Annotated in this window: 44 protein-coding genes and 1 tRNA gene (1 of these 45 running past the window's edge); 22 read left to right on the top strand and 23 right to left on the bottom strand. The window is 50.6% G+C overall.

Annotated elements, in window-relative coordinates; translation table 11 throughout:
• Both HMPREF6485_RS09875 and HMPREF6485_RS09870 read right to left on the bottom strand, forming a co-directional pair.
• Positions 1-936 carry the 5' portion of a hypothetical protein gene (locus HMPREF6485_RS09875; RefSeq protein WP_004346269.1) on the bottom strand. It extends 666 nt beyond the left edge of the window, so the window shows 936 of its 1,602 coding nt (coding positions 1-936); it begins with the start codon at positions 934-936; its stop codon lies beyond the left edge, outside the window.
• A gap of 28 nt (positions 937-964) precedes the next feature.
• The gene (locus HMPREF6485_RS09870; RefSeq protein ID WP_004346268.1) at positions 965-1,183 is read right to left on the bottom strand and encodes a hypothetical protein; all 219 of its coding nucleotides are present in this window, start codon (positions 1,181-1,183) and stop codon (positions 965-967) included.
• A gap of 627 nt (positions 1,184-1,810) precedes the next feature.
• Here HMPREF6485_RS09870 and HMPREF6485_RS09865 point away from each other — a divergent pair.
• The 3 genes from HMPREF6485_RS09865 (at position 1,811) to queF (ending at position 3,753) form a co-directional block, all read left to right on the top strand.
• Positions 1,811-2,164: a hypothetical protein gene (locus tag HMPREF6485_RS09865; RefSeq protein WP_155814405.1), complete on the top strand. Its 354-nt coding sequence runs from the start codon at positions 1,811-1,813 to the stop codon at positions 2,162-2,164.
• Positions 2,165-2,398: 234 nt separating this feature from the next.
• Positions 2,399-3,118, top strand: coding sequence for a queuosine precursor transporter (locus HMPREF6485_RS09860; protein ID WP_004343195.1), 720 nt, complete (start codon positions 2,399-2,401; stop codon positions 3,116-3,118).
• Positions 3,119-3,294: 176 nt separating this feature from the next.
• Positions 3,295-3,753, top strand: a complete 459-nt coding sequence (gene queF, locus HMPREF6485_RS09855; RefSeq protein ID WP_004346266.1) for a preQ(1) synthase — start codon at positions 3,295-3,297, stop codon at positions 3,751-3,753.
• A gap of 392 nt (positions 3,754-4,145) precedes the next feature.
• Here queF and HMPREF6485_RS09850 read toward each other — a convergent pair whose 3' ends face one another.
• Positions 4,146-4,988, bottom strand: a complete 843-nt coding sequence (locus HMPREF6485_RS09850; RefSeq protein WP_004346264.1) for a lipocalin-like domain-containing protein — start codon at positions 4,986-4,988, stop codon at positions 4,146-4,148.
• A 179-nt stretch (positions 4,989-5,167) separates the two neighbouring features.
• Between HMPREF6485_RS09850 and HMPREF6485_RS09845 the strand changes: the two genes are divergently transcribed.
• From HMPREF6485_RS09845 to HMPREF6485_RS09835, 3 genes are all read left to right on the top strand, one after another.
• Entirely contained in the window at positions 5,168-6,943 is a 1,776-nt protein-coding gene (locus HMPREF6485_RS09845) for an oxaloacetate decarboxylase (protein ID WP_004346263.1), read from the top strand.
• A 56-nt stretch (positions 6,944-6,999) separates the two neighbouring features.
• Positions 7,000-7,536, top strand: coding sequence for an HDIG domain-containing metalloprotein (locus HMPREF6485_RS09840; protein WP_004346262.1), 537 nt, complete (start codon positions 7,000-7,002; stop codon positions 7,534-7,536).
• Positions 7,537-7,655: 119 nt separating this feature from the next.
• Positions 7,656-10,487, top strand: a complete 2,832-nt coding sequence (locus tag HMPREF6485_RS09835; RefSeq protein WP_004346261.1) for a putative LPS assembly protein LptD — start codon at positions 7,656-7,658, stop codon at positions 10,485-10,487.
• Between the two features lie 211 nt (positions 10,488-10,698).
• On the opposite strand, the gene HMPREF6485_RS09830 is transcribed toward HMPREF6485_RS09835, so the two are convergent.
• From HMPREF6485_RS09830 to HMPREF6485_RS09820, 3 genes are all read right to left on the bottom strand, one after another.
• Positions 10,699-12,957: a cation:proton antiporter gene (locus tag HMPREF6485_RS09830; protein ID WP_036927591.1), complete on the bottom strand. Its 2,259-nt coding sequence runs from the start codon at positions 12,955-12,957 to the stop codon at positions 10,699-10,701.
• Between the two features lies 1 nt (position 12,958).
• Positions 12,959-14,182 (bottom strand): peptidase T, encoded by a 1,224-nt coding sequence (gene pepT / locus HMPREF6485_RS09825; protein WP_004346259.1) that lies wholly within the window; start codon positions 14,180-14,182, stop codon positions 12,959-12,961.
• A gap of 257 nt (positions 14,183-14,439) precedes the next feature.
• Positions 14,440-14,516 (bottom strand) — tRNA-Arg (locus tag HMPREF6485_RS09820).
• A 203-nt stretch (positions 14,517-14,719) separates the two neighbouring features.
• Here HMPREF6485_RS09820 and asnA point away from each other — a divergent pair.
• The 3 genes from asnA to HMPREF6485_RS09805 all read left to right on the top strand — a co-directional run bounded on the left by asnA (position 14,720) and on the right by HMPREF6485_RS09805 (position 18,527).
• A complete protein-coding gene (asnA, locus tag HMPREF6485_RS09815; protein WP_044126036.1) occupies positions 14,720-15,757 on the top strand; it encodes an aspartate--ammonia ligase in 1,038 nt (345 codons plus the stop codon).
• Between the two features lie 240 nt (positions 15,758-15,997).
• On the top strand, positions 15,998-17,134 hold the full coding sequence (locus HMPREF6485_RS09810) for a UDP-N-acetyl glucosamine 2-epimerase (protein ID WP_004346257.1): 1,137 nt from the start codon (positions 15,998-16,000) through the stop codon (positions 17,132-17,134).
• A 28-nt stretch (positions 17,135-17,162) separates the two neighbouring features.
• Positions 17,163-18,527 carry an MATE family efflux transporter gene (locus tag HMPREF6485_RS09805; protein WP_004343183.1) on the top strand — a complete coding sequence of 455 codons (1,365 nt, stop codon included), beginning with the start codon at positions 17,163-17,165 and terminating at the stop codon, positions 18,525-18,527.
• Positions 18,528-18,725: 198 nt separating this feature from the next.
• Here HMPREF6485_RS09805 and HMPREF6485_RS09800 read toward each other — a convergent pair whose 3' ends face one another.
• From HMPREF6485_RS09800 to HMPREF6485_RS09770, 7 genes are all read right to left on the bottom strand, one after another.
• Positions 18,726-19,373, bottom strand: coding sequence for an HAD family hydrolase (locus tag HMPREF6485_RS09800; protein ID WP_004346256.1), 648 nt, complete (start codon positions 19,371-19,373; stop codon positions 18,726-18,728).
• Positions 19,373-20,158: a prephenate dehydrogenase gene (locus HMPREF6485_RS09795; protein ID WP_004346255.1), complete on the bottom strand. Its 786-nt coding sequence runs from the start codon at positions 20,156-20,158 to the stop codon at positions 19,373-19,375. Before HMPREF6485_RS09795 ends, HMPREF6485_RS09800 begins: the two co-directional genes overlap by 1 nt.
• Before the next feature lie 69 nt (positions 20,159-20,227).
• Positions 20,228-21,295 (bottom strand): bifunctional 3-deoxy-7-phosphoheptulonate synthase/chorismate mutase type II, encoded by a 1,068-nt coding sequence (locus tag HMPREF6485_RS09790; protein ID WP_004346254.1) that lies wholly within the window; start codon positions 21,293-21,295, stop codon positions 20,228-20,230.
• A gap of 36 nt (positions 21,296-21,331) precedes the next feature.
• On the bottom strand, positions 21,332-22,516 hold the full coding sequence (locus tag HMPREF6485_RS09785) for a pyridoxal phosphate-dependent aminotransferase (protein WP_004346253.1): 1,185 nt from the start codon (positions 22,514-22,516) through the stop codon (positions 21,332-21,334).
• Entirely contained in the window at positions 22,500-23,333 is an 834-nt protein-coding gene (locus HMPREF6485_RS09780) for a prephenate dehydratase (RefSeq protein ID WP_004346252.1), read from the bottom strand. Before HMPREF6485_RS09780 ends, HMPREF6485_RS09785 begins: the two co-directional genes overlap by 17 nt.
• Positions 23,334-23,619: 286 nt before the next feature.
• Positions 23,620-24,570 carry a tetratricopeptide repeat protein gene (locus tag HMPREF6485_RS09775; protein WP_004346251.1) on the bottom strand — a complete coding sequence of 317 codons (951 nt, stop codon included), beginning with the start codon at positions 24,568-24,570 and terminating at the stop codon, positions 23,620-23,622.
• 57 nt (positions 24,571-24,627) lie between these two features.
• On the bottom strand, positions 24,628-25,200 hold the full coding sequence (locus tag HMPREF6485_RS09770) for a hypothetical protein (protein ID WP_004342296.1): 573 nt from the start codon (positions 25,198-25,200) through the stop codon (positions 24,628-24,630).
• 54 nt (positions 25,201-25,254) lie between these two features.
• Here HMPREF6485_RS09770 and HMPREF6485_RS09765 point away from each other — a divergent pair, with 54 nt between their 5' ends.
• A complete protein-coding gene (locus HMPREF6485_RS09765; RefSeq protein ID WP_004346250.1) occupies positions 25,255-26,193 on the top strand; it encodes a hypothetical protein in 939 nt (312 codons plus the stop codon).
• Here the strand turns inward: HMPREF6485_RS09765 and HMPREF6485_RS09760 are convergent.
• Positions 26,190-28,109, bottom strand: a complete 1,920-nt coding sequence (locus HMPREF6485_RS09760; RefSeq protein ID WP_004346249.1) for a heavy metal translocating P-type ATPase — start codon at positions 28,107-28,109, stop codon at positions 26,190-26,192. The genes HMPREF6485_RS09765 and HMPREF6485_RS09760 overlap by 4 nt on opposite strands.
• Before the next feature lie 652 nt (positions 28,110-28,761).
• Entirely contained in the window at positions 28,762-30,099 is a 1,338-nt protein-coding gene (locus HMPREF6485_RS09755) for an FAD-dependent oxidoreductase (protein ID WP_004346247.1), read from the bottom strand.
• Positions 30,100-30,378: 279 nt separating this feature from the next.
• Here HMPREF6485_RS09755 and HMPREF6485_RS09750 point away from each other — a divergent pair, with 279 nt between their 5' ends.
• A complete protein-coding gene (locus tag HMPREF6485_RS09750) occupies positions 30,379-30,975 on the top strand; it encodes a DKNYY domain-containing protein (protein ID WP_004346246.1) in 597 nt (198 codons plus the stop codon).
• A gap of 7 nt (positions 30,976-30,982) precedes the next feature.
• On the opposite strand, the gene HMPREF6485_RS09745 is transcribed toward HMPREF6485_RS09750, so the two are convergent.
• Positions 30,983-32,110 carry an AAA family ATPase gene (locus tag HMPREF6485_RS09745; protein WP_004346245.1) on the bottom strand — a complete coding sequence of 376 codons (1,128 nt, stop codon included), beginning with the start codon at positions 32,108-32,110 and terminating at the stop codon, positions 30,983-30,985.
• 406 nt (positions 32,111-32,516) lie between these two features.
• On the opposite strand from HMPREF6485_RS09745, the gene HMPREF6485_RS09740 reads away from it, so the two are divergent.
• The 3 genes from HMPREF6485_RS09740 to HMPREF6485_RS09730 all read left to right on the top strand — a co-directional run bounded on the left by HMPREF6485_RS09740 (position 32,517) and on the right by HMPREF6485_RS09730 (position 38,262).
• Positions 32,517-36,080, top strand: coding sequence for a leucine-rich repeat domain-containing protein (locus tag HMPREF6485_RS09740; RefSeq protein WP_004346244.1), 3,564 nt, complete (start codon positions 32,517-32,519; stop codon positions 36,078-36,080).
• Between the two features lie 10 nt (positions 36,081-36,090).
• The gene (locus HMPREF6485_RS09735) at positions 36,091-36,285 is read left to right on the top strand and encodes a hypothetical protein (RefSeq protein ID WP_004346243.1); all 195 of its coding nucleotides are present in this window, start codon (positions 36,091-36,093) and stop codon (positions 36,283-36,285) included.
• 381 nt (positions 36,286-36,666) lie between these two features.
• A complete protein-coding gene (locus HMPREF6485_RS09730; RefSeq protein ID WP_004346242.1) occupies positions 36,667-38,262 on the top strand; it encodes a tetratricopeptide repeat protein in 1,596 nt (531 codons plus the stop codon).
• Between the two features lie 147 nt (positions 38,263-38,409).
• Here HMPREF6485_RS09730 and HMPREF6485_RS09725 read toward each other — a convergent pair whose 3' ends face one another.
• On the bottom strand, positions 38,410-39,474 hold the full coding sequence (locus HMPREF6485_RS09725) for a diacylglycerol/lipid kinase family protein (protein ID WP_004346241.1): 1,065 nt from the start codon (positions 39,472-39,474) through the stop codon (positions 38,410-38,412).
• A 140-nt stretch (positions 39,475-39,614) separates the two neighbouring features.
• Here HMPREF6485_RS09725 and spt point away from each other — a divergent pair, with 140 nt between their 5' ends.
• On the top strand, positions 39,615-40,802 hold the full coding sequence (gene spt, locus HMPREF6485_RS09720; protein WP_004342286.1) for a serine palmitoyltransferase: 1,188 nt from the start codon (positions 39,615-39,617) through the stop codon (positions 40,800-40,802).
• Between the two features lie 169 nt (positions 40,803-40,971).
• On the opposite strand, the gene HMPREF6485_RS09715 is transcribed toward spt, so the two are convergent.
• From HMPREF6485_RS09715 to HMPREF6485_RS09705, 3 genes are all read right to left on the bottom strand, one after another.
• Positions 40,972-41,844 carry a sigma-70 family RNA polymerase sigma factor gene (locus HMPREF6485_RS09715; RefSeq protein ID WP_004342285.1) on the bottom strand — a complete coding sequence of 291 codons (873 nt, stop codon included), beginning with the start codon at positions 41,842-41,844 and terminating at the stop codon, positions 40,972-40,974.
• Positions 41,845-42,034: 190 nt separating this feature from the next.
• Positions 42,035-43,717 (bottom strand): glycoside hydrolase family 25 protein, encoded by a 1,683-nt coding sequence (locus tag HMPREF6485_RS09710; protein WP_004346239.1) that lies wholly within the window; start codon positions 43,715-43,717, stop codon positions 42,035-42,037.
• Positions 43,718-43,724: 7 nt separating this feature from the next.
• Positions 43,725-45,008, bottom strand: a complete 1,284-nt coding sequence (locus tag HMPREF6485_RS09705; protein WP_004346238.1) for an O-acetylhomoserine aminocarboxypropyltransferase/cysteine synthase family protein — start codon at positions 45,006-45,008, stop codon at positions 43,725-43,727.
• 180 nt (positions 45,009-45,188) lie between these two features.
• Between HMPREF6485_RS09705 and HMPREF6485_RS09700 the strand changes: the two genes are divergently transcribed.
• Complete coding sequence (locus HMPREF6485_RS09700; protein ID WP_004346237.1) at positions 45,189-47,228, top strand: carboxypeptidase-like regulatory domain-containing protein; 2,040 nt, start codon at positions 45,189-45,191, stop codon at positions 47,226-47,228.
• Between the two features lie 359 nt (positions 47,229-47,587).
• On the opposite strand, the gene HMPREF6485_RS09690 is transcribed toward HMPREF6485_RS09700, so the two are convergent.
• From HMPREF6485_RS09690 to HMPREF6485_RS09680, 3 genes are all read right to left on the bottom strand, one after another.
• The gene (locus HMPREF6485_RS09690) at positions 47,588-48,211 is read right to left on the bottom strand and encodes a deoxynucleoside kinase (RefSeq protein WP_004342280.1); all 624 of its coding nucleotides are present in this window, start codon (positions 48,209-48,211) and stop codon (positions 47,588-47,590) included.
• 30 nt (positions 48,212-48,241) lie between these two features.
• Positions 48,242-48,856 (bottom strand): deoxynucleoside kinase, encoded by a 615-nt coding sequence (locus HMPREF6485_RS09685; RefSeq protein ID WP_004346235.1) that lies wholly within the window; start codon positions 48,854-48,856, stop codon positions 48,242-48,244.
• A 267-nt stretch (positions 48,857-49,123) separates the two neighbouring features.
• The gene (locus HMPREF6485_RS09680; protein ID WP_004346234.1) at positions 49,124-50,080 is read right to left on the bottom strand and encodes a LuxR C-terminal-related transcriptional regulator; all 957 of its coding nucleotides are present in this window, start codon (positions 50,078-50,080) and stop codon (positions 49,124-49,126) included.
• A 718-nt stretch (positions 50,081-50,798) separates the two neighbouring features.
• Between HMPREF6485_RS09680 and HMPREF6485_RS09675 the strand changes: the two genes are divergently transcribed.
• The 6 genes from HMPREF6485_RS09675 to HMPREF6485_RS09650 form a co-directional block, all read left to right on the top strand.
• On the top strand, positions 50,799-52,748 hold the full coding sequence (locus tag HMPREF6485_RS09675; protein ID WP_004346232.1) for a leucine-rich repeat domain-containing protein: 1,950 nt from the start codon (positions 50,799-50,801) through the stop codon (positions 52,746-52,748).
• Between the two features lie 17 nt (positions 52,749-52,765).
• Positions 52,766-52,978: a hypothetical protein gene (locus HMPREF6485_RS09670; RefSeq protein WP_004346231.1), complete on the top strand. Its 213-nt coding sequence runs from the start codon at positions 52,766-52,768 to the stop codon at positions 52,976-52,978.
• Positions 52,979-53,309: 331 nt separating this feature from the next.
• On the top strand, positions 53,310-54,692 hold the full coding sequence (locus HMPREF6485_RS09665) for a threonine/serine exporter family protein (protein WP_004342269.1): 1,383 nt from the start codon (positions 53,310-53,312) through the stop codon (positions 54,690-54,692).
• A gap of 168 nt (positions 54,693-54,860) precedes the next feature.
• Positions 54,861-55,133 carry a co-chaperone GroES gene (locus HMPREF6485_RS09660; RefSeq protein ID WP_004346229.1) on the top strand — a complete coding sequence of 91 codons (273 nt, stop codon included), beginning with the start codon at positions 54,861-54,863 and terminating at the stop codon, positions 55,131-55,133.
• 43 nt (positions 55,134-55,176) lie between these two features.
• A complete protein-coding gene (gene groL, locus HMPREF6485_RS09655) occupies positions 55,177-56,805 on the top strand; it encodes a chaperonin GroEL (RefSeq protein WP_004346228.1) in 1,629 nt (542 codons plus the stop codon).
• A gap of 399 nt (positions 56,806-57,204) precedes the next feature.
• On the top strand, positions 57,205-57,671 hold a 467-nt coding region (locus HMPREF6485_RS09650), incomplete at its 3' end, for an IS1/IS1595 family N-terminal zinc-binding domain-containing protein (protein WP_456154111.1).

Genomic DNA, 57,671 nt, shown 5'->3' with positions numbered 1-57,671 from the left:
ATTCAGATTGGCCGTGATGTCATATATTATACCGGGCTTGCAATCGATGTTAATAGTCTTGGTTACAGTACCTTCAATGGGATGAGTGTCTGAGAGATTTCCAAACGGAACATCCTTTTTGTTGCGGAGCCAATAGCGTATGGTCAAGGCGTGCTGGCCCGGAGCGATGACGATATAAGAACCGTTTACAGAAAGGTCGGCTTTTTCGTTGGTGATGGGGAAACCGTCACTGCCACCCGTAGTAAGTGTGATGGTTTTTGAAGCACTGGACTTGGGGGAAGGGGAAAGTTTCCCGTTAGAGAAATCGTAGGTGCCGGCAATGTCATCTTCGGAAGTGACTTCAATCTTGATCAGCTTGCTGTGTTTGACATAATTGTTTAATGTCCGTGGTTGGAAGCAAAGATAGGAAGCTTGGTGTTTGAGACGGAATTTTAACTGGTTGCCGCTGCCTGAAGCTGTGCCGGTTCCGCAGTCGCCTGATACGCCGGCGTGACTGAAGTCGTTAGGGGTTGACTGCGTTTGATTGGCGGCAATGGTCACTTCAGTGCCTGATGTGCTGTTGGCACCGGTGTAATGTATTTCGCAGCCACTATTGAAGGAACCGGCAATGGAGAACGTGCCGCGCGTGTTGTCTTCATTGAATACGCCTTCTTGGCTCTCTGTCCAACGCCCGTAGTTATCTTTTGCCCAAATCTTGTCACCTGTAGACCAATAGGGGGTTGCCCCATTTCCAATAGAATGGGTAAGGGATGTGCGGGTAGCAGGAGAGTTGGCACGTGTTGGCTGCACACTCTCACCTATGAAAGTCACGTTGTTGGCAGTGGCTTTTCCACTGCCTTGTTTTTCTCCCTGCACAGCGTCGTCACCGGCGCAACCAGCCAGTGCGACAGCTGTGAGCAGAATAGTCGTCTTGAAGAATAACTTACTTGTTTTCATGCCGTTTTATTTTTTTATTTGTATATATTCAATCTTCCCAGGCATTTGTGTGCCGAGGTTTAGTTTTTTCTTCTTCTTCGTCAAAGAAAAAGCCCTGTTTGGCATCGCCGTATGTGCCGCCCTGTCCGATGGGTACGTGATCTCCGCTGGCATCTGTCAACAGACTCTCAACTTCTACATAGATGTTTTCTACCGTGGGGCAGATATATGCCCGCTTCTCTAATTTGGCTTGATTCATTTCTAACATGTTTTAATGAGTAAATTGAATAATTTTTTATATACCTTTGAGTATTCTTATCGAAAAAGACATAAAATGAGGAACAAAGGATACTCTTGTGAGCCTTTTGTTCATAGGAATAGCGATGCGTTGTGCGCGCACGAAAAGATCTTTGGAAAAAGGTAGAGGTGTTAATGGTATGTGTTAGCAAATTATTTGAACTAACCCAATACAAAGCATTGAAAGAAGCGAAGATATTAAAGTTTCTTCGTCTCCCACACGCACCTTCACTTGTCCTGTAAAGATGATGCCAAATATCGCTGTTGTTTGTTAATGTCACGTCGTCTTGTTATAATGCGTCTGCAAAAGTACGTGATTTTTTTGAATTTAGCAAGCAAAAAATGAAAAAGTTGCAGTTTTAAAGATTTAAGCACTCGAAAAGGCGGGTTGTTTTTAAGTGGTGGGATGCTTCCTTGACAAGTCGGACAATTCTTAGGAGAGATGCTTGTGTATCTCAAGAAAAATTGCGAATATTGCAAATCAGTAGCGTAAAGGAGAATTTAGTAAATGGGACTTAGAATACAGAAAAGTTTGATTTATAAGTATGTCTCGTACAGATTTAAAAGGGAGTGTTTAAATGAGCCGACTCTCGACTGTATGAGTCCAAGCGAAAAAGAAGGGCTTTGTGTGGCTGTCGCAAAGAAAACTTCATGGATATTTCTTGTCTTTGGGGCTGTATATTGCTGTGCTGTCTTTTGGTTCACCCATTATCTATGGATGTTTCAAGAACAAAGCACCTTTGCCAAGTGGCTTGTAGATACCTTACAGTCGGCCAATGATATCATTCAAGGTGATTGGGGATATGGAATGATGGGAAAAAGAGACATTGTCTTTCGGGTCTTTTTTACGCTTTTTCCGGTAATTCTCATGATGGTGATCCCTTTGGTTGCATTTATGATGGTAACAGCAAATTTGCTCATACGCCAGATGGTAGATAGAGAAAAAGAATAGTCGATCGCTATATTTACAATTAAGGTGTGTGCCCGAAAAACAATCAATAATCGCTCCGGATAGCGTTAATCTTCCGGTTTATTGCATTTATTACAGCGATTTTTTGTAATTTTGCAGCCCCGATTATGAAGCGTGGGTGATTTTCCCGGTCCTGTTTTTGCAGGCTGCGGAGGTTTCCGTGAAGGCTTTGCGGGTCATTTGAGTGCTTGGTAAACCTCGTTAAAAACAAGAAACATGACAAAAGAAACTAAACAGGTGAGCGTGCTGTTCATGCTTTTCAGCATTCTCTTTTGCGTTTGCCTCATTGCAGCTAACGTGCTCGAAACAAAGCAAATTCAGGTAGGACCTTTCTCCTTTGGTCGTCTGGTGTTCCCCGCCATCTCGCTGACGGGCGGACTCATAGTCTTTCCCGTGAGCTACATTATCAACGACTGTGTGTGCGAAGTGTGGGGCTATGGCAAGGCGCGCCTGTTGATATGGCTCGGTTTTGCGATGAACTTCTTCTTCGTGGCCGTGGGAGCCTTGTGCGACTGGATTCCCGGGGCTGCCTATTGGGACAACGATGCCGGTTTCCATGCCGTCTTCGGATTGGCTCCGCGCATCGCCGCCGCTTCTTTCGTGGCCTTCCTTTGCGGGTCGTTCATGAATGCCTATGTGATGAGCCGCATGAAGATTGCTTCCCAAGGGCGCAATTTCTCTGCCCGCGCCATTCTCAGCACGGTGGCCGGAGAGGGCATCGATTCGGTGATATTCTTCCCGTTGGCACTCGGCGGGGTGGTGCCGGCTGACGAACTGCCTAAGCTCATGCTGTGGCAAGTGGTGCTCAAGACGGTATATGAAATCATCGTATTGCCCGTCACCATCCGGGTGGTGCATGCCGTCAAGGCCCATGAGGGCGAAGATGTCTACGACAACGGTGTCAATTATAATGTGATGAGGATATTCAGTATATGATGAGAAGAGGAGTTAAAGGGAGTTAAGGAGTTAAAGGGAGTTAAGACAAGTGCTTTATTGCTATTTCAAAGATGATTTATAAGCGATGAAACATTTGTCTTAACTCCCTTTAACTCCTTAACTCCCTTTAACTCCTAAAAGAACAGTCCCTAAAAATTACTCCTAAAATAAATAATATGTCCAGAAACGAAGAGGGCTTGCAGGCCTTGGGAAAGAAAACAGAATACCGGAGCGACTATGCTCCTGAAGTGTTGGAAACATTCGTCAACAAACATCCTGGCAATGACTATTGGGTGAGGTTCAACTGTCCGGAGTTCACCTCCTTGTGTCCCATCACGGGCCAACCCGACTTTGCCGAGATACGCATCAGTTACATCCCCGATGTGAAGATGGTGGAGAGCAAGAGTCTCAAACTCTATCTCTTCTCCTTCCGCAACCACGGTGACTTCCACGAAGACTGCGTGAACAAGATCATGAAAGACCTCATCGCCCTTATGGATCCGAAATATATTGAGGTGACAGGCCTGTTCACGCCCCGTGGCGGCATCAGCATCTATCCCTTTGCCAACTACGGCCGTCCGGGCACGCGGTATGAGCAGATGGCCCATGAGCGGTTTTTGCGCCACGACATGTAGGCCGACGATTTTGTCAAACTATATGTCGCTTTTCGGCCTCTGTGCTTGCGATATTCTCGATGGACGTGCAGTTGGTCGTAAATAAGCGAATTTTGGCAATGCCATTAAAGTGCTGGTGGTCAGCAAGTTAAATTTTATTAACACCTTTTTGTGCTCTGAAAAGAACGCAAAAGCGGCCGAACGGGCCTGCAAACGTAACTGTTTTGCAGGCCCGTTCGGCCGCTTTTGGCTTCTCAGTGTGGCTCTTTGACAAGTTCTTCGGGTCCTGATGATGATTTTGCAGGGCTATTTGGAGCTTGCATGAGCGTATTTCCGATTTATTTGGAGCGTTTTCGAGAGGGGTATTTTGTAAATTTTATTCGTTCACTTGGGAGCCTTCCGCAGCTTCCCGATTAGTCCTTCGAGTCTTCCAATGCCTTTTCGGAGAGCTGTTGGGCTATGCGCCGTGCCTTGACATTCACGTCATCAATGCTCTTCTTGCGATAGTAGCTGCGCGAACCGTCACTATCGGAGAGCACAAGCGAGTCTTCCCCCAGATAGTCGATGCTGCACGTGTCGTCCACAAAGTTGGCGATTTGGAAACTGTTGTCACGGGCTTTCACGGGAGTGCCGCCGGTCACGATGACACGCCCGTTGAATATTCTCCACGACACGAAGAAACCCAGTGGCGGATAGACAACCGGACTCTCATTTTCGAGCGAACTCTGTGCGGGGATGTAGCCCACGCTCTGTGCGACACCGCCCCGCTTGAGCCAAAAGCCATATTCGCGCGGAATCATATAGGTGCGCTTGATGGAGTCGGGGAGGGCATTGGATAATTGGGCCTGCATCCGCTTGCTCATGGTCTCGAAAGCCCGCATCCGGGGCATCACCATGTAGCACCAGATGCCTTTCAGTTGGTCGAGGTCTACAGCCATGTCGGCCACTCGTCGGTTGAGCCCGTTGGCGATGATGCCGGCCCAGTCGCCCACTTTCATGTCGCCCACAATTCGTTTGTTGCGCCGTGCCTCCACCACATTGTAGCTCACGGGGTCGCCCCCCGTGAAAGGCAGCAGCACGATGGCCGTGTCGCACGTGCCGTCGCACACCAGCCCGTAGATGGTGCTGTCGCCCTTGGCCGGCTTGGAAAGTGTGATGGGGGCGTGCTCGTCGGTCTTGCCCGTTTGGTTGTCGGACAGGCAGCCGGCGAGGGGCAGCGCAGCCGATAGCAGCCATAGAAATGTCTTTAACTTCATAATCTCGAGAAAGTTTTTTGCACAACTTGCTTGAATTGTGCACAAAGATACGGCAATATTCTTAAAAAAACTATCCAATCATCGGATATTTGGATTTTTTTATCTAATTTTGCACCCCGACAGCGCGATTTTGCGACTGTCGAAACATACATTCATCTGAAATCAGAATAGATTGAAATATGGCAAAGAAAATTCAGTTCAGTCTCGTTTACAGAGACATGTGGCAGAGTTCCGGTAAGTTCCAGCCACGCAAAGACCAGTTGGCCCGCATCGCCCCCGTTATCATCGACATGGGCTGTTTCGCCCGTGTGGAAACCAATGGTGGCGCCTTCGAGCAGGTGAACCTCTTGGCCGGCGAGAACCCCAACGAAGCTGTCCGTGCTTTCTGTAAGCCTTTCAACGAGGTGGGCATCAAGACCCACATGCTCGACCGCGGATTGAACGCCCTCCGCATGTATCCCGTGCCCGACGACGTGCGCGCACTTATGTATAAGGTGAAACATGCCCAGGGCACCGATATCACCCGCATCTTCGACGGACTGAACGATGTGCGCAACATCATTCCCTCCATCAAGTGGGCCAAGGAAGCCGGCATGACCGCCCAGGGCACGCTCTGCATCACCACCTCTCCCGTGCATACGCTCGAATACTATACCGGCATCGCCGATAAGCTCATTGAAGCCGGTGCCGAAGAAATCTGTCTGAAAGACATGGCCGGCATCGGTCAGCCTGCCCTGCTCGGCAAGCTCACCAAGGCTATCAAGGACAAGCATCCCGAAATCATCATCGAATATCACGGGCATTCGGGCCCCGGCCTGTCGATGGCCTCTATCCTCGAAGTGTGCAACAACGGGGCCGACATCATCGATACGGCCATCGAACCGCTCTCGTGGGGGAAGGTGCATCCGGACATCATCTCCGTGTTGAGCATGTTGAGGAACGAAGGTTTCGATGTGCCCGAAATCAACATGAACGCTTATATGAAGGCCCGTGCCCTCACGCAGGAATTCATTGACGAGTGGCTGGGCTATTTCATCAATCCCGCCAACAAGATCATGTCTTCCCTGTTGCTCGGCTGCGGACTGCCTGGCGGCATGATGGGCTCCATGATGGCCGACCTCGGCGGCATTCGCCAGACCATCAACAACCTGCGCAAGAAGAAGGGCGAAGAGGAGTTGTCTATGGATGATATGCTCGTGAAGCTCTTCGGCGAGGTGGAATATGTGTGGCCGCGTGTGGGCTATCCCCCATTGGTGACCCCGTTCTCGCAATACACCAAGAACATCGCCCTCATGAATCTGCTCACGCTCGAACAGGGCAAGGGCCGTTTTGTGATGATGGACGACTCCATGTGGGGCATGATTCTCGGCAAGAGCGGCAAGATTCCCGGCACCGTCGACCCCGAACTCGTGGAGCTGGCCAAGCAGCAGGGACGCGAATTTACGGATGCCGATCCTCACACGCTGTTGCCCAACGCGCTTGACGACTTCAAGAAGGAGATGGACGAAAACGGTTGGGACTACGGACAGGATGACGAAGAACTCTTCGAACTGGCCATGCACCCCGAGCAGTATCGCAATTTCCGCAGCGGACAGGCCAAGAAAAACTTCCTTGCCGACTTGCAGGCAGCTAAGGATGCCAAGCTCGGTGCCAAGGTGAGTCCCGAAGAGGCCGCAGCCTTTAAGCACGCCAAAGCCGATGCTATTGTGGCTCCGGTGAAAGGACAGGTGTTCTGGGAGTTTCAGGGCGAGGGCGAAGCTGCTCCGGCAGTGGGGCCTTACATCGGTAAGGAATATAAGGAAGGCGACGCTTTCTGCTACATCCTCACGCCATGGGGCGAATTTGAGACTGTTCCGGCAGCCCTGGGCGGCAAATTGGTGGAAATCAATGCCAAGCAGGGTGCGAAGATTGGCAAGGGCGATGTGATAGCCTATATCCAGCGCCCCGAGGCCTAACGCTGCGTCTCTAACTTCTTTCACCCTCCGAGGGTGGGAGAGTCGACCGACTGATTATGGATTATCAAAGTATCATTGATAAATACTATCCCGATGATAACGCACTGCGTTACATCCTCATGACCCACAGCACGCTCGTCAAGGAGCGTGCTGTGCGCATTTGTGATGCCCGGCCGCAACTGGCCATTGACCGCCGGTTTGTGGAAGAAGCTGCCATGCTCCACGATATAGGTATCTTCCGCTGCCATGCGCCGGGCATTCATTGTTTTGGCACGGAGTCCTATCTGCTTCACGGGCGCATCGGTGCTGAGATATTGCGTGGGGAAGGCTATCCCCGTCATGCCCGCGTTTGCGAGCGGCACACCGGGGCCGGACTCACCGTAAAGGATATCATTGAACAGCAACTGCCGCTGCCCCATCAGGATTTCCTGCCCGAGACCATCGAAGAAAAGTTGATTTGCTATGCCGACAAATTCTATAGCAAGACCCATCCGGAGCGCGAGAAGACCTACGAGCAGGCCGAGCAGAGTTTGGCTAAGTTTGGCAGCGAGGGGGTGGAGCGTTTCCGCAAGTGGAAAACCTTGTTTGAATAGGGGAGTGGTGTGTTCCCGGAGGCGGTTGTAAAGGCAGATGGCAAAAGGTCGTGCGAAAAAGTTAAATAATCTGTGAGTGCTCTCCCTTTTCGCATTTTTTACTTACCTTTGTACACCAAATGAGAAGACAAGCTGTCATAGTGCTGTTGATGTCGGTCGTCATATTGATGATGGCAGGCACGCATACACCCCTTTTCAAAGGCAAAAAGAAGGCGGTAAAGGCCGATTCTACGGCGGTCGACAGTGTGCAGAGGCGCGACTCTCTTGGAAATGTGGTTGTAGACACGACGCAGATGGATTCCCTTGAGCGGGCCATCTACCGTCACAACAAGGTGGTGGACGATTCTATCAGGCTCGATTCGCTCAACCGCAAGCGGTCGGGGGGCATCGAAGCTCCCATAGAATATACGGCCAATGACTCGCTGGTTTATGATGCCCGCATGCAGACGGCACACCTTTTCGGGTCGTCGAATGTGAAATATCAGAATATGGATCTGGCCAGTGACAAGATCTATATGAGTCTTGACAGCAGTCTTGTCCACGCCACAGGAACCCGCGATTCTTCTGTCAAGGATGGGGTGAAGAACAAGCCGGTGTTCACCATGGGACAAGACAAGTATGAAACCGACACGATAGCTTTCAACTTCAAGACCAAGAAAGCCTATATAGACAACGTATATACGGAGCAGGAAGACGGATTTCTGCGCGGAGAGCGTTCCAAGCGCGATTCCACGGGAGTTATCTACCTTGAGCACGGTCGCTATACCACTTGCGACGAGGAGCATCCCGACTTCTATATTGCGCTGTCGCGTGCTCGTGTGCGGCCGGGCAAGGATGTGGTGTTCGGGCCGGCCTACCTCGTGGTGGCTGATGTGCCGTTGCCGCTGACCATCCCATACGGCTTTTTTCCGTTTACCAAGCGTTACTCGTCGGGATTCATCATGCCGAGCTACGGTGACGAGCAGGCCCGTGGATTCTATCTGAAAGATATCGGTTATTATTTCGCTCTCAGTGACAAGTGGGACTTGAAACTGCTGGGAGAAATCTATACCCGGGGCTCATGGGGATTTTCTGCTGCCAGCAACTACCGCAAGCGCTACCGCTATAATGGCAGCTTCCTCTTTAGCTATCAAGACACCAAAACCGGCGACAAAGGCTTGCCCGACTATGCCCGGCAGGAAAGTTTCAAGATTCAGTGGAGCCACCGGCAAGACTCCAAGGCCAATCCCTACAGTTCGTTGGCGGCCAGTGTCAATTTCGCCACATCAAGCTACGAGCGCAACAACCTCAATTCACTCTACAATCCGCAGACACTCACGCAGAGCACACGCACATCTTCTGTCAGCTGGAGCACCACGTTCTCAAGCATAGGTCTCACACTCAGTGCCACGGCCAACCTTTCGCAGAACATGCGCGACTCTACCTTGGCGGTGACGTTGCCCGACCTCAATATAGCCGTCAGCCGTTTCTATCCTTTCAAGCGCAAGCACGCGGTGGGTAATGAGCGTTGGTATGAGAAAATATCCATGAGTTATACGGGGCAGATCGGTAACTCCATCAATACGAAGGAAGACAAGTTTTTTAAGTCAAACCTGATCAAAGAGTGGCGCAATGGTTGGAATCATGAGATTCCTATCAGCGGCAATTTCACGTTGTTTAACTATCTGAATGTCAGTCCGTCATTCCGATTCACCGACCGTATGCAGTCTGCCAAGGTCGAGCGTTCGTGGGACACGGCCAAGCAGGTGGAGGTGGCCGATACCACCTACGGCTTCCACAATATCTATAACTGGAATTTCAGCATGGGCATGTCCACGAAGCTCTATGGCTTTTGGACGCCAAGCCGCAAGATATTCGGCGACAAGATACAGGCCATCCGCCATGTCCTCACGCCGCAGGTGACCTTCAGCTATGCGCCTGATTTCGGGGCTTCGCGCTACGGCTATTGGAAGACTTACCAGAAGACCGATGCCGACGGCAATGTGTCGCTTGTGGAATATTCTCCTTATAGCACCGGTATGTTCAGTGTGCCGGGTAGGGGGAAGACGGGAAGCATCAGTTTCAGCCTTGGCAACAATCTGGAGATGAAGGTGAAGTCGGACAAGGATTCCACCGGTGTCAAGCGCATTAGTCTGATAGACGACTTGGCTATCAACATGTCTTATAACATGGCAGCGAAAACCAGACCATGGAGCGATCTGGGTATGAATATCCGCTTGAAGTGGTGGAAGAACTATACGTTCAATATGAATGCCGTGTTTGCCACTTATGCTTACGAACTGGACGATCAAGGAAGACCATACGTAGGGACGCACACCGAGTGGGGCAAAGGACGCTTCGGGCGCTTCCAAGGTATGTCGCAGAACATCTCTTATACGCTTACTCCTGAGAAGTTAAGCAAGCTCTTTGGTGGTGGCGGCAGCCGGGAGGACGACAAGCGACGTGCCGATAATGGCGATGATGAGGGTGTTGATACTGATATAGAAAGTAATGTTGATGAGGTGATGGAGCGTGGAAAGCACAATGCACGGAAAGAAAAGAGCAAGGCAAGCACTGACGAAGACGGTTATATGGCCTTTTCCATGCCTTGGTCGCTGACATTCGGCTATGGTGTGACCATGCGTGAAAGCAATGACATCAATAAGTTTAACTACAAAAAGATGCGCTATCCCTATAAGTTCTCCCAGACACTCAATGTCAGTGGCAATATTCGCATAAGCGACGGATGGAACATCAGTTTTTCTTCGGGATATGATTTCGAGAGTCATGAAATCAGTATGACCACTGCTTCGCTGCAACGAGATCTCCATTGCTTCAACATGAGTTGTGAGGTGGTGCTTGCCCCATATACCAGCTATAACTTCACTTTCCGTTGCAATGCAGCCACACTGACCGATGCATTGAAATACGACAAGCGTAGCGGCTACTCCAACGCCGTGCAGTGGTATTGACAGACAAGTAAAGCGGAAAACATAAGACGACCGCGGGAGGATGGCCAAGCCGGCCATCCTCCCGCGGTCGTCTTATGTTAAAGTGTGTAAGGGGAGTTACTCTTGGGGGGAATCCGGACAGCTTCGTCTTTCTGTATGGCCGTCTTTTGTAATTTGTTTGTGGTGATGCACTTGTCTCTTCTTTGTGGAGCCATCCCCGGCAGTCGGGCGGTCAGAGCCCTAAAAGTGCATTCACTTTCTCTTCTTCTCCCACAATCCAGATGATGTCACCTTTCTCAAACCGACGTGCAGGGTCAATCATGGTAAGGTTTTCCTGTCCTTCTTCCACTCCGACCACCATGCAATCGTAGCGGTCGCGTATGCCACTCTCTTCAAGTGTTTTGCCCACAAACTCGCTGTTGCCACTGATGATGAATTGCCGGAGTTTCATTTCCCGTTTCTCTATCTCGTTGTCTTCCGGTATCAGTTCGTCTTTGATGGCATCGGCAAACTTGTTGAGCTGGTCGTCGTTACCGATGACCTGCAGCCGGTCACCGGGAAAGAGAATCGTTTCACCGGTGGGGATGTTCAGGCGTTGTGAACCGCGCAGAATGCTGCTCAGGTGCACTCCGAAGCGGTTGCGCAGTTGGAGGTCGAGGAGTGTGCGCCCGGCCCAGGTGGAGTCTTCGGGCACCACGAAGTCGCTGATGTGGATATCCCGGTCGAGCAGGTGTCCCTCGTAGAGCGGACGCTTATGGCCTCGCACCTGCGCATCGATGTCGCGTGAACGCAGATTGAGGATAAAAAGTCGTTCGAGGCGTATGCTGCGGTGTTTGGTCCACCGTGAGAATATCATCAGCAGTACGGTGATAGCTCCGATTGAGACCATAATCGCCGTCTGAAAGCGGGTCAGATAGTTGCAGATGTAGAAAACAAAGGCAATGGCTATGACGAAACGCACGAGGATGGTAAAAAGCAGTGGCAGACGGTTGCGGTTGCTTTCCACCCATAGCTGCCTGAATTCCTTGCTGTGGTTTTTCTTCATTACCATAGCCCTGAGGAAGGGGGCTATGATGATGACAGTCAGAATGCCCGTAATGGCATTGGCGTACCAGTGGAGTTCCCACCCCGGCAACAATTTGCGGATAAACGGAAGGACAATGGAGAACATCACGGCAATAGAGGCAGCTGAAAGTATCGAGTAGATAAAAGTATTGACAGCCATAGCCGAGAGCAGTCTGTGCCATTTACTCTGTTGCGTTGTGTTCGGATGGTTCATGGCCAGATGGTTGAGTGAATTTACCAAGCGGTTGGGCAGATGATGCTCCAAGACATTGTAGGCAGGAGTAGCCAACCGAATCATGTAGGGCGTGAGGAAAGTGGTGATGACCGAAACGGCCACAACCACCGGATAGAGGAAATTGCTGATGACACCTAAAGACAGTCCCAAGGAGGCTATGATAAATGAAAATTCACCTATCTGTGCCATGGAGAAACCGCATTTCATGGCCGATTTCAGTGATTCGCCGGCAAGGAAGAAATCCAACGAACCGAAAACGGCTTGCCCGATGAGGATGGTGAGCACGAGTCCGAGGATGGGGAGGGCGTATTCTACGATGATGTGCGGATCGACCAACATACCCACTGATACGAAGAAGATGGCCCCGAAAAGATTTTTTACCGGTTCCACCAGTTTGATGATTTTGTCGGCCTCGATGGTCTCCGCCAAGATGCTGCCCATGACAAAAGCACCGAAAGCACTGCTGAACCCTACTTTCGTGGAGAACACCGCCATGGCGCAGCAGAGTCCGAGAGACACGATGAGGAGCGTTTCGGCATTGATGAGCCGGCGCACGGAGCGCAGAAATAGCGGTATGGCAAAGATACCCACCACAAACCACAACACGAGAAAGAAAACGATCTTCATCACCGAACCGAGCATTTCTCCGCCATCAGGATTGCCACCGCCGGCCAATGCCGAGAGCATCACCATCAGCACGATGGCCAGAATGTCTTCCAGTATGAGTACGCTCATCACGGTGCCCGTGAATTGCTGTTGCCTGAGTCCCATGTCGTCGAACGCTTTATAGATAATGGTGGTGGAGCTCATGGCCAGCATTCCGGCCAGAAAGATGCAGTCCATCTTGCTCCATCCGAAGGCATGGCCCACGAGAACTCCCAGTGTCATCATGCAGAAGACGATGGCCACCGTGGCGATGATGGGCGAAGCCCCCATCTTCAATATCTTCTTGAACGAGAAATCCAAGCCGAGGGAGAAGAGCGTGAAGATGACACCGATGTCGGCCCAGGTCTGAATGTCGGTCTTGTCCAGCACCGAAACCGTGTAGGGCATGTGGGGCGACACTAAAAAACCAGCCACTATGTATCCGAGTACAAGTGGCTGTTTCAGTTTTTTGAACACAAGCGTCACGACTCCGGCCACCATCAGGATGAGGGCCAAATCGTTGACAAGAGTAGGTATTTCCATTATTTCAATCTTCGTAACTTCCGGTTATCTCACATATCTTGACGATGGTCTGCATAGTCTTTTCCATCACTTGGATGCTTACAAACTCGTGGGGGCCGTGGAAATTGACACCTCCGGCAAAGATGTTGGGACAGGGTAGACCCTTGAAAGAAAGCTGCGCACCGTCCGTTCCGCCACGAATCGGCTTCACATGGGGTGGTACACCGCATTCCTGCATGGCCTTCAGCACAATGTCGATGACGTGCATGTTGGGGTCTATCTTTTCTTTCATGTTGTAGTATTGGTCTTTCACTTCAGCCACAACTGTTCCTTCCCCATACTTCTCATTCATCTTTTTCGCACAGTCTTTGATGAAATCCTTGCGGTCTTCGAAATGTTCGCGGTCGTGGTCACGGATGATATACGACAGCGTGGCCTCCTCGCAGCGGCTCTTGATGCCCAATAGATGATAGAAACCTTCGTAGCCCTCGGTCTCTTCGGGGGTCTCTTCGACCGGAATCATATTTTGGAACTCTACCGCCAAGCGGCTCGCATTCACCATTTTGCCTTTGGCATAACCCGTATGCACGCTTACTCCCTTGATATGGATTTTGGCCCCGGCAGCATTAAAGTTCTCATACTCCAGTTCGCCCAAGTCCCCTCCGTCAATGGTGTAGGCCCATTGGCAGCCGAACTTCTCTACATCGAAATGGTGTGCGCCCCTGCCTATCTCCTCATCGGGGTTAAAGCCTACGCGTATGTCTCCGTGCTTGATTTCGTTGTGATTGCGCAGATAGCACATCGCTTGCACGATTTCTGCGATGCCCGCCTTGTCGTCAGCCCCGAGCAGCGTGGTGCCGTCGGTGACGATAAGGTCTTCCTCGATGTGTTCTTTCAGTTCGGGAAACTTTTCAGTAGACGATATGATACCGGGTGACAGTTCGATGTCGTTGCCGTCATAGTTGCGTATGATGCGGGCTTTGATGTCCTTGCCGCTGCAATCAGGGCTGGTGTCGTAGTGGGAGATGAAGCCGATGGTGGGCGTTTCTTTCCTGGTGTTGGCCTTGAGAGTGGCATAGATGTAACCCATTTCGTCCATTTCCACATCACTGAGTCCCTCGTCTTCGAGCTGCTGCTTCAAAAACTTGGCAAACTCCAACTGCTTCGCCGTACTGGGAACACTCTCCGAGTCTTCGCTCGATTGGGTGTCAAACCGTGTATAACCGATAAATCTTTCTGTAAGATCCATATTTTATGCTATGAGGATGTTATAGTAAATGAAAACAAAAGAAATCATTCCCGTCCTTATGCAAAAGAACGGAGATTTCTTTTGATTGTACAGTTACTTTTCTGCTTTTTACCATTATATACTATCAAGATGTCGCAAATATACAAAAAATGCTTGATATTAAAGACGGTTTATCACATTTTTCCATATTAAAAAAGATAAAAACAAATGGCAAAAAACAAGTGGAAATCCTATATATAGACAAAGGATTTCCACTTTGGTGATTCCGCTGGGATTCAAACCCAGGACCTTCAGAACCGGAATCTGACGCTCTATTCAGCTAAGCTACGGAACCGTTCTTAAAACTGAACGCAAAGGTAATGAATTTATTTTTAACGTGCAAATATTATACAATATTTAATAATCCATGTGTGATGCAAATGGTAACGAAAAACAGAAGAATGCTTTCGTTTTGCAAAATAAATCAATTGCTATGCTTGCCGTTTACTGATAAATGTTTACCTTTGCAGCATAAAAATGACATTAAATGTAAAAGATATGAGTAAATTGATTAAGCCCGAAGGTTATCATGCCCTGCTCGACATGCGCCGCACGGAGCAGGGCATTAAGCTGATTAAGGATTTCTTTCAGCAGAACCTTTCCACCGAATTGCGGTTGCGCCGTGTGACGGCCCCTCTCTTTGTGTTGAAGGGGCTGGGCATCAATGATGACCTGAACGGCGTGGAGCGTCCCGTGACTTTTCCCATCAAAGATTTGGGAGATGCTGAGGCCGAAGTGGTGCATTCGCTTGCCAAGTGGAAGCGGCTGACACTTGCCGAATATAACGTGGAGCCCGGCTATGGGGTCTACACCGACATGAATGCTATTCGGGCCGATGAGGAGCTCGACAATCTACACTCTTTATATGTAGACCAGTGGGACTGGGAGGCTGTCATCACGGCCGGGCAACGCAATGTGGCTTTCTTGGAAGATGTCGTAAACCGCATCTATTCCGCCATTTTGCGCACGGAGTATCTCACTTGCGAAACTTATCCTGAAATCAAGCCTTTTTTGCCCGAAAAGATAACGTTCGTTCATAGTGAAGACTTGTTGCTGATGTATCCCGACAAGACTCCCAAAGAGCGTGAAGATGCCATTTGCGAGAAATACGGGGCCGTGTTTGTTGAGGGTATAGGAGGTAAGTTGAGCAACGGTGAGAAGCATGATGGGCGTGCCCCCGACTACGATGATTGGTCTACTGTGGCTGAAAATGGGAAAGAGGGTCTCAACGGCGATATTCTCATCTGGTATCCGGTGCTTGGACGCAGCTTCGAATTGAGTTCGATGGGCATCCGTGTGGATAAGGAGAGTTTGTTGCGTCAACTCAAGATTGCCGGCAAAGAAGACCGCGCCGAACTTTATTTCCATCGTCGATTGTTGGGCGACCAACTGCCTTTGAGCATCGGTGGCGGTATCGGGCAGAGCCGCCTGTGCATGGTGTTGCTCCATAAAGGGCACATCGGTGAAATCCAGGCCAGCATCTGGCCCGATGATATGCGGGCCGAATGTGAAGCAGCCGGTATGCCACTCATCTGATTGGTCGGTTTTTTCAGGATTGGTGCAAGGCCTTTGCACCAACCGTTCAGCACCCTTGCGCGAGGCGTGCGACATCCCGGCACAGACGGTGCAGCGATTCTGCACCGTTTCCGACCGACTGAAAAGGTGTTTTCCTTTTGTCTGAAACAGATTCTCCTTTCTATGAAAAAACAATGGCGGCAAACGTTGCTGCCATTGTTTTTTTTAGTACATTTGCACTAAGAATAAAGCAAAGCGACTATGAATATATGTATCTTTTGTGGAGCGCGCCCCAACTTCATCAAGGTGGCTCCGGTGATTAGAGCTATCGAGGCTGCCCGCCGTGAGGGACGGGAGGTGGATTTTCAGCTTGTGTATGCAGGCATTGCCGGTGATGCCATGCTGGAGGCAAGCCTCTTCGATGACCTCTGCATCCTCCGGCCGGATGAATGTCTGGGCGTTGACTGTGAAAACCTCAACGAACTCACCGGTCGGGTGATGTCGGCTTTTGAGTGCTATTTGCAAAGACAGCCCACCGATGTGGTCATTGTCGTGGACGATCTTGCCAGCACCATGGCTGCCGCCATCGTCACCAAGAAGCAAGGCATTATGCTGGCGCACATTGCGGCTGGCACCCGCAGTTTCGACATCACGATGCCCAAGGAGATCAACCGGTTGGTCATCGATGGCTTGTCAGACATTCTTTTTACGGCCGGCATATCCAATAACAGCATAGCCAACAAGGAGGGGGCCGAGCTCTCGAAAGTCTATATGGTGGGCAACATTCTGATGGACAATCTGCGTTTCAACCGCGCCCGCATCGAGTCGGCGGAACTGCCCGGCGAGGTGATGCAGGTCATCCGTCCCGCAGGGGCTTCCGGTGAACGCCCCTATGTCGTCTTCACGCTCAACCGCAAGGCTCTCTTGGCCGATCGTGAGAATCTGCTTCTCATGCTTTCGGGTATGCTTTCGGCTGCTGGTGACATGACATTTATCGCCCCGTTGCGCCGGCCCGCAGCCGACCTCATCAAGAGTCTGGAGGCGGAAGGCGAACTCTCATTGGCCAATTTCCACATCGTTGAGCCCATGGGCTATCTGGCTTTTGGCCGTCTCACGGCCCATGCCCGTGGTGTGGTGACAGACTCCGGCAATGTGGCTGAAGAGGCGACTTTCAACCAAGTGCCTTGCATCACGCTCAACAGTTATACGGAGCACATTGAGACCGTCAAGCAAGGCACCAATGTGCTTGTGGGTGAAGATGCCGACCGGCTCCGTGAAGCCATCGCCACCCTTGTGCGCGGAGAGTGGAAGGCGGCCGGTATTCCCGACCGTTGGGACGGTCGGTCGGCCGAGCGCATCGTACAGATATTGTTAGAACAGGGGCAAAGAGCCCGATAGACGGCGAAGGTTTTATCTGTCAACACTGATGCACAAGCATGACAACTATACGTTTCTGACCTCAGCCCCCGTCTCCCGTGTGGTGGTGGCGATGGCCGTACCCACGATTATCTCAATGCTCGTGACGAGTCTCTACAACATGGCCGATACCTTTTTTGTGGGGCAAATCGACACGCAGTCTACGGCTGCCGTGGGCATTGTCTTTTCGGTGATGTTTTTCATTCAGGCCTTCGGTTTCTTCTTCGGGCACGGGTCGGGTTCTTATATCGCCCGCGAACTTGGTGCCCGTCGCCACGACAATGCCGCCCGCATGGCCTCCACGGGTTTCTTTCTTTCTTTCGGTTTTGGCTGTTTGATTATGTTGGTGGGCGAACTGCTGCTCACACCGCTTTCGGTCGAACTGGGCAGTACACCTACCATCCTTCCCTACACGGAGCGTTATCTCGGCATCGTGCTGCTCGGTGCGCCGTTTTTCACATCCTCGCTCACGCTCAACAACCAGATGCGCCTGCAAGGAAACGCCTCATACGCCATGTATGGCATTGTGACCGGGGCCGTGATCAACGTGGCGCTCGACCCATTATTCATCTTCCTGTTCGACATGGGAGTGGCAGGTGCCGCACTGGCCACAGTGGTCGGACAGGTCGTTTCGTTTGCCATCCTCCTGCGCATGGTGCGACGTGAAGGCAATATAGCTGTGCATGCGCGGCTCTTTGCCCCCTCGTGGAGCCTGTTCAAAGAGATATTCTACGGCGGCAGTCCGTCGCTTTCGCGGCAAGGCTTGGCCTGTATAGCCACGATAGCGCTCAATGTCTCTGTCAAGGTTTATGGCGATGCAGCCATTGCGGGCATGTCCATCGTCAATCGCATAGCCATGTTTGTCATGGCTGCCGTGGTGGGTCTCGGCCAAGGTTTTCAGCCCCTTTGCGGCTTCTGCTACGGTGCCCGTCTCTATGGGCGGGTCAGGCAGGCCTTTTGGTTTACCACCGGTGTGGGCACGGTCTTCCTTTCGCTTTGTTCGGTGGTCGGCTTCTGCTTCAGCGACGGCATCATCGAACTTTTCCGCAACGACCCTCATGTGATAGCTGTGGGCAGTGTGGCCTTGGTGTGGCAGCTTGTCACCTTTCCGCTCAATGCCTTTGTCATGACGAGCAACATGCTCACCCAAGTGTGCCGCAAACCGTGGCGGGCCAACATTCTTGCTGCCGCCCGCCAGGGTCTTTTCTTTGTGCCGCTTGTCATCGTTCTTCCCCGATATTTCGGCATTCTTGGTGTTGAGGCCTGTCAGGCGGCCAGTGATGCCTGCGCTTTTGCGCTCACCGTGCCGGTGATGCTTTACACCTTTCGCGAAATGAGGAGAGAGGAAATCGCATGGGGAACCGAAGCCCATTGATGCCGGATCAATTTAAGTTCCAACTTTTGTAAGAATTGTTTTTTCATAGTTTATGAGCTCCACTGTCTATGTCGAGAATATGGTGTGCGACCGTTGCAAGATGGCTGTCACCCACTTGATGAGATTTAGGCTCATGTTGTGGGTGACAAAATAGGGCAGATGTCTGTTGTGAGCAGTGTCTTCTTTGGTCGTCCGTGTTTAGAGGTCCGATAGAGCCGTGAAGGTGTCTATGATGTGCTCGGCACCGGCCTTTTCCAATTCCTCGCGTGAGCCGTTGCCATAGCTCACGCCACAGGTGTGCGTGCCGGCATTGTGGCCCATGAGTATGTCAAACTTGGTGTCGCCTACGACCAAGGCGTCATTGGGAGCGATGCCGAAATGCCGCAGCGTTACTTCCACGGGTTCGGCCTCGGGTTTGGGGCGGTGTACATCGTCGGCCCCGATGAGGTAGGAGATGAAAGGCGAAAGCCCCAGATCGTTGACGTATGCTGCCAGTGAGGCATGGCTGCGGCTGCTGGCAAAGGAGAGATGTATGTGCCGGTTGTGGAGCCGTTGCAGGGTGTCGGCCACACCGGGAAAGAGCGTGACGGCTCCCGGACGGTTGTTCTGCTTGAAAAACTCACGGTAGGTGGCGGCACATTTTTCGCCCATCTCCTCTGTCATGGGAATCATCTCGGTGAAGCAGCGGGCCAAAGGCAAGCCTATCATCCGGGCGCATTGTTCTCTTGTACGTGTTTCGAGGCCGAGCGCATCGATGGTCTGGAGCATGGTGTCGGTGATGAGTCGGCGGCTGTCTCCCACCGTTCCGTCGAAGTCAAGGATAAGAAGTTTAAACTTGTTGGTCATCAGGCGATGTCTTCTTTTACGTGCCGGCGAATCTTGGCAAGGTAGGCTTTCATGCCCGGAGCGTCTTTCTTGTCGATTATCGTGAGCAGCTCCTTGAGTTCGGTGCGTATCTGTGATACTTGGTCGTGAGTGTAGGGGTTGAACAGAATCTCCTGCAAGAGATAGTCGTCTTCGTTGAGCACGCCTTTGGCTATGCGCATGTGTCGTTTGAATGTGGTGCCCGGAGCGTCTTGGTGCTTCATCACGGCGGCGAACACAAAGGTAGACACGAAGGGAATGCTCAGCGAGTAGGCTACTGTCTCGTCATGTTCCTTGAAGGTATATTCGTAGATGTTGAGTCCGATCCGTTGGTAGAGGTCCTTGAAGAAGATGCGCCCCATGTAGTCACCCTCGCTGATGATGATGGCGTTTTCTTCGCTCAGTTGGTTGAGGTTGGCAAACGTCGGTCCGAACATCGGGTGAGTGCTCACGTAGGGGCGGCCGCTTTGTTCGTAAAATTCCTTCAATCCGGTCTTCACGGAGGCTATGTCGCTGATGATGCAATCTTCCGGCAGATAGGGTATCACCTCCTTGAAAGCCGGAATGGTGTATTTCACCGTGACAGCGTTGATGACCAATTCTGGACGGAACTCCCGCACCTCGTTGAGCTGTTGGAAGCGATAGCAGTTGTAGGTGAAACGCATGCGCTTCGCATCTTTTTCATAGACGGCCACCTCGTGGTCGAAACTGAGCAGGTCGATGAAAAACGAGCCCATCTTCCCTGCTCCCATGATTAGTATTTTCATAAGCCTTAATGTCTTGCAGGGCTGCGTTGGGCATAAGCCGTGGTCGGGCTCTGCAATCCTTTTAACAAATTATCTGTTGACGATTTCCAACTGTTGGCGGACACTCTCTTCGTGGATATGCTCAAACACTTGGGCGGCGAATTCGGGTGACATACCGCACAAACTGGCCTGCGCACCGCGTTTTTCGAGAATCTCACTATAGCGGTTGGCCTGTAGCACAGTCATGTTGTGCTCTTTCTTGTAGGTGCCTATTTCACGGCAAACACGCATTCGTTTGGCCAACAAATCCATGAGCTGGTTATCGAGTTCGTCTATCTGGGCCCGTAGTTGGCGTATGCCCTCAGTGGTGGTGTGCTCGTCACGCACCACGAGCAGCGAGAGAATGTAGTCTAATATGTCCGGTGTCACCTGCTGTTTGGCATCGCTCCAAGCCTCGTCGGGGGAGCAGTGGCTCTCCACAATGAGTCCATCGAAGCCGAGATCCATCGCTTGTTGGCAGAGTGGGGCAATGAGGTCGCGTCGCCCGCCGATATGGCTCGGGTCGCAGATGATGGGCAGGTCGGTGATGCGGCGGCGCAGTTCGATGGGTATTTGCCACATAGGCAGGTTACGGTATATCTTCTTATCATAGCTTGAGAAGCCGCGGTGTATGGCTCCAAGACGCTTGATGCCTGCTTGGTTGAGTCGTTGCAAGGCTCCGATCCACAGTTCGAGATCGGGGTTGACGGGGTTTTTCACCAGCATGGGAACGTCTACTCCCTGCAACGAGTCGGCCAAAGCCTGCATGGCAAAGGGATTGGCAGAAGTGCGGGCTCCCACCCACAGCACATCTATGCCGTATTTCAAGGCCAGTTCCACATGCTCGGGCGTAGCCACTTCGGTGGCGGTGAGCATACCGGTCTCCTCCTTCACTCGTTTCATCCACGGCAAGGCAGTCTCGCCATTGCCCTCGAAACCACCGGGTTTGGTGCGGGGTTTCCATACGCCGGCACGGAAAATGTGACAGCCTTTGGCGGCCAGTTCCTTGGCGGTTTTTAACACTTGCTCTTCGGTCTCGGCCGAACAAGGCCCTGCGATGACGCACGATGGTCGCTTGTTGTCACTCGGCAAGTTCAATGGTTCTAATTCCAGTTCCATAATCGTTGTATTTTTGTTTCTTGGTTTACGATGGTTTTATGCTTTGTCCAAGTCGTTGCCCGCAGCGAATAGCTTTACACGCTCCAGTGCTTCACGCATCTTGTCGTCTTTGGCGCAAAGCGAAATGCGGATGTAGCGGCTGCCGTTGGAGCCGAAGATGAAGCCGGGCGTGATAAATACGCGGGCCTCGTGGAGCACGCGTTCGGTGAGTTCTTCCACATCGTGGTATCGGTTGGGAATCTTTCCCCAAAGGAACATGCCCACCTGCGTAGGGTCGAATGTGCAGTGTAGTGCCGTCATGATCTGTTCGGCGAGATTTCTGCGCCGCCGGTAGTTAGTGATGTTGTTTTCGCGGTGCCATGCTTCGCCGTTGGTGTTGAAGGCTTCGGCGGCAGCCAACTGTATGCCACGGAACGAACCGTTGTCTATGTTGCTCTTCACTTTGAGTATCCATGAGATGAATGTCGGGTTGGAGACAGCCATTGCCACGCGCCACCCCGGCATGTTGTGCGACTTTGACATGGAGTTGAATTCGATGCACACATCTTTGGCCCCGGGTACTTGTAGAATGCTCATCGGCTGCTCGTTGAGGATGAGCGAGTAGGGGTTGTCGTTGACCACCACGATGTCGTGACGGCGGGCAAAATCCACCAGTCGTTCGTAGGTCTCCATACGGGCATTGCCGCCGGTGGGCATGTTGGGATAGTTGGTCCACAGCAGTTTCACGCGGCTCAAGTCCAAGCGTTCCAGTTCGTCGAAGTCGGGCTGCCATCCGTTGTCTTCTCGCAGATTATAATAGGTGATTTTGGTGCCCAACAGTTTGTTGACAGCCGTGTAGGTGGGGTAGCCCGGATTGGGGATGAGCACTTCATCGCCGGGATTGCAGAATGCCAGTGTCACGTGGAGTATTCCTTCCTTTGAACCGATGAGGGGTTGCACTTCCGTCGCCCAGTCCACATCGACACCGTACACTCGCCCATAAAAGTCGGCCATAGCCTTGCGCAGCTCGGGTATGCCCACTGTGGGCTGATACCCGTGGGCTTTGATGTCGCGGGCCACCTCGCATAGCTTGTCTATCGTTTGTTGCGAAGGGGGCATGTCGGGGCTGCCTATGGCCAGACTGATAATGTCCCGTCCCTCGGCGTTGAGCTTGCCCACTTCCTTCAGTTTGCGGCTGAAGTAGTATTCCTGTATTTCGTTTACTCTATTTGCTGGCTTCATATTCTCCCAAGATTTTGATGTTTTTGACAAGCGGTGTGATGGCGTCTATCGACTGGCGGTAGCGGGTGAGGTTGTCGTAAGTGACATCCACGTAGAAGAGATATTCCCATTCACGCCCGATGATGGGCAGCGATTGAATCTTCGTCAGGTTGATGTCGTAGAAGCTCATGATGGTGAGCACCTTGCTCAAGCTGCCTTCCTCATGAGGCAAACTGAACACAATACTCGATTTGTTGCTGTGTTCGAGCGGCCTGAGAAAGTCGGCTTTGCGTGTATCCGACACCACGAGAAAGCGTGTGAAGTTGTGCTTGTTGTCGTGAATATCTTCCTGAAGCACCTTCATGCCGTAAGTCTGAGCCGCATGGGAGGAGCAGATGGCTGCCCATCCGTGCATTTTGTGTCTGGCGATATATTCGGCCGCCCCGGCAGTGTCTTCCGCCTCTACGGCTTTCAGGTCGGGATGCTCGCCCAAGAAACGGCGGCACTGTGCCAAGGCCACAGGGTGGGAGTGTATCTCTTGCAGCGTGTCCCAGTCGTCATCGGGCAGGCAGCACACCGAGTGTTTGATGTGTAGCTTGTGCTCGCCCACCACCGTGGCATTGCTCTCTCGCAGCAGTTCGTAGTTGTGGAGCAGCGAACCGGCGATGGTATTCTCGATGGCCACCAGTCCGATCACCGTAGGGTCGAGCCGGATGTTCTCAAACACCTCTTCAAAGGTGGCGCAGCAGATGAGTTGTATCTGTTCGCCGGCGAAGTGTTCGTGCGCGGCAATGTCGTGAAACGACCCCGGTTCTCCTTGTATAGCTATTCTTTTCATATTTCTGCCATTACGAAAAACGGTCCTGCTCCATACAGAGCGGGACCGTTTCGTTATTTCTTATACACTTGCCATAAGTTGAAATCTATACGCAACTTCCCGCTTCACAATTTCTTGCAAAGTAAAAGTAAAAATAGTAAAAAGCAGCGTATGATCTCATTGCTTACTTGTTTTTTATTCTGTTTTCAAATGCAAAAGTATGATTTTTATTTCATTCTCGCAAATAAAATGACAGAAAAATTGCCCGAAAACTATCGATTAGGGGAGTTTTCCTGTATTCAGGTGGCTATTTTTCCAGTCCGCCTATGCCGTAAGGGTCGATGGAACGGTAGGCTTTCTCCACTTGTTGCTGTATGCCTTTCCCCTCTTCCGGCGCATGTTGGCCGGCTGTATTCCCGTCTGTTTCCGACGAAAGCTCAAGCACCTGCTTTCTGTCGGCCTCGGCCAGTTCCTTGTCTCCCTTGGCCAGATAGATGTCTCCTCGCTCTTGGAAGGCTGCCACACAAAAGGGGTTGGCTTCTATCACCTTATTATAATAGGCAATGGCACTGTCGCTTGCTCCTTTCCCGGCCTCCACACGTGCCTTGAGCAGCAGTGCGTCTTCATTGCCTTCGGTGTGGTTGACAGCCCATTCGGCATCCTCGTCGGCCCCGTCGCAATCGCCTGTTTTCAAGAGCGTTTCGCCTCTTAGCAGGCGTGAACTGAAAGCAGTGGCCAAAGCTTCTCGCCTGGTGTTCTCGTCTTCTCCATCCATCCGATGCTCACAGGTGATGATGGCTTTGGTGAGCATGGCAATGGCATTCACCGTGTCGCCCAGTCCGATGCTTGCGCGGGCATAGAAATTGAGCACCTGTGGGTCGTTGCGGTCGATGAGCATGGCCTTTTCGCAGGCATCGGCCATCGCCCGATAGTCTTCCATCATGTAGGCCACATCGGCCATGCGCACGAATATCTGTTTGTTGTCGGGCTCGGCCTCGGCCAGTTTCTGCAACTGCTCGTAGGCCGGCAGCAGTTCGCCGGTGCGTATGAGCGTCTGCGAGAGATAGTCACGCACCTCCAAGTCTTCGCGCATCTCCAAAGCCCGGTTGAAGCATTTCACAGCATAGTCCGTCTCGCCCATGTGCATGGCTTTCACGCCATCGTATTTCAGCATGTCGAAGTTGCGCGTCTCCTGCTCCTTTCGGTCGTCCTCGGGCGAGTCCACGCGGCCGCCAAACAGTTTCTTGAAAAATCCCATTGTCGTATGTGTTTCTATGGGGTGGTTGTAGATAGTCAGATGTCCCCTTACCTTATTTTAGTCCTTGATTTTGTCGTAAATCTCGGGTGTGAGGATGTCCACCCGGGTCATTCCCGGCCACTTGCCCTCCACATGTTCGTAGGCTTCGCCCACGCGCTTGTAGCGTTGGAAGGTAAATTCGGCATTGATATATCCGTCGTTGCCGTCTTTGGCCAGCACATAGCAATACATCGATTGCAGATAGCCCACAATGCTGCCATGTTCCTTCACCGGTTCGCTCTTCCACGTGTCCTGCGGAATGACCGATGTCTGGATGTAGCTGCTGGGATATTTCTGGTAGAATATCTCCCGGCAGGCCTGAATCAGTTGGTTGGCATCGCCTCCTTTATAGAGGTTGTCGGTGTAGATGGGCATGTATTTTCGGCGCAATGCATCGTGGTCGGTGTTGTCTATGCCCAGTTCGTCTTTGATTTGCTCGGTGGTAGACTGCACCGATTTCTTGGCATTGTCCCAAAACTTGCGGGCCTTTCCTGCCACGGTGGTCTTGGCTTTTTGGGTTCGGTTTTGGGCCAAAACGGGTGTTGCAAACATTCCGAAAGCCATCAGCGAAAAAATCAAAATCTTCTTCATAAACTTCGAATCTTTTTGTTTAAATCACGGCAAAAGTAATATAAAAAGGTTAAGATGCCAAAGAAATTCAGTTTTTTTAATTCCGATGTTCTTGGCTTTCACATCAATTTGTTTAAATTTGCACACATGAAGAAGTTTTCATGCATATTGATGACGGCTGTCTTGTGCCTGCCTTTGCAGGCGCAGCGTGTGGGCCGTGGCCCGCTCCACAGTCCCGACGACCCGCGTGAGGAGTGGATTCTGCCGGGCGACACCCTCTTTGTGAATGGCGACCCCACCGTGTATGGCGGCAAACCGGTGAAGATGGATGGGCGGGTCTCCGCTCCGCTGTCGGCAGTAGCACAGGTTGGGGAGCGGTCGTCGGCCCTGGAAACGGTGCATCCGGGCTCTTCTGCTGCCACAATTCCGGTGCTGGAATCCATCCAAACCTACGGATGGGGACTGCATCGGGGGCTCAATGTCTCGGTAGGCCTCTCGGCCTTTGCCACTTTCGGCAAGTATGCACCCCATCGGGGAGGCTTCGCCCAGACCATCAGCGCCGCCTATCTCTCGCCCCTCACCAAAGACGGCAAGTTGTGGCTGGCCGGCGGTGGTTATTTCAACAACACCTTCTGGGGCAGCGATTCCTATCGCGATGTCGGTCTGTACGCCATGCTTGGCTATCGGTTCAACGACCATTGGGAGGCCTACGCCTACGGACAGCTCTCACTGGCAGACAATTACGGGCACTATTATTACGACCGTCCCGGCTGTTATGGTTATGACCGCTACGGCTATGGCTGCTCTCCCGTGGCCGCCTATTGGCTCGGCGGCATGGGCCTTATGGGCATTGGCGGCATGGGGGTGCCCGGTGCCAATGTCGTGGGAGCGGGCGTTATATATCATGTGAATAAGTCATTCTCCCTTGGGCTCAACGTAGAAGGCGTGTGGTATAACGACAACCACACGCCCCGGTACTTTGGCCAATACGACTATCCCGTGCCCCAACCTTAGTGCGTCAGCCTGAGCCTGAGCGAGTTGAGCACCACCGACACGCTCGAGAAGGCCATTAGGGCCGAGGCCCACATCGGTGTAATCTGGAAGTCGATGCCGAAGAGGCGGAGGATTCCGGCTGCCAAGGGGATGCAGACAATATTGTAGACGAAAGCCCAGAAGAGGTTTTCCCATATCATTCGCACTGTTTTTCTGCTCAGCGTCACAGCTTCGGGTATGCTCCGCAGGTCGTCGCCCATGAGTGTCACCTGTGCCACGTCCATGGCCACATCGGTGCCGCGCCCTATGGCCATGCCCACGTCGGCCAGTGCCAACGCCTGTGTGTCGTTGATGCCGTCGCCCACCATTGCCACCGTCTTGCCTTCGGCCTGAAGGCGTTTCACCATATTCTCTTTGTCCTGCGGCAGCACTTGGCTTCTATAGTGCCTGATGCCGGCTTTGTCGGCCCAGTAGCGGGCGGCCTCTTCCTTGTCGCCACTCATCATGTATATCTCTATTCCCTTTTTCTGCAACTCCTCCATCGCCTCCCGGGCGTATGGTTTGAGCGTTTCGCGCTGTTCCGGCGGTAGGTCGTCCGACTTGGTGAAGTCGACACTCCGGTTGGGCAGCGTGAGCGTGCCCGTCTTGTCAATCACCACGGCATCTACCTTGCGCAGCCGCTCCAGAGCCGAAGCGTCTTTGATGAGCACCTGCCGTTCAGCCGCTTTGCCTATGCCCACCATGAGTGCCGTGGGCGTGGCCAGTCCCATGGCGCAGGGGCAGGCTATCACCAGCACGGCCACTGCACTCATGACGGCCTGTGGCAGATAGGCATTGCCACCCGCGAGCCACCATGCGAGAAACGTGATGAGGGCGATGCTGCCCACCACGGGCACGAACACCAGTGCTGCTTTGTCCACCAACCGCTGCACAGGAGCTTTCGAACTTTGTGCCTCCTGCACCATGCGGATGATGTGCGCCAAAGCCGTCTCTTCACCTATCTGCAAAGCTCTCATGCGGAATTTGCCCTGACTGGGGATGGTCCCGGCCAGCACCTTGCTGCCTTGACGCTTCTCGGCCGGTGTGGGTTCGCCGGTAATCATGCTTTCATCCACGTAGGCTGCGTCGGGAGTCATGAAGCTTTCGGCCCATGTCACCTCCCCGTCGACCGGCACTTTCTCGCCCGCCCTCACTTCGAGCATGTCGCCTTTCTCTATCGTCGACAGGGGCACTTCCTCCACGCTGTCTCCATCCACGATGTGGGCCGTCTTGGGAGCCATGCCCATGAGTTGGCGTATGCTTGAAGCCGTGCCGTCTTTGGCTTTTTCTTCGAGCAGGCGGCCCGTGAGCACGAAGGTGATGATCATCACCGAAGCGTCAAAATAGGTGTGCCATTCGATGCTCCGGACTCCCCACACTGCATCGCCCCAAAATGTGTTGAAGGCACTGAAAAGGAAGGCTATCAGGGTCGAGAGGGCCACGAGTGTGTCCATGTTGGCGGTGAGGTGGGTGAGTTGTTTCCATGCCGAGACATAGAATTGCCTACCGCAATAGAGCATGTTGCACAAAGCAAGGATGAGCGACAGTTGGTTGGCCACGTGGCGGTCGGTGATGCCCGCCCAACCCATCGACACACTCATCACCAGCAGGGCAAACACCCATGAGAGCAACGTCTTGCGCCGCAGGAGGATGTACTCCCGCTTTTCTATTTCTTCCACCGAGCGGTCGGCTTCTATCACAAGGTCGTAGCCTATGTCGCTGATTTCCTTTTTCATCTGTTCAAGACTGATTTGGGTCGGGTCGAAGTCGACGAGTGCCGACCGTCCTGCCAGATTCACCGAAGCAGAACTGATGCCTTCAAGCGAATTGAGCTTGCGCTCCACATTGGCTGAGCAGGCCGAACAGGCCATGCCCACCACCGGTATTGTCTTTTTCATTGATCCTTTGATTTTATATTGTTTCTTTGTCTTGGCTGTTGGGGAAGAGAAAGAGCGTCGCCCATTCGGCTCCCATCTACCATGCGTTGGCAAAGTTACGCATAAAATCCTAATCGGCAGTTATGTTATATGGATTAAAGTTATAAGTTTTAGCTCTCCACCCACCTAAGGGAGGTTTATCTTCCTGCAAACAGAGGAATGGAAAATCCCCCCTTTAGGGGTTGGAGGCTATTGTGTGTTATAGTTTTTTGACCTATAGCGTAAAACTTACTGAGATTGAGAAAAAGCCTTACATGGATTTTCTCAACGCCCGTTTTTCAAGCCAACTCCATCTGTCCCATTAGCCCTATTCGCTCCATCAATTTTCTCACTAAGCCCAAACGACTTTGCAAAACGCCCACACTTGGAAGCTCGTTTGGGCCGAATGAGAAAGCAAAAGAGCCCCTTTTAGAAACCCATTCGGGCCGACTTGCTACTTACAGCCGGATGGAAAAGCCCCCTTTAGGGGGTTGGGGGGCTCTTGGGAATAAAAAAAGGGAGCGCCTACGCGCTCCCCTTGCTACTGCAAAGATACTAAAAAAGTGGCCTGTTTGCAAATGTAGGGTGAAAAAGGCGGACAAAAATAGTTCTGCTGTCACCCGCTTTTCCTGAACTATGCAAACAGGTCGTTGAGGCCTTCAGCCATTGTGGGGTGGGTGAAAATCATGTCACGCACGTATGATGCCTTGATGTGGTGGTCGATAATGGGCTTGAAAAGGTTGATGATTTCGTGCGACTCGGCACAGAAGAGCGTCACCCCCAACACCTCGTCGGTGTCGGCATCGACGACTGCCTTGAGCAGTCCGTCGGTCTGTCCCAGCACCTTAGCCTTGGGGATGGCCATAGCCGGCATTTTCTTCGCTACGATGTTGAGTCCCTTCTCCCGTGCCTGCGTCTCGGTGAGTCCGATGTGGGAGAGGGGAGGGGTGGTGAACACGGCTGTGGCCACGGCCCCCCGGTTGTCGCGGGTTCGGCTGCCATTGCCGAAGAGCTGGCTGCTCACGATGCGGTAGTCGTCGAGCGAGATGTAGGTAAACTGCGGACTCCCTGCCACGTCGCCCATGGCCCAGATGTGGGGTGCGGCGTGTAGCCGGTTGTCGGTGACGATAAATCCGCGTGCATCCACTTCCACGCCGGCCCGCTCAAGATGCAGCCGAGACGTGTTGGGTTGCCGGCCGATGCCCACAAGCACGGCATCGGCCTCGAAAGTTCCGACCGTAGTCACCACTGCGGTGTGCTCCGGGCTGTCCACAAAGCGCTCAGTGCGTGCTCCGAGGCGCACATCGATGCCTTTCCCGGTCAGCACGCGCAGCATTTCTTCGGCCACATCGCGGTCTTCGCGGGCCAGAAAAGTGTCGCTTGTTTCGAGAATGGTCACGTGGCTGCCAAATGCCTGATACATGCAGGCAAACTCGAGCGAGATGTAGCCTCCACCCACAATCATGAGCCGTGTGGGCCGTTGGGGCAGTGAGAGCATGGCTGTGCTGTCGTAGATGCGGTTGCCGTCGGCCCCCTCAATGTTGAGGCGGCGGGGCGACGCACCGGTGTTGATGAAGATGCGGTCGGCCTCGACGAGTTTTTCACCGTCGGCTTCCGTGAGCTTCACCGTGTGGGCATCCACAAATTCGGCAGTCGCATTGATGACATCCACATCCGTAAGGTCGGCCACTTTATGGTAGTTGGCTTCGCGCAGTTTGGTCGTGAGAGTCTCCTTGGCCTGCATGGCTTGCGAGAACACAGCCTCCTTGTCGGCTGTTCGGCTGCCCTGTTGCCCCTCGACGATGAGTTTCTTCGAGGGGATGCAGCCGATGTTGATACATGTCCCGCCATACATGCGGGCGCTTTCTTCTGCCAGCACCACGCGTTCGCCGTGGCGGGCCAAGTCGGCAGCCAGTGTCTTGCCGGCTTTACCAAAACCGATAATCAGATTTGGGGTCTTTATTGTCTCCATGTGTTTGTTGATTGATGAATGATAATCTCTTTTGTCTTCCGATCCACAGTCCCTTACCCCCTAAGGGGGGCTTACCTTCCCGCGAACAGGTGGATGGGAAAGTTCCTTTTAGGGGGTGTAGGTCTATTTGATAGGGATTCTCCCACTTATTATAGGCTTTTTCCTTTCCGTCTTTAGCATATTATGCGTACATTTGCATCGTGATTGGTTCTCGGCAACTGCCACGGCAGGCCGGTGACTTTATTTAATGGATATTCAACTTTTAAAAACCGACATATTATGAAATCTTCCAACAGACATCCGTTTTTTCTCTCCATTGTGGTGGCTTTGCTGTTGTTCACGGCACATACAGCCGCTGCGCAGCCGTCTTCCTCTGACTCCTATTCTGTGGTGAGGGGCAAGGCCTACTACCGGCAGACTCCGGTCGCCATGGTCGACATTCCTTCGTTTCGCATCCTCGGCCACGGTTATGCCGTCGACCGCTATCATGTGTATCTCAATGGTGAGGTGCTTGAGTTTGTGGATCCGTCTACTTTCCGGCTGACCGATGGCCCGTCGGCCCGCCGCCCCGGTGACTATCCGCGGTGGATGGACGACGAGTGTGAAGACTATGAGAGTCTTGACGGGCGGTTTGTTCGTCACAATCGTTATTTCAAGTCGTCCCACGATGTGTTCTATGGCGACCGTGTGGTGAGCGGAGCTTCCGCCTCATCGTTTGAAGACCTTGGCTGCGGTTATGCCAAGGATGCCTTCAATGTCTACTATCGCGGTCGTCGTGTGGATGGTGCTTCGGCCAATTCTTTCAAGGTGTTGGGCCGCGGCTATGGCGAAGACGCTTTCGACACCTATTATCAAGGCAAGCGCGTGGGGCGGTAGCACAGGGTTACATGCTGCCGTTCCGGCGGTTGAGCCATAAGGCGAAAAACTTGTCGTAGACCTCGTAGGCCCCTTCTTCCAGAGTGACGAAATCCTTTTCGAGCAGACCTTTCAAGGCCGACTGCACCGAACTTGTGGAGGAAAGGCGGTATTTTCGGATAAAGGCCGACGAGAGCACTGATTGTGCCTTGCCGGCCTTGCTGATGGCTATGAGCAGGCTTTTCTGTTTGGCAGGCAGTTGGTAAAGCAGTGACTGGTAGGCAAAACCGCTCTCGTCGAGGATGGCACGCAAGGCATCGGCCGTGCGCGAGGAAGTGACGGTTTCACCCTCGGCGGTCAGGGCGTAGAGTTTGTTCATCATGCGTTGCACATACCATGTGATGCCGTCGAAGCGTTCGTACACCTCCTGCACCACTTCCGAGGGCAGTTGCCGACGACCGAAGAGGCGGCAAGCAAACGCAGCGTATTTCTCCAATGGTATGGGAGAAAGCGACTTGATGGACGTGCTCTGGTAGAAGGGACGAGAGTGGCTCAGAAACATTTCGCTCATCATGTTGCGTTTGGAGCCGGCAAAGATGAAGGCGGCATTGTGGCAGTGCTGTACGTGGGTGCGGAGCAGGGCCTCCACATTGCCTTCGGGATAGGTGGCCACGGTTTGGAATTCGTCGATGGCCACAATGCAAGGGCGGTCGGCCGAATTGAGATAGCGGAATATCTCGTCGAGAGTGACATCGGGAGTCTGTATGTCGCCAATCTCCACGCTCCAAGAGGGGGTGCCATTGCTGTCGAAACTGACCGATGAGCGCAGCGACCGCAGACAGTTGACAAATGCCTGTATCACCTTGGTGCCGTGAGGCTTGAGGGCATTGAGAATGCTCTTGCCCAGTTCCTGCACCATTTCTTCGATGTTCTTGGTGGCATAGAGGTCGATGAGGAAGGTGTAGTAACGGGCTTTCACCTCCGGGCGGTTGAAGGTGTGGAGTATGAGTCCCGTTTTGCCCACACGCCGTGGGGCGATGAGCGTCACGTTGTTGCCATTGCTCACTTCCCCGATAAGGTCGACCGTTTCCTGTTCACGGTCGCAGAAAAATTCGTCGGCCACGTAGCCGCGCAGTATAAATGGATTGTTTGTCATCTTTGTTTGCCGTCATTAAGTGGCATTGCAAAGATAATTATTATATCACAATAATGCAATCATAATAATTGCATTATAATAATCTTTAACCTTTTTATCATGAAGGGGCGGTCACGAAGCACTGCCTCCGCGCATTTTCCGTCTTGCCTTTTTACGCTGCTCCGTCTTATTTTTTATCTTTAAACGTTTTGTCGTGTCAAAATTTCGATTTTGACATATAGTTATTGATTATCAGGTGTTTAAGGTTTATGAAAAAAGAGAATCTTCCGTTTTTCTTTGACACATTTTCGTTGTCGAACTGTTTTTTTGACGTTATTTTTTGATACGAATAGCGTTTTCTCCTAATTTTGTAGCGTTGTCACTGTGATTACGGCACTTCTTGTTTTTATAGTTAGGCGGCAAAGGAATGACGATTCATAACGAAAATAGAGAAAAGCTGCAGTTAATTAACCAAATATTGAAAAATATGGAAAGAAAACTACTAAACGACCAACAGCCTATTTTACGTCTATCGACGGTGTGCTGTGCTATGCGCTCCTTGCGCGCAGTAGTCCTCCTGCTTGCTTTGCTGATGGTGTCTGCCACGGCGAGTGCTTACGTGGTGGGCGAGTATTTCATTAAGGATCACATCACTTATCGTGTGATTGATGCCAGCGCATCTAATCCTAAGTTAGCTGTTTACAATGTAAAGGGCATATCAGGGACCGTGACGATTCCCGCCAAGGTTTTTGATGGAAAGGATGTTTATTTTACGGTAACGCAGATAGGAGGAGCACTTGATTCAAATGATCCTATTAGGTGGGATGACACTGTTACCGGGGTAAACCTGCCCAATACCATTACAACGCTTGGAAATTATTGTTTTGCTTTTTCGGGTATCACTTCTTTGACACTTCCCGCCAGTGTAACGACTATTGATTCTTGGGCAAATGTCTTGATGAGTAGTTGTGACAAATTAAAGGAAATTCTTGTTGCTTCGGGTAACACTTCGTTCATTTCGGATGATGGTGTGCTTTATACTAAAGGGCATAAAGAATTGATATGTTTGCCTTCTGGAAAAGATTTTTCAGCAACAGGCAATAGTTATACGATTAACAGCAACACAGAGAAGGTTCATGTGCACGCAATAGGGCCAGCTTCGACATTACAAAAACTGGTTATTTCAGCATCTGTTAATGACATATATATGAATCAGTGGCCGACTTTTTCATACCATCCTCTGGAGCTGAAGGAAATTGAGGTGGATCCAAACAACGCCACCTATTGCAGTATAGACGGCGTGGTATATAATAAGGATAAAACGAAATTGATTTATTACCCATCCGGTAAAACGAATGCCACATTCAAAGTTCCTGATGGAGTCACATCCATTCCGTATGGATATGCCATTTATTGTAACAATTTTCTAAAATCAATAGACTTTAATCAGGTTGATTTTTTGAAAGATTTTTCTATTGTAGCCTGTTATAATTTGTCGGAAATCTATATTCCCAAGACACTTACTACAATTGGTGAAGGAACATTCAATTCTTTTCTTTCTCTTAAAAAGTATATTGTAGATCCTGCTAATCCTAATTATTCCACAGATGCGGATGGGGTATTGTTTGATAAAAATAAGACGACATTATTGGCTTATCCTCCGGCTCGCGAAGGAGTATACACTATTCCGAATACTGTGACCAAAATAGGGAAGCAGGCTTTCATGCGTGCAAAGCTTACTACGTTGACGATACCGACAAGTGTTTCTGAAATAGGGGCTGACGCTTTGAGGGAAACCAAATTGAATAAGGTTACGTTTGAAGAGCCTTCGAAAGTTGTAGACATGCATGATAGGCAGTTCCTATGGTGTTATGAACTAAAAACGATAACGCTACCGAAGTCGCTGAAAATTTTAGGTAATACATTTAATGGATGCAAGAATTTGGAAATTGTGAATGCCCCTGACGGCTCACAACTTGAACAAATATATAGCAACGCCTTTGTCGGATGCGACAACTTGACGAACTTTAATTTTCTGGGCAGCAGTAAGTTGAAGACCATTGGAGGCGATGCTTTTGCCAATTTGCCCAAGCTGAAAGAATTCAACTTCCCGGCTACTGTAACCAATATCGGTGCCAATGCCTTTGGCAACACTCCTTCTATGGAGAAAGTGACTTTCGACGATAACAGCACGGTGATCTCTTTCGGTGAGGGAGCATTCTCGAACAGCGGAATCAAGAGCGTCAAGATACCGGCGAGTGTGAAATCCATCAATAAAGACGCTTTCAAGAACTGCAACGTGTTGGAGCGTGTGGATGTTCCTGCAGGCTGCACGAGCATTCATCCCGAAGCCTTCAAGTTTGACACGAAGTTGGCAAATATCAATGTAGATGCTGCCAACCCGAAATATTCCAGTGTGCAGGGCATCCTGCTGAACAAGAGCAAGAATGAGTTGCTCATCTTCCCTCCGGGCAAGGCTCGCACCGACTTCACGCTGCTGCCGCCATCCATCACCAAGATAGGCGACTACGCTTTCTATGAGGGCAGTGCGAACTTCACCAACATTGTCATTCCGGCCAAGGTGAACACTATTGGCATACGTGCCTTCGGACTGAATCCGGCCTTGAAGACAGTGACGCTGCTCTGCGACAAGATGATACCGTCAAGCAAGATAAACCAAGGCACCAACACGATGTCGTTTGATGACGGCACTGTGGCTTCCGACAAGGCTTCACAGCATATCACCGTCTATGTGCGCAAGAGCCTGTTGGCACAGTATCAGGCAGACCCGTTCTGGAAGAAGTTCACCCTGAAACCCTCGTTCACCGTCAATGCCGAGGGCACAACAAGCTCTACTGACGAATACATTCCCACTTCTGGCAATACGGTAGACTTCCTCTCTACTACAGCAGACGTTCAGACTTTTGTCTTGCCCAAGGAAGTGGTCTATAACAACCAGACTTATAAGGTGGGACTCATCGGTGACTATGCTTTTGAGAATGCCAACCCGAACATGAAGGAAGTGGTCGTGAAAGCTGATGTGGACTATATCGGTGCAATGGCTTTTGTGACGAAGACGAAGCGCGTGGCTGCCACCAATACCATCAGTCCCGAGAGCACATCCATCAAGCAAGTGGTCTTCACCGGAAACACTCCCGCCACAGAGCTTTCCAAGACTTACTTCTCACTCGATGCTCCGTTCAGCGAATTCTTCCGCGGTGCAACCGGTGTGGGCGCGTGCGAGCAGAATATCTACGTGAAGAAGTCAAAGCTCGATACCTATAAGGGTGTATGGACTGACTATGCCTCAGCCTTGGACTATAAGATTGCCGGCGACGGTGCGAAAGATTTCAAGGTGGCCACGAAATATGGCACGTTTGCCCGTGAGTTTGATGTAGACTTCTCCGACTATCAAGCCACCAAGATAGCTGCTTTTGTGGCAGGGACGGCCATTCTCAAGGGCGGCGGCGACTACGGCACAAGCACCTATCATGTACACATGACGAGTATCGACGAGAATGGCGGTGTGAACGGCAACTATGGCTATGTACCGGCCGGCACGGGTGTGCTGCTGAAGGTGCTCGGTCAAGAGGCCGCTACGCCTTCCGACTTCTACTATACCATCGGTGAACAGGATGACCGGACTTTCAGCATCGCCGACAACAAGATGGCCGGTGTAACTATCAACAGCCGGTCTGTTGCCGCATCGCCCACCTCGCCCGTCTATGTGATGCAGGGAGGGGTGTTCCTGCCGGCAAAAACGACCATTGCGAATTTCCCCGTCCACAAGGCGTATGCCAATTTGGGCACATTGCCTGCCGGTGCAAAGGTGATGTTTACCTTTGACGATGGCACGATCACGGCTATTGACGGTGTTGCCGCCGATGAGGCTGTAGATCGCGATGCCTACTACAATCTCCAGGGCCAGCGCGTGGAAAGACCGCAGAAGGGCGTGTACATCCACGGAGGAAAGAAAGTAATCATCAAATAATGTGGAAACCATGGAAAAGAAACTATATATTCAGCCGGTTACCGAAGTGGTGACGGCGAAAAGTGAAAACCTGATGATTAGTGCCAGTCCGGGTGTTGGTGACAAGGACTACGACACCAATCGTCCGATAGATAGCAAGGCGGGCGACTTCTTCGACAGTGAAGGCTCAGACGAATTGCCACATTATAATCTGTGGGATGAGTAAAGTCGCTACGCCTGATAGGTAGAAAGCAGAAAGGGGGCTCTGCTGAAGCCCCCGATCTGTAGGGGTAGACATCTTTTGTGCCATGCCCCGGAAAAGTGAAATAGTATGATGTTTTCTGCCCTCCTCCTTTTGGAGAGGAGTTGGCTGCAAAGAAATACCAAAGTGTTACGAGAGACAATGCTGCACGCGATGTGTCGTGTGTCTTTGCTTTGAGTATATTTTAACACTCTCTTCCCGTCCTTGCCGGAAAGCGTTCTGGCCGGGACGGGTCTTTTTTATTTGTCTGCATCATTTTCATGATCTGCAAGATAATTTTTTGGATTATTTCTTTTGATTATTCTTCTTTCTTATTATTTTTGCAGAAAACTTTGTTTATACGTGATGAGTTTCTTTAAAAACTATCTGTCTCTTGTGCCGGGCATCCTGATAATGTTCAGTCTGACTGCTTGTAACCGTCACAATAAAACCTTGCAGCGTATTGATGAATACTCGTTTAACCCGAAACAGGCAGAGGTGGTGAACCGCATGGTGGACAGTGTTTTTGCCCACGGTAGTCCGTCGGAAGAAGAGGCAGGACAGCTCTTACTCTCTAAAACTAAAGCACAGTTCTTTATGGCTTATTCCAATGCGAATTTCCCGAAAGGACTTGATTCGACCATCACCACAGCCGTGAATTTGTTGGAAAAACACGACAGCAAGAAACTTGTTGATGCCTACTATTGGCAGGGGATGGTGTTCAACCTCGGTTATGGGAAACCGGTGGAGGCTATGGTGGCACTGGAGAAGGCTCGGCTGATATTGCCCGATGACGATTCTGAATTTGAAGCAAGGCTTTATCAGCAGTTGGGGTCGGTTTATGAATTGTTGGGCAACCTTGACATGGCCATCAACTATATGCACCGTGTCGTCGCTCTTATGAACCAACGAAAAGATGATGTGGGATGTATTGTTTCCAATTACAATATTTACACGCTTTACCGGCAAGATGGTCAGAATGATAGTGCCGACTACTATATGCAAAAGGTCATACGCGACCGTGTAAAGTTCAAAGACAATCGGTTTGATCTCTTCAATGAGGGTGTTGGGAAATACTATTTTGAACATCACGATCTGAAGCGAGCCAAATACTATTTTGAGAATACGCCTTTGGCAGACGGACGATTGCCGGAAGCTCTGCTCGGACTTGCCCGTGTCGCACGGATGGAATCTCGGGGGCAGGACGCGCTGCGGTATCTCCAGCGGTCGAAGGTGTTGGCTGATTCTTTGTTTCTGGATGGGAAAAGCTATCGTGCCATCATGCCCCAATATCTTAATAGCCTCGCACGCTATTATAGCGATTCCGGCGATGGGGAAAAAGAACTCGCCACCCGGCGCAGGGCTGATTCGCTGGAAGTGGTCGTGAGACGGCAAAATACACAGCAACTCAACAGAGCAGTCGTCATGGAGCGCGAATACCTTGCCCAACAGCTCGAATTGCAGCACCGCAAGCAGTCGCGTACTACTTTGGCACTTATTGCCGTAGTCGTTTTGGCAACGGCGACTTTCGTGTTTTCTATGGCCAGAAAATATATCCGTGCATCGCGCCAGCGGTTGGGGCGGATGCAGCAGAAGACCTATCGGCAGGCACACGAGATAGGCAAGCTCAAAGGACAGGTGAAGGAGATTTCCCAAAATCAGATAGATAAGGTTGTTGAAGGGAAGTCTGCTTTTGAAGTCATTGCAGCCGGTAGCACCACGATGAAGGGATGGAGCAAGGCCGAACTCGATAAGTATATCGCCTACGCTCGTTTTGTAGATTCCGATTACTTTGCAGAGCTTGATGAGAGACTTGCTGCCAAGCCCACTATTTTCTTCTACCTTAACAAGAAAGGGTATTCTGATAGTGAGATAGCACACATTATGGGCGTCTCCAATGGTAGCATCCGTACGATGCGCTACAATATCCGAAAGCAGGTGAAAGATTCAGGTGTGAACTAAATGTCTGTCTTGGCAAACAGCGCACATTTCTAAATGAGCGCATTGAGGGAAGTCAAACGGCATTCCATTTTCTACAGAAGAAAACAGCAAAGTCTGTATTTTTCCACCGGCAAACAGAGTGGGGGGATGGAACTTGTAGGGTAGGTGTTATATGTTCAACTTCCGCTGAATCACCTTGCTCAAGGCTTCCACTTTGCGGCTTTGCCGATGCAGGTCATCTCTCACAGCATTGATGTCATTGAAGAAACTGGCGAAAGCTGTCTGGATGGCGTTGGGCCGTCTCATGCTCTTGTCGGCAAAGGGGTTTACGACGATGCGGATACCTTTCTCCTCAAGATGGACATTGATGTCTTCACCCGTCATCACAGGGTCGCCGTCGTAGTGTATTACGCCCGGTTTGCTGCGGTGTATGTGCAGTTCTTTGCACTTGAAGGTCTTGATTTTGGAGTTCTTGTCAAGTGTCTTGTTGAACATGTCAAAACTCACCTGCGGTGCCTCTATCACGTCAAACGGTTCCATGATGATTACATCTATCAGTCCGTCGCTCATCGAGGCTTGTGGAGCGATATAGGCATTGTTACCATACTGCGAGGCGTTGGCACATGAAATGAGGAAAGCTTTGTATTGTCTGGATCCCGTTTCGTCCTCAATGGTGTAGGTTTCGGGCCGGTATTTGAGACCTTCGCGCAGGATGTTCTCGGCGTAGGAGATGGGGCCGCGCTTGCCGCTCTCGGCAAACTTCATGCTCACGAAAGCATCAAATCCCATGCCGCACGTGCAGAAGAAAGGGTAGCCGTTGATGACTCCATAGTCGAGGGCATGGATTTCGCAGGCATTAAGCACCTTGATGCACTTCTTGATGTTCATCGGCAGAATGAGATGGCGTGCCAATCCGTTGCCCGATCCGCATGGAATGATGCCCAAAGCCGTGCGTGAGTGTACGATGCCTCGTGCCACCTCGTTCACGGTTCCGTCACCGCCAATGGCCACCACAATGTCGGTGTTGTCGTTTTTGGCCCTTTCAGCTAGCTCGGTTGCATGTCCGGCCCTTTCGGTCATCACCAAATCGTAGTCGAAAAGACCGGTGTCGAGCGTGGAAGCTATCTGTTCCGGGATTCCCGCCTTGCTTGACGTTCCCGAAATAGGGTTCATGATGAAAAGCACTTTCTTCTTCATGGGAGGACTCAATGATTGTTTTGCAAATTTAATCATTTTCGTTTGGATAATGATTGTTATCGTATAAAAAAAGCAAGTGGAGGGAAGTTTCTGTGAAAAAAATATGTTTTATAACTTCTTTTTTGTATCTTTGCAGCCAAATTCAAGGTAAACAAATAAAAGTACACCTATTAATAATGGGACAGTTACAAGACAGATATAAGAATTACCGGGAGCCGCAGAAATTTATGGAAGCCGGTGTGTATCCCTATTTCCGTGCCATCACGAGCAAGCAGGGGACGGAAGTGGAAATGGAAGGACACAGGGTTCTCATGTTCGGCTCTAACGCCTATACCGGCCTGACCGGCGACGAAAGAGTGATTGCGGCCGCTCATAAAGCACTTGACAAATATGGTTCGGGGTGTGCTGGAAGCCGTTTCCTCAATGGCACGTTGGACATCCACGTGCAGCTGGAAAAGGAACTTGCCGAATTTGAGGGCAAGGATGAAGCGCTCTGCTTCTCAACGGGTTTCTCCGTCAACCAGGGAGTTTTGGCCATGGTGGTGGGGAAGGGTGACTATATCATCTGTGACGACCGCGACCATGCAAGTATCGTTGATGGCCGGCGACTCTCTTTTGCCCGCCAGTTGCACTATAAGCACAACGACATGGAAGACTTGGAGCGTGTGCTTGAAGGACTTCCCCGTGAGGCAGTGAAACTGATTGTCGTCGACGGCGTGTTCTCTATGGAGGGCGATCTGGCCAAACTGCCTGAAATTGTGGCCCTCAAACATAAGTATAACTGTTCGATCATGGTTGATGAAGCCCATGGTATCGGTGTGTTCGGCAGACAAGGGCGTGGCGTATGCGACCACTTCGGACTCACCGACGAGGTAGACCTCATTATGGGTACCTTCTCCAAGAGTCTTGCCTCTATCGGTGGTTTCATTGCCGGTGACAAGGATACAATCAATTATCTGCGCCACACTTGCCGTACTTACATCTTCAGTGCCAGTGACACACCGGCCGCTACGGCTGCCGCTATGGAGGCTTTGCATATCATACAGCAGGAACCTGAACGCCTTGAGCATCTGTGGGCTGTGACGCGCTATGCGCTGAAACGTTTCCGCGAAGAGGGTTTCGAGATTGGCGATACAGAGAGTCCGATTATCCCACTCTATGTGCATGATGTGGACAAGACATTTATGGTGACGAAGCTCGCTTTCGAAAACGGAGTGTTCATCAATCCTGTCATACCTCCGGCTTGTGCTCCTCAAGACACGCTCGTGCGTTTCGCCCTCATGGCCACGCATACAGAAGAGCAAGTGGAACATGGAGTGCAGGTGCTCAAGAAGATATTTGTAGATTTGGGTATCATCAAATAGTGGTGACCTGCTTCTGCTATGGCGTATGACATGCATGATGGCGTAACAGACAAAGTAGGGAAGATATTATTCCAACGATAAACAGCAACACCGCCAATCCGAGAGAAATTGGCGGTGTTGCTGTTTTATTTTGATGCAGCAAACTCTGCTTTTCGTGGGGTGTCGTAATCTAACCTAAATATTTCATCAGTATTTTTACATTGCCTGATTCGCGCAATTTGGTGATGCTCTTTTCGCGGATTTGTCTCACTCGTTCACGGGTGAGTCCAAGTTGGTCACCTATTTCTTCGAGCCCTTTCTCCTGACAGCCGATGCCGAAGCATTCGCGGATAATGATTTGTTCGCGCTCTTTCAGTACACGGTCAAGCACACTGTTCAGTTCCATGGCCATGCTGTCGTGATCCACCTGCCGGTCGGTGCGACTGTCATCACTGCCGGCCATCACATCTACCATCGAATTGTCTTCCCCCTCTTGAAATGGTGCATCAATGCTCACGTGATGGCCGTCAGCCATCATACTTTGCTGTATCTTTTCTTCGTCGATATGTGTGCGGTCACTCAGCTCTTGTACGCTTGGCCGACGGTGATGCTCCTGTTCGAAGCGGTTTATCTCGTGATTCACCTTATTGAGTGATCCTACTTGATTGAGAGGCAACCGCACAATGCGACTTTGTTCGGCGATGGCTTGCAGAATACTCTGTCTAATCCACCACACAGCGTAGGAAATGAACTTGAAACCGCGGGTCTCATCAAATTTCTCGGCAGCTTTTATCAATCCAATGTTGCCTTCATCAATGAGGTCGGTGAGCGTGAGGCCTTGATGCTGATATTGCTTGGCCACCGACACCACAAAGCGCAGATTGGCCGTCACCAGCTTTTCTTTCGCGCGTTCGGCATCTCGCCCCCCACGCTTGATAGCTTGAGCCAGTTCTATTTCTTCCTCGATGGTAACCATAGGCGCACGACCTATCTCCACCAGATACTTGTCCAATGCCTCACTTGCCCGGTTGGTGATACTCTTCTGTATCTTCAGTTGTCTCATACGTCGTCAGCCCGATGTTTATATGATAAGTGATTGATTATCAGCTTCCTAAAATGAAATAATGAGGAAGCACTGCAAATATAGTAAAAATAAGGACACGTTGTTCGTGTTTAACAATAATTATAGTTAAACTTGCTTAAAACAAAAAGCGATGGTACATGTAATTCGATTGCTTGTACCATCGCCTTTGTCATTGGGTAGAGCGGGTGAATGTATTAAATTCGGCTTCGTAGCCGTTGAATACATTTACATCCACTTCGCCGTGTATGCCCCTTACGCGACCATCCGGACAGAGTTGCCAGAAGCGCATACGCACATCTGGTTTGTATTCCCCATAGCGGGCTATCCACACCTCATAGTCTCTTTTCACGTCGGGTGCCAAATCAAGGTAGCGGTTCACAAACATCTGACTGATGTAGAGGATGGGGCGCACGCCCGTTTTCCGCTTCACAACTTTCAGCCAAGCTCTCACTTCCCGCCAAAGCACGGCTGCTCCTCCCATCCCCTTAATTTGCCTTGGCGAAGGTTCCACATCAAGCACCGGTGGGAGGTCGCCTTTTCTTATCCGTGCATGGCGGAGGAAAAAGGCGGCTTGTGCCGCTCCTCCCGTTCGGATGGAAAAGAAATGATAGGCGCCGACATGCAGACCGGAAGCACGGGCAGCCCTATGGTCGGCCGCATAATATTTATTGTGGACAGTGGTTCCCTCCGTACACTTGATGTAGCAGAAACTCACATGGTAGTTCACCCCTCCCTTGGTGCGTTTGCGGCTGATGCCTCCCAAGTGAGTGATGCACAGTTTGTCCCAGTGTATGGGGTAGCGTTTGCGCCCTTTCTCGTGTTGATATTTGGATATGTCGATGCCATAGATGCGCTCCGAGGTGTGGAGCACCCTCTCCCCACGGAACAGGTCGTTGCGCCATTCGCCCACCCGCATGGCTTGGGTGTTGCTCAGTCTGAATCCGAAGCCGTTTCGTCGGCCTGCTTTCCAATGCCCTTCAAAATAGGTTCCGTCATTGCCTATGTGTACTCCGTGTCCTTCTGGTCGAAAAAGCTTGTCCACACTGCCTATGTAGACACCTGCCGAATCCGGACGGTGGCGCCATGTGATGGGCCGTCTGATGTTGTGTCCGGCAAGTCGGGCTATGTGGGCAGCGACACTTTTAGGATAACTGGTCACCCCGTCGGGTTTCTGCCGGCTTTCTGTCTGCAAAATCAGGCAATGGTCATCCCGCAGTGTGTCTGTCACCGTGCAGGTCTCCCACTTTTCAGTTGTCTTCTTGCCGGGAAGCGCCACCCGATAGTCGGTGTGGTAGGTGATGGCCACTCGGTCGGTTGGTTTCACACATTGCAAGGTGTCGAGCAGGTGTCGCAACGAGTCGAGCCGCTTGCGTTCTTGGAAAGAAAAGCGGGAAATGGTCTCGTAACCCTCATCGATAACCGAGTGTACGCGTCGGTAGTAGGCCAATTCATCTACCTTGAAGCTAAGATGCCTGATGTCTTTTTTCAGCGAATCGATTTTCTGTGCGAGCACTTTTTTTATATCGCGCCCTGCGTATCGGTGGGCATTCAGGCTGTCATCGACTGAGACAGTGAGCCGCCCCTCACAAGAGGGGACAAGTGCCAGCCGATCGGTCCATACGGCGGCAAGCCTACTTTGGTCGGTTCCGAAGCGCAGCAGGGGCTGTTCGTCCACTTCCAGTTGGTAGTAGCCGGTGCGCATCACCTGTGTCATGGCCCTTTGAATGCCGGCTTTAGAAGCTGTGTGGCAGTAAAGTGCCCAACCGATAAGTCCCGCCACCGTGGCGGCTGCCACTATGGCAAGGGCCGTTCGTGCGGGGCGGGAACGATGTGTGTTGAATGGTCGAATCATTCAGTCGTTAAATCTTGTCGAGCGCTTGTCTAAGGTCATTGATAATGTCGTCGATGTCTTCGAGACCTACTGATAGCCGGATAAGGTCGGGTGCGATGCCGGCTTGGCGCAGTTGTTCTTCGCTCAACTGCCGGTGGGTGTGGCTGGCGGGGTGGAGCACACAGGTGCGTGCATCGGCCACGTGAGTCACAATATTAATCATCTCCAACGAGTCCATAAACCGGATGGCCGTCTCACGGTCGCCTTTCAGTCCGAAGGCCATCACGCCACACGACCCTTGGGGAAGATATTTTTGGGCACGGGCATGATCGGCGTCACCTTCCAGATCGCTGTAGTGTACCCATGCCACCCGCGGGTCGGCTGCCAGAAACTCGGCCACAGCCTGTGCATTCTCGCAGTGTCGGGCCATGCGCAGGTGGAGTGTCTGCAGGCCGAGGTTGAGGATAAATGAATTCATGGGAGCGGGAATAGACCCCAAGTCGCGCATGAGTTGTGCCACGAGTTTGGTGATGTACCCCAATTTCCCGAAGTTTTTGACGTATGTGAGTCCGTGATAGCTCTCGTCCGGAGTGCAGAGCCCGGGATATTTGTCCGCATGGGCCATCCAGTCGAACTTGCCGCTGTCCACCACCACACCGCCCACTTGTGAGGCTGTGCCGTCCATATACTTGGTGGTGCTGTGGGTCACGATGTCGGCTCCCCATTCAAAGGGGCGGCAGTTGATGGGTGTGGCAAAGGTGTTGTCCACGATGAGGGGTACACCATTGCGGTGGGCAATGTGTGCAAACTTCTCGATGTCGAGCACCGCACAACCGGGATTGGAGATTGTTTCACCGAAAAGGGCCTTGGTGTTGGGACGGAAGGCACGCTGTATTTCCTCCTCGCCGGCCTCGGGATTGACGAAAGTACACTCGATGCCGAGTTTCTTCATGGTCACGCCGAAGAGGTTGAATGTGCCACCGTAGATTTCTGTGGAGGCCACAATGTGGTCGCCGGCCTCACAGATGTTGAACACGGCATAGAAGTTGGCTGCTTGTCCGCTGCTCGTGAGCATGGCACCGACTCCACCTTCGAGCTGCGCTATCTTGAGAGCCACGGCATCATTGGTGGGATTTTGCAGGCGGGTGTAGAAGTAGCCTTCTTTCTTCAAGTCGAAAAGCATGGCCATTTCTTCACTATTGTCATACTTGAATGTGGTGCTTTGGATGATGGGCACCTCGATCGGTTCCCCGTTTTTAGGCTTGTAGCCACCCTGTACGCAGAGCGTAGCCGGTTTCAGTTGCTTTGTCATATTCTGTCTGTTGTGATTGTTGAATACTTGATTGCAAAGGTAGACATTTTTACTTGAAAACGTTCGGGCGGCTTCCTAAACTTCACATATTTTCAGCCCTTATAGACGATTTGTTTGTTGATACCGGCTATTTTTACTACTTTTGTAGAAAAAGAGACGAGAATATCAATTCTGTTGACGATGAAACGACTATTCCTTATGTTCGCTATGACGGTCGTGACTGCCACGCTTGCTGCACAAACCGGCAATATACTCACCGACCGCATCATTGAACAACTGCATCTATATCCACAGGAGAAGACCTATATCCATGCCGATGCTGCCGATTATGCACCCGGCGACCGGGTGTGGCTGAAAGTCTATGTGGTGAAAGCCTTGAGCCACGAGCCGGTCGATGAGAGCCGTTACGCCTATGTGGAGTTGCTCGACCCGGCCGGCAACTTGGTCACCCGCATCCGCATCATGGGGCGTGAAGGACTTTATGCCGGCTATGTGGACATCCCTTCTTCAGCAGTTGCCGGCCGCTACCGCTTGCGGTCGTACACCCGTTTGTCGGCGGCCCTTCCCCGTTATGACAGTTGGATTCCGCTTTATATAGGTGGACGGAAAGGCAGCGACCGCCATACCGACTCAACCTTTGCCGATACGACATCACTCTCGGGTGCTGATACCGCCGGGGCATTGACTTATGAACGGCGTGACCATCGCATCATTGTGAGAACTTCCCTTCCCGGCGACTCCCTTTTCCTTATGGCCCATTGCCGGGCCTATCCTTTCTTCCTGGGTCCTATTGCGGCCCAAAGACCTGTCTCCTTGCTGCGCGACTCCATTCCGCAAGGTGTCGTGTCGCTGCTGTTGGTTGGCCCTCACGGCCATATCCTTGCCGAGCGGTTGTTACTTTCGGCCAACGACCGTGAGCGTTTGCGCCTTCATGTTGTGAGGCAGGAGGCCGCCGCAACTTCTGCCGACAGTGTGGTGCTCCGCTTGCAGGCCGTCGGTTTGCATGAAGGGGAGCGTGCCGACATCTCCGTCTCGGTCACCTCGTCGGTTGTGGCACGCCGGCATCGGCCTTCCTCAATATTGGCACACCTCTTTTTAAGTACTGATGTGGCGGGTGGACTCGAAGCCCCCGAAAATTATTACGAGCATCTTCCGCTGGCCGACCGTCTGCTCGCTTCCGGCCATTGGAGTCGTTACGACTTTTCGCGCGTGTTTTCCGGCCATTTTGTCAAAGTGCCTGTGACGGTTGAGTCTTCCCGGACCATCACCGGGCGTGTGCGCAGTTTTCTCCGCCATCGGGCTGTGCCCAATGCGCCGGTGAGTTTGATCTCTCCGCAGATAGGCATTGCAGCTTCCACTGTTTCCGATGCCCAAGGCTGTTTTTCTTTTTCCGGCATGGACTTCCCCGAGGGCACGGAATATGTGCTTCGGGCGGTCAAGCCCGAAGGTAGTGAACTCGTTGAACTGGTGGTAGACGAGCCCGACTATCCGCCTTTCAATGCCCCGGTGGGCAAAATGGGTGAGGAGGAGGCCGAGGAGATACCGTCCGATGCCCCACAGTCTGCGGCAGTCGACGATGGCATCATGCTCGACGATGTGGAGGTGGTCACCCGCCGGCTCAGTTCGCAGAGCCGCAGCGATGCATACGCCCGTGCTGCCGACTTCTCTTTCGGTCAAAAAGAAATCCGCGAGATCGATGCCACCTGTCTTCACGAATTGTTGCGTAGAGTGCCGGGAGTGTTTGTGCGCGAGAACAAATGTTATATTCGAGCCACCACAACCATCTATGGCGACAATCCGGCGGCTATCGTGCTCGACGGTGTTTTTCTTGAAAATGATTACGACCTCGACATCATCCGGATGCAGGATGTGGCCCGCGTGGATGTTTTCAAGACCGGCACTACCGCCATTTGGGGCACGCGTGGGGGCAGTGGGGTGATTTCCATCACGACCAAGACCGGCAATTACACCTCCCAGGCTGCCGAACATCTCAACCAGAAGAAGATAGTTCCGTTGGGCTATCAGAAACCTGTGAAATTTTCAGCCGGCCTCGGCATCAGGAAAACGCTTTATTGGAATCCCAATGTCGTGAGTGACAGGCTCTCTTTCAGTCTTGGCAACACCTCGGGACCCTGCCGCATGGTGGTGGAGGGGGTGACAAGCGAAGGGCGTCTGATACATGAGGAAGTGACGCTCGATGCCCGGCGTGATGCTAAATAACCTTTACAAAAACGCCCTCGTGAAGATTCTTCAAATAGAGAGGAAAACCGGTGCCGAGAGGGTGAAAAAGCACACCGATTTTCCCATTTGGGTTCTTCGGGCCCGTGAAAGGGCCACACTTGGAAGCCAAAAGGGCCCCGGTTGCATCGCAACCGGGGCCCTTTTGCAAGCTCTTTTGGGCTTCTTCAAGCCTATTTATGGGCTTTGAAATGTGTTAATAATATTCAAACAGTTGATTGTCAGCAGTTTAAAAACATTGCTCAAAATCGCTTATTTTCGTCCATCCGGTTGCTTGTTGGAAATATCGCACGTACGGAGGCCGAAAAACAACAAATGGTTTGACAAAATCAATCGGTCGCTTATTTGCCGAATGGGAAAAGTCCGTAGAGCTCGGCATCTATCTGGTCGGTGATTTTCTTGAAATCCCGCACGTCGTTCTCAAAATTCACCGTGTCACCATCCACGATGATGAGTTGGCCCTTGTAGTCCTTGATCCAATTTTCATATCGCTGATTGAGCCCGTTGAGGTAGTCAATGCGGATAGACTTTTCAAACTCGCGACCGCGCTTCTGTATGTGCCCGACGAGGGTGGGGATAGACGAACGGATATAAATCATCAGGTCGGGCAGTTTCACGAGCGAAATCATCAGTTCGAAGAGATCACTGTAGTTGGCGAAGTCGCGGTCGCTCATCATGCCCATTTCATGGAGATTGGGGGCGAAGATGCGGGCATCCTCAAAGATGGTGCGGTCTTGAATCACGGTGTCGTTGCGTCGTGAAATCTCCACAACATCGCGAAACCTCTTGTTGAGAAAGTAGATTTGCAGATTGAACGACCATCGGTTCATATCCTTATAGTAATCCTCCAGGTAAGGGTTGTTGTCTACCGGCTCAAACTGCGGATCCCATCCGTAGCGTTTGGCGAGCATCTTGGTGAGCGTAGTCTTTCCGCTACCGATATTTCCTGCTATAGCTATGTGCATAAGATTATGGTTGTTTTTTGTTTTTGCTTGTCAGAACAGCCCGAAGAGCTGTGCGTCTATACGGTCGATGATGGTTCCAAAGTCTTTGGGATTGTGTTGGAAATCCATGTTGTCCACATCCACTACGAGTAGCTTTCCATCATATTTATGGTAGAGAAAATCCTCATATCGCTCATTGAGTCCTTCGAGATATTCGATGGGGATTTTCTGTTCATAGTCGCGGCCGCGCCGTTGTATGTTTTCTACCAAATGGGGAACCGAAGCTCTGAGGTAAATCATCAATTCGGGATATTTCACCACCTCAAGCATGTCTTCAAACAGCTCCATATAGGTTTCGAAGTCGCGATCGGACAGATTGCCCTGCTCCTTGTTGTTGGCCACAAACACGTAGACCCCTTCGTATATCGAGCGGTCTTGTATCACTGTGTGGTCGGTTTTGGCTATTTTGAGCAAATCCTTAAACCGCTCTTTCAGGAAGAATACCTCCATGTTGAACGACCAGCGCGGAATGTCCCTGTAATAGTCTTCAAGGTAGGGGTTGAAATCCACTTGCTCAAATCTCGGTTCCCACCCGTAGTGGCGGGCCAGAAGCGTGGTGAGTGTGGTTTTTCCGCTACCGATATTTCCTGCTATGGCTATGTGCATGACGTTGTTGTTTCGTTATAGTCCCTCTTTGTCAAATTGCTGCAAAGGTAGTAAATTTCCACCGAAGTCCGTGCATAACCTTTATATAATTTTGAGGGGAAGGGTAGGGAAGTGCTTTCAGCTTTCAAGTGTGGCTCTTTCACAAACTCAAAAAGCTCAAATAAGAAAGGCGGAAAGCTTTTCCGGTGGTTTAAGGCTAATCTCCCATTCCGGTCGGAGAATTTAAGTGGATGTGTTTTTGTTAATTTTATTCGCCATCATCCGGTGTCAGAGTTTGACGGAGGAAATGTCCACCAGATTGTTGACGATGGCATAAATGGTCAAACCGGCGGGAGAATGTATTTGCAACTTCTTGGCAATGTTGCGGCGATGGGTGATGACGGTATTGATGGATATGCACAGATGGTCGGCGATTTCCTTGTTGGTCATTCCCTGCACCAAGCTCACGATGACATCTTTCTCCCTGTCGCTCAACATGTCTTCGGCATTGGGATTTTGATTGATCATGTTGGAGATTTTCACGCTGACATCATTCTGCTTCGACTTGGCCTCCAAACGCCTGATTACCGGTATAAAGATGTGATCCTCCACCTGGGCGTGCATGTTCAGCCAGTCTTCATTATTATAAATATTGTATAGCGTAGCACTCAACTGATTGTTGTGAAGGCCGTCGGAAGGAAGATACTTGATGATGATGTTTCTCAATTCCCTCACCTTTTGGTCGGTCTGGCCGTGGTGCTTGGAGAATGTTTCAATGTCGTAGGTGGAAGAGACTTCTCCATCCAACAGGCGCTGCACGTATGGGAAAACCATCTTCTCTTCATACTTCATGTGATTGGTGATGCTATGGGCATACTCGTCGTAGAGGCGGAGGATGAGACGTGCGAGATTATCATTCTCGTCTAACGCCGCCACCAACTGCTTGCGGATGAACGGCAACTGGAAGTCGAGATAATATTCATGCGATGCCCGAAGATACTGAAGCAGTGTGGGGATAGATAACTTGTCAGAGTCATTAAGATCGCGAAAGCCGTTGGTGGTGAAGTTTACCACGGCCAAAAAAGTATAAGTGTCGACATTCTGCTCCTCACAAACCTCCCGGACAGTCTTGTCGCCAAAACCAAGATTGATGCCAAAACACCCAAGATTCTGGAGAATATTGTAGTTGTCGCTTATGATGGAGATCATCTGATCGTCCGCCTCATACATTTTTTGATTTTTCATCTCTCACATTAAAATGGCGTCATCACACCGCAAAAAACAGTGTTTTGACAAATTCACAACGTTGCGGATGCAAAAATAATCATTATTTACGAAATACACAATCATCATTTATAGGTATTTTATCACAAGACGCAAAAAGTTTTTTTATTCTTTCATTCTCTTGCCATCTTCTTGTGGAAAGCATGAAACAATAAGAGATTTTTAGCCTCGATTTCTTAAAATATGTTCTTTGCAACGTTATAAAGTTAATAAATCTTAATGGAGGGGGGTAGATTTGTTAAAAGTGATAGAATCTAAAAATAAAAACTACCTTTGCAATCGATTAAGCCAATGAGAAGCTGACATTGTACCGATATGCAATGCGTGTTAAAATTGAAGGAACCGGCGACAAGCGTGCAACGCGTATGAGAGAGGGTTAAAATTGAGGAATCATTTGATAGGCACAACACCCGAAAATAACAACTTATGATGTTGAGACATTAGACGACTGCTCACATATATCATATAGACGACAAAGTTTAGCTTTTCTAAGAACTGATAAGAACAAGAACCTCTGTAGGCCTTTCGGCCTCAAAGCCTGGAGATGGAGCATTGGAGCAGACGACTCCAACTCGTCTCCACGGCTTTCGGTTAAATTCCGGCATATTCCCGCACGGTCAAAACCGTGCAGGGGCATGATTTCTAAGAACAATATCAACTTTTAATTAAATAAGAAAACATGAGACGATTATTTTTGTTTGCATTGTGCCTGCTGGCCGTAGGGTTGGCAAAGGCAAAGCTACAGGTGTCTACGGAGAGTGACGGCACCGTGGTGTTGACGCTGCAAAGCAGTGGAGATCTTGCCAATGAGTTTACCTATAAAGACTATGCCAAGTATCAGGCTTCGGACTTTCTCCAACCGTATCTTAATGCCACTAAAATCAAGGTAGTAACTGCCAATGGAGTTAAAATGTCTAATGACGATGTTGACCGTTTATGCGGTATGACAGAGGAAGAAAATAATTTTCCGAAGGTGAACAAACTTGATATGGAGTTTGCTGCAGTTCAAAATGACAGTAAATTGACAAACTTAGGTTTTATGGATAATTTGAAAACGATTATTTATCCTCGTACTACGACTGTCATTCCAAACATGAATTATAAGAACTGTAAGATAGAAAATGTAATTATACCTAATAATGTGTCGCGCAGTGTGACTATTTCAACCCAGGTTTTTGGAAATTCTATTAAGACCCTTGTGCTAGGAGATGTTGATCCTAATGGTACGAGTAAGATAGAGCAACAAGCATTTCTTAATTGCAACAATCTCACATCTGTAGACTTTGGCTTTGGCTGGAAGACCATCGGTCGCCAAGCTTTTATGGACTGCACGGCATTGAAAGAAATAACTCTACCGGAAGGTTTGGAGAAAATTGAATATGGTGCGTTTTCCGGAGCGGCAATCGAAGCTATACGTTTACCCAACACATTAAAAAAGATAGAAGGAACGGCATTTAGATGCCATCATTTGAAAAGCATCACTATTCCAGCCAGTGTAGAACACATTGAGGGACAAGCCTTTCAAGAAAATTATGAATTGACAGATGTATATGTATTAGGGAAAAACACAAAGGCTGACAATCAAGCTTTTGACGAGGCTGCTGTTACTCAATTTACATATAGCAATCCAAGTGGCATCTCCCCTGTAACCCGTGCCCAATATACTCGTGGTGTCGGTGGTAAACCTATTGCCATGCTCCACTACCCTGAGGAAGCAAAAGATAAGTATGTGAATCCAAGCTCGAATGGGGTCGGCGGTTACACTCAAAATGTTATGTCTGTAACCGGAGATACATGGCCGACATTGGAAAATGGCAAATATTCTGTTTGTACCGGCGACTATGCCGGATGGAACAACTTTGTATTGACTACTAAAACAAATTCAGAGGAGATTTGGACCGACGACAAGCGAGTTGATGATAAATGGTACACCATGTGTTTGCCATTTGCCATGACTAGAGTGCAACTGGAAAGTGCATACGGCGCAAAGGTGGAAGTGGTAGAGTTTTCGGGCGTTGAGGTAACAAAAAATACAGCTACCAATGATAAGTTTATTAAGCTGAAGTTTAAGAAACAAGTGGAGAGCACTGTTGCCCATTGTCCATATATGATTCATCCCGCCCTCCACGCAGGTACAACTACGGGTGTGGTAAACACCATTGTCGGCATCAAAAAAGAGGCAGAAGAGCAATCCAAGCTTGATGCAATGCAGAAGACTTTTACAGAAGATGGGGTGACATATACATTTATCGGCAACTACACGGCAGGTAAGAATCTGCCCCAATACACCTATTATTACTATTCGGGAAAAGACGAAAGTATTTATAAAAACGGTTTCTACAAATGGGTAAATGCCACTGGGGGCACATGGACTCGTTACACAGCCTGCGTGCTGCTCGACAAGGACAATGGGGCCAATGCCAAAGCGGTGACGATATCCTATGAGGATCCTGACAACACTGTGACAGGCATTGAGTCTCCGACTGTGGTACCGGCTACACCAAGCAATCTGTCGGTCGGTAAGGTGATGAACCTTAACGGGCAGGTGGTGCGCATGAGCAGTACAAGCCTTGTTGGATTACCCAAAGGCATCTATATCGTGAATGGAAAGAAAATCGCAGTACATTAAAAATAAAAACAAAAATCATGGAAAGAAAGAAGATATATATGGCTCCCGTAACTGATACTGTGCTGGTGATGGTTGAAAAATTTATTTGCCAAAGTGAAACAAAAGATAGTGCAAGTATTGGGGGCAATGGAAGCCCTAATGAACAGAATCAAGATGAAATCCTCCCCGGAGGCCCGGGAGTTTCCGGTGCCAAAAACAACAATATATGGTCGGACTGGGAAGACGACTAACAAATATTTTTTGAAATGGATTCGTGAGAATCGTAGCATTTGAGATTTGATTTATACTTAATTTGTCAAGCCGGAGCGTGTCGAGAGATACACTCCGGTTTCTTGTACACCTTAATATATGGATGAAACGGCATTAAATCTGAATAAAATAAAGGAGAAGTTTTCCTTTTTCAGAAGATAGTTTCCGTGTTTGATGCTTTTTAACTAACTTTGCACTCTCGAAAAGACAGTTGGTATTTTATTGTGTTATAACATGGTTATGGATAATATTGATAAAAAGAAAGAGTTGCAAGAGTGCAAAAGTGAGCAGTGCACGATAGAGGCACGAAAGATGCTTCGTCGCAAACTCGACCTGTTGCTGCGAACGGGAGAACTGTTGGTGGAGAGTTCGGCCGATACGAGCCGGATATTACGCAACATGAAGCGTTGTGCAGCCTATCTGGGATTGCCTGAAGATTCGCTCCATATTCACGTCACCTACAATATGTTGCAAGTGAATCTCAGTGACGAGGAACACTCTTTCTCCAAGTTTCAGCGGTGTGACAAGCATGGCATCAACATGACAACCATTCAGGACATCAGTAAACTCACATGGGAAGCCATCAGTCAAGACTATTCTCTCGAGAAATACAGCGAAGAACTTGAACGCATCGCCACGGCCAAACGCTCTTACAGCGAGTGGATGGTGGCCATCTGCGCCGGTTTTGCCTGCGGTGGCTTCTGCATTCAGTTCGGCGGCGACTGGCCCGCTTTCTTTTATGCCTCCATTGCAGCCATTTTGGGCAACCGCTTCCGCATGTACCTCAACCACCTCGGTTCCAATGTGTTCTTCAATATCGCAGTGGCGGCTTTCGTTTCTACCTTAATCGCATGGCTCACAGCCCAAATCTCCACACCGGCGGCGATGGCTTTCATTCCCAAAATCCTTCAACCGCTCCTGATCTCCACCACCCCTTGGCATCCGATGATGGCCTGTGCCCTCTTCATCGTGCCGGGTGTGCCGCTTATCAACTTTGTGAGCGACATGCTCGACAACCATATTGAGGTGGGACTCGTCAGGGCTACCAACACACTGCTCATGATCTTTGCCATGTCTTTTGGCATAGCCTTGGCCATCAAGTGTTTCGGTATCGACAGTTTTGTGCATGAATTGAGCATGACCCCTCATCACAAATTTTGGGAGTATGCCCTTGCAGCGGCTGTCTCGTCGATGGGATTTGCCACCATCTTCAACGTGCCCAAGCGGCTCATGCCGTGGATCGCCATTGGCGGTATCATTGCCGTATGTTCCCGCAATTTCATCAATCTCGGGCCTGCCAATGGCAATATCGGTCTCGGCATGGGTCCCATCGTGGGCACGCTCTGCGGCACGGCCATTGTCAGTATCATCAATATCAAGGTGGTGCATCTGCTCCATACTCCCCACCAGTGCATCACCATCCCTATCGGTATCCCTATGGTTCCGGGCGTATTGATGTATCGCGCGCTCTACGGTATCATCAACATGCAGGGCGTGGTGGGTGAAGTGACCTTTGCCACCCATAATGCCATCAACGGTTCGCTGCTCATCATCATGATTGCCATTGGTGTAGCCATCCCCAACGTCTTTGCCCGCAAGTGGATAGCCCCCAATCGCAAGAAGAAGTTGGCCCGGCTCATCGAAGAACGGAAAGCCAGAGGCAAATTTATCGATCTGCACGAATTTTCCGTATAGCGTAAAGACCAAATACCGCTGCCGGCAAATGGCAGGGGGGACATAAATAGAAAAGGTGACACTTTTGTCAGTCGACTCGTGCCATAATTGTCAAATGACAGTTTTGGCACGGTTTTCGTATAGAATGGGGTGTACGCAATAAAAACGACAACTTAAATACATATAATTATGAACATCAAACCATTAGCAGACAGAGTGCTGGTACTTCCTGCACCGGCCGAAGAAAAAGTAGGTGGAATCATCATCCCTGACACAGCAAAGGAAAAACCGCAACGCGGCAAGGTTGTAGCTACAGGTAAAGGTACTAAAGACGAAGAGATGCTCTTGAAAGAGGGCGACATCGTGCTTTATGGCAAGTATGCCGGTACTGAACTTGAGTTCGGCGGCGAGAAATATCTCATGATGCGTCAGAGCGATGTGCTCGCAGTGGTAGAGGAATAATAAAAGTAGATTACTGTTTTTCAATTCTTAAATTTAAAAAGATATGGCAAAAGATATTAAGTTTGATACAGATGCACGCGATCTCTTGAAGAAGGGGGTCGATCAGTTGGCTAACGCCGTTAAGGTAACGCTTGGCCCGAAAGGCCGCAATGTGGTTTTGGAAAAGAAGTTCGGTGCTCCGCAGATCACCAAGGACGGTGTGACCGTGGCCAAGGAAATCGAACTGGAAGACAAGTTTGAGAATACCGGTGCGCAGCTGGTGAAGAGTGTGGCATCGAAGACCGGCGACGATGCCGGCGACGGTACCACTACGGCCACCATTCTCACGCAGGCTATCGTGAATGAAGGTCTGAAGAATGTGACTGCCGGTGCCAACCCCATGGACTTGAAGCGCGGTATCGACAAGGCTGTCGCTGCTGTCGTTGACTATATCAAGTCTCATGCCGAACTCGTAGATCACAACTACGACAAGATAGAGCAGGTGGCCACCGTGAGTGCCAACAACGATCCGGAAATCGGCAAGCTGCTCGCCGATGCCATGCGCAAAGTCTCCAAAGACGGTGTCATCACCATCGAGGAGAGCAAGAGCCGCGACACCAATATCGGTGTGGTGGAAGGTATGCAGTTCGACCGCGGTTATCTTTCGGGCTATTTCGTGACCGATGCTGAGAAGATGGAATGCGTGATGGACAATCCTTACATCCTTATCTATGACAAGAAGATTTCCAATCTCAAGGACTTCCTGCCTATCCTTCAGCCTGCTGCCGAGAGCGGTCGTCCGTTGCTCGTCATCGCCGAAGATGTAGACTCTGAGGCACTGACCACACTGGTTGTCAACCGTCTGCGTGGCGGATTGAAGATCTGTGCTGTCAAGGCTCCCGGTTTCGGTGACCGTCGCAAGGCCATGCTTGAAGACATTGCCGTGCTCACCGGTGGTGTTGTCATCAGTGAAGACAAGGGCTTGAAGCTTGAACAAGCTACACTTGAGATGATGGGGTCTGCCGACAAGGTAACGGTCAGCAAGGACAATACGACCATTGTCAACGGTGCCGGGCAGAAAGAGAATATCGCCGATCGCGTGGCTCAAATCAAAAACGAAATAGAAAACACCAAGAGCTCTTACGACAAGGAGAAGCTTCAGGAGCGTTTGGCTAAGTTGGCTGGTGGTGTAGCCGTGCTTTACGTTGGTGCTAACTCCGAAGTGGAGATGAAAGAGAAGAAAGATCGCGTAGACGATGCTCTTTGCGCTACACGTGCAGCCATTGAGGAAGGTGTCGTTGCCGGTGGTGGTACGACTTACATCCGTGCCCTCGAAGCCCTCAAGGATCTGAAGGGTGAGAATCAGGACGAGCAGACTGGTATCAACATTGTGGAGCGCGCCATCGAGGAACCCTTGCGCCAGATTGTGGACAATGCCGGTGGCGAAGGTTCCGTGGTGGTGAACAAGGTGCGTGAGGGTGAAGGTGACTTTGGATACAACGCTCGCAAAGACATCTATGAGGACTTGCGCAAGGCCGGTATCATCGACCCCGCCAAGGTGGCCCGTGTGGCTTTGGAGAACGCAGCATCCATCGCAGGCTTGTTCCTCACCACAGAATGTCTCATTGTGGATAAACCCGAGGAGAAGCCTGCTATGCCGGTTGGTCAACCGGGTATGGGCGGCATGATGTAATTCCTCTTACAGCTTTTCCATAAGCGAGAAATACGAACAAGAGGGTGTGTCCAAATAGGCACACCCTCTTTTTTCCTTTCTCTATTATACTTTTTTGTTTCCTCCCTTACGCTGCAGCTTTTGTCTCATTTCTTCCACAATAATTCTAACAAAGCCATGAAAGCGTGTAAATGGCATGTGCAAGGTCTGTCAGGGGGGCGTTCTGAGCATAACCCGAAGTCGGCAACAGTGGTGGAGGAGGGAAGAAGCGGTAATAGCGGTGAAGAGAAGGAATCATAAAAAGGATTATTGCTGTCTGGTAAATCTTTTGCCGCACAGCATATTACAAAGACTTTGGCTTATATGACAAAAGTGTGCTTAAAATCCTTGTAACTCGCTAATAGTCATTATCTTTGTTCTATTTATATTTTATGGCAAAAAATCTGCTTTTATTGTGGCTCGAAATCGACTATAAAGCGTGGCCGTCTCAATGGTAGTCAACGCTGGTATTGTAAGTCCTGTAAGAGGACTTTTGTTGGACATAAGCGACTCACTAATGCTATGGTTAACATCCGTTATTCTAAAGGTAATCTTACTATCAAAGATCTTTCAGAAGAATACGGAGTATCAACCAGGACTATTTATCGGAAGCTTACCAAATCTTATAAAAAAGAACTGCCCGGCCTTCTCATTCGTCCGGTAGTGGTTCTAATGGATGTTACATATTGGGGACGTAATTTTGGTGTTGTTATTATGAAGGATTCTTTGTCCGGTAACGTGCTTTGGTATAAGTTTATCAACAGGCATGAACGGCTTGAAGATTACAAAGAGGGCATAACCCACTTGGATTCACTTGGATATACAATTCAAGCCGTTGTATGCGATGG

The organism is Segatella buccae ATCC 33574 (assembly GCF_000184945.1).
Classification (GTDB): Bacteria; Bacteroidota; Bacteroidia; order Bacteroidales; family Bacteroidaceae; genus Prevotella; species Prevotella buccae.
The sequence above is the reverse complement of the archived record's forward strand: the minus strand, read 5'-3'. Positions and strand labels throughout refer to the sequence as shown.

What these genes read in the sequence shown, in the direction of transcription:
- HMPREF6485_RS09865 (WP_155814405.1), top strand. Translation starts at nt 1,811, where the DNA reads ATGAGTCCAAGCGAAAAAGAAGGGCTTTGTGTGGCTGTCGCAAAGAAA.
- HMPREF6485_RS09665 (WP_004342269.1), top strand. Translation starts at nt 53,310, where the DNA reads ATGCTTCGTCGCAAACTCGACCTGTTGCTGCGAACGGGAGAACTGTTG.
- HMPREF6485_RS09700 (WP_004346237.1), top strand. Translation starts at nt 45,189, where the DNA reads ATGAAACGACTATTCCTTATGTTCGCTATGACGGTCGTGACTGCCACG.
- queF (WP_004346266.1), top strand. Translation starts at nt 3,295, where the DNA reads ATGTCCAGAAACGAAGAGGGCTTGCAGGCCTTGGGAAAGAAAACAGAA.
- HMPREF6485_RS09805 (WP_004343183.1), top strand. Translation starts at nt 17,163, where the DNA reads ATGCACAAGCATGACAACTATACGTTTCTGACCTCAGCCCCCGTCTCC.
- HMPREF6485_RS09715 (WP_004342285.1), bottom strand. Translation starts at nt 41,844, where the DNA reads ATGAGACAACTGAAGATACAGAAGAGTATCACCAACCGGGCAAGTGAG.
- HMPREF6485_RS09800 (WP_004346256.1), bottom strand. Translation starts at nt 19,373, where the DNA reads ATGACCAACAAGTTTAAACTTCTTATCCTTGACTTCGACGGAACGGTG.
- HMPREF6485_RS09870 (WP_004346268.1), bottom strand. Translation starts at nt 1,183, where the DNA reads ATGTTAGAAATGAATCAAGCCAAATTAGAGAAGCGGGCATATATCTGC.
- HMPREF6485_RS09685 (WP_004346235.1), bottom strand. Translation starts at nt 48,856, where the DNA reads ATGCACATAGCCATAGCAGGAAATATCGGTAGCGGAAAAACCACACTC.
- HMPREF6485_RS09770 (WP_004342296.1), bottom strand. Translation starts at nt 25,200, where the DNA reads ATGAAGAAGATTTTGATTTTTTCGCTGATGGCTTTCGGAATGTTTGCA.
- HMPREF6485_RS09810 (WP_004346257.1), top strand. Translation starts at nt 15,998, where the DNA reads ATGAATATATGTATCTTTTGTGGAGCGCGCCCCAACTTCATCAAGGTG.
- HMPREF6485_RS09775 (WP_004346251.1), bottom strand. Translation starts at nt 24,570, where the DNA reads ATGGGATTTTTCAAGAAACTGTTTGGCGGCCGCGTGGACTCGCCCGAG.
- HMPREF6485_RS09735 (WP_004346243.1), top strand. Translation starts at nt 36,091, where the DNA reads ATGGAAAAGAAACTATATATTCAGCCGGTTACCGAAGTGGTGACGGCG.
- HMPREF6485_RS09730 (WP_004346242.1), top strand. Translation starts at nt 36,667, where the DNA reads ATGAGTTTCTTTAAAAACTATCTGTCTCTTGTGCCGGGCATCCTGATA.
- HMPREF6485_RS09795 (WP_004346255.1), bottom strand. Translation starts at nt 20,158, where the DNA reads ATGAAAATACTAATCATGGGAGCAGGGAAGATGGGCTCGTTTTTCATC.
- HMPREF6485_RS09780 (WP_004346252.1), bottom strand. Translation starts at nt 23,333, where the DNA reads ATGAAAAGAATAGCTATACAAGGAGAACCGGGGTCGTTTCACGACATT.
- HMPREF6485_RS09755 (WP_004346247.1), bottom strand. Translation starts at nt 30,099, where the DNA reads ATGGAGACAATAAAGACCCCAAATCTGATTATCGGTTTTGGTAAAGCC.
- HMPREF6485_RS09790 (WP_004346254.1), bottom strand. Translation starts at nt 21,295, where the DNA reads ATGGAACTGGAATTAGAACCATTGAACTTGCCGAGTGACAACAAGCGA.
- pepT (WP_004346259.1), bottom strand. Translation starts at nt 14,182, where the DNA reads ATGGATCTTACAGAAAGATTTATCGGTTATACACGGTTTGACACCCAA.
- HMPREF6485_RS09740 (WP_004346244.1), top strand. Translation starts at nt 32,517, where the DNA reads ATGACGATTCATAACGAAAATAGAGAAAAGCTGCAGTTAATTAACCAA.
- HMPREF6485_RS09850 (WP_004346264.1), bottom strand. Translation starts at nt 4,988, where the DNA reads ATGAAGTTAAAGACATTTCTATGGCTGCTATCGGCTGCGCTGCCCCTC.
- HMPREF6485_RS09710 (WP_004346239.1), bottom strand. Translation starts at nt 43,717, where the DNA reads ATGATTCGACCATTCAACACACATCGTTCCCGCCCCGCACGAACGGCC.
- HMPREF6485_RS09840 (WP_004346262.1), top strand. Translation starts at nt 7,000, where the DNA reads ATGGATTATCAAAGTATCATTGATAAATACTATCCCGATGATAACGCA.
- HMPREF6485_RS09760 (WP_004346249.1), bottom strand. Translation starts at nt 28,109, where the DNA reads ATGAAAAAGACAATACCGGTGGTGGGCATGGCCTGTTCGGCCTGCTCA.
- groL (WP_004346228.1), top strand. Translation starts at nt 55,177, where the DNA reads ATGGCAAAAGATATTAAGTTTGATACAGATGCACGCGATCTCTTGAAG.
- HMPREF6485_RS09785 (WP_004346253.1), bottom strand. Translation starts at nt 22,516, where the DNA reads ATGAAGCCAGCAAATAGAGTAAACGAAATACAGGAATACTACTTCAGC.
- HMPREF6485_RS09690 (WP_004342280.1), bottom strand. Translation starts at nt 48,211, where the DNA reads ATGCACATAGCTATAGCAGGAAATATCGGTAGCGGAAAGACTACGCTC.
- HMPREF6485_RS09680 (WP_004346234.1), bottom strand. Translation starts at nt 50,080, where the DNA reads ATGAAAAATCAAAAAATGTATGAGGCGGACGATCAGATGATCTCCATC.
- HMPREF6485_RS09860 (WP_004343195.1), top strand. Translation starts at nt 2,399, where the DNA reads ATGACAAAAGAAACTAAACAGGTGAGCGTGCTGTTCATGCTTTTCAGC.
- HMPREF6485_RS09675 (WP_004346232.1), top strand. Translation starts at nt 50,799, where the DNA reads ATGAGACGATTATTTTTGTTTGCATTGTGCCTGCTGGCCGTAGGGTTG.
- HMPREF6485_RS09750 (WP_004346246.1), top strand. Translation starts at nt 30,379, where the DNA reads ATGAAATCTTCCAACAGACATCCGTTTTTTCTCTCCATTGTGGTGGCT.
- HMPREF6485_RS09745 (WP_004346245.1), bottom strand. Translation starts at nt 32,110, where the DNA reads ATGACAAACAATCCATTTATACTGCGCGGCTACGTGGCCGACGAATTT.
- HMPREF6485_RS09765 (WP_004346250.1), top strand. Translation starts at nt 25,255, where the DNA reads ATGCCAAAGAAATTCAGTTTTTTTAATTCCGATGTTCTTGGCTTTCAC.
- HMPREF6485_RS09670 (WP_004346231.1), top strand. Translation starts at nt 52,766, where the DNA reads ATGGAAAGAAAGAAGATATATATGGCTCCCGTAACTGATACTGTGCTG.
- HMPREF6485_RS09660 (WP_004346229.1), top strand. Translation starts at nt 54,861, where the DNA reads ATGAACATCAAACCATTAGCAGACAGAGTGCTGGTACTTCCTGCACCG.
- HMPREF6485_RS09845 (WP_004346263.1), top strand. Translation starts at nt 5,168, where the DNA reads ATGGCAAAGAAAATTCAGTTCAGTCTCGTTTACAGAGACATGTGGCAG.
- asnA (WP_044126036.1), top strand. Translation starts at nt 14,720, where the DNA reads ATGAGTAAATTGATTAAGCCCGAAGGTTATCATGCCCTGCTCGACATG.
- HMPREF6485_RS09705 (WP_004346238.1), bottom strand. Translation starts at nt 45,008, where the DNA reads ATGACAAAGCAACTGAAACCGGCTACGCTCTGCGTACAGGGTGGCTAC.
- spt (WP_004342286.1), top strand. Translation starts at nt 39,615, where the DNA reads ATGGGACAGTTACAAGACAGATATAAGAATTACCGGGAGCCGCAGAAA.
- HMPREF6485_RS09835 (WP_004346261.1), top strand. Translation starts at nt 7,656, where the DNA reads ATGAGAAGACAAGCTGTCATAGTGCTGTTGATGTCGGTCGTCATATTG.
- HMPREF6485_RS09725 (WP_004346241.1), bottom strand. Translation starts at nt 39,474, where the DNA reads ATGATTAAATTTGCAAAACAATCATTGAGTCCTCCCATGAAGAAGAAA.